Here is a 54,921-nt window from a genome sequence, read left to right on the forward strand (position 1 = left end):
CCCCGGGAAGCCGCGGGAAGGCCCGGCGAGGGCCCTGCGGGCAGATCCTTATGGCCGCGTTAAGGGAGTGCTCAGGCTGGGATCAGGTAGGTACCGTGCGGGGCATGACAGACGAGCGGATCCGCCCGGCCGTCGCCGCCGACGTGCCCGAGGTGAAGGCCGTGATCGACGCGGCCTTCCGGCCGTACGTCGCGCGCATCGGGGTGGTCCCGGCGCCCATGGAGGCGGACCACGCGGCGAATGTGGCCGCGGGCAGCGTCTTCGTGGCCCGGGAGCCGGGAGGCGCGGCGGGCGCCGGGCGGGTGACGGGCCTCGTCGTGATCGAGCCGCGCGAGGACCACCTCTGGCTGGACGTCGTCGCCGTCCGCCCCGAGGCGCACGGCACCGGGGTGGGGCGGCTGCTGCTCGAGTTCGTGGACGCACGCGCGCGTGCGCTCGGACTGCCCGAGATCAGGCTCTGCACCAACGCCATGATGTGGGAGAACCAGAGGATCTATCCGAAGCTCGGCTACGAGGCCGTGGGGCGCGGGGTCACCGGGCCGTACGACCGGATCCACTACCGCAAGCGACTGGGCTGAGCGCCGTACCGCGGGGGCGTTCAGCCGTCGGCGGGCCACCAGGTGCGGGCGATGTCCTCGCGGACCTCGGGTCGTCCCGCGGGACGCTCGCCGGCCTCCTCGCGGACCCGGCGGGTGTCCGTCTTCCTCGGGGGCTTCTGCACGGTGACACGGCGCATGGCTGCCTCCTTCAGGGCCCACCGGGTTCCGCGTTCTCACGGAGGCAGACCTTTCGGGGGAGAGTTCCTCATCGGTCCCCTTCTGTCTGTGGCGGCAGTCACGATTCGATTGTCAGTGGCAGGTGTCACCCTTGCGTCATGACCACACATGACGGTGACGGCACGGGCACGGACGGTGCCGACTGGGACGCGCGGGCCGCCGCCTTCGACGAGGAGCCGGACCACGGGCTGCGCGACCCGGAGGTGCGCGCGGCCTGGGCCGCGCGGCTGCGGGCCTGGCTGCCGCAGCGGCCCGGCGACGTGCTCGACGTCGGCTGCGGCACCGGCAGCCTGTCGCTCCTCGCGGCCGAGCAGGGACACCGGATCACCGGCGTCGACCGGTCCCCGGCGATGGTCGCGCTCGCCCGGGAGAAGCTCGCCGGGCGCGACGCGGCGTTCCTCGTCGGTGACGCTGCGGCACCGCCGGTCGGCGAGGAGCGCTACGACGCCGTCCTCGTCCGGCACGTGCTGTGGACGCTGCCCGAGCCGCGGCGGGCGCTGCGGCACTGGCGGGACCTGCTGCGGCCGGAAGGCCGGCTCGTGCTGGTCGAGGGCGTGTGGGGGACGGAGAGCCCGGTCGGCATACCGGCGGACGAGCTCACCGTCCTCCTCGCGCCGCTGGCCGGGCAGGTGCGCGTGGAGCGGCTGTCCGGCGACCGGGCGCTGTGGGGCAGGAAGGTGGACGACGAGCGCTACGCGGTGGTCGCGGTCCCGGACCGCTCCTGACCCCTCATGCCAGCAGCGTGCCCAACCCGCCCCCGCGGGCCCGTGCGTCCAGTTCGTCGAGGGCGGCCACCGCGGCGGCCGCCGCCTCGGGATCGGTGGTGAGGAGACCGCTCGCCGCGAACTCGTCCTCGTCGAGCCGCCGCACGTCCGTGCCGTCCGCGGAGACCCACAGGTCCAGGTCGAGGTCCTCGACCACCAGCCGGCCGGCGGAGAGCTCCGCGGGACGCGTGATGTCGCAGTAGTGGCCCTTCAGGGTGCCCTCGGAGGTGCGGACCTCCTTCACGGAGTACCACCGGTCGCGCCAGTAGTGCTCGGTGAAGACGTCACCGGGCTCGAAGCGCACGAAGCCGAAGTCGCGCACGCCGTCGCCCGCCCAGGGGGCGCGCACGCTGACGCGCGTGCCGTCGTCGGCGAGCAGTTCGGCCGGATAGCGGATCTTCATGCGCCCCGCCTTGACGAGGACGACCTCCACCCGCGCCGGCCCGTCAGCCGAGTTCGCGGACATACCGCACCTCCGTTGCGCAGATCTCGTAGCCGAACCACTTGTTGATCGCGATCATCGGCCCGTTCCCGGTGTCGTTGCCGGTGAACGCCACCGTGTACCCGGCCGCGCGGGCGCGATGCAGGGAGTCGTTCTTGGCGAGTTTGGCCAGACCGCGGCCGCGGTGGGCGCGGGCGGTACCGGTCATGACCGTGCCGTACCGGGTGCCGCCGTCGGTGCGGGCCGCGGAGAAGGCGGCGGGACGGCCGTCGACCAGCGCCACCGTGGTCAGCTCGGGGCTGAACATCGGGTGCTTCCAGGTCTCCTTCAGCCAGGCCTCGTAATCGGTGAACTCGGTGTCCACGTCACTCGGCTCGTCCGCCATGGTCTCCGCGTCCAGCTCGAACAGCGGGCGCGGGTCCGCGGCGAAGGCCGAGGCCGGGCACAGCTCCACGCCCGGCGGCGGGTCCTGGAGCGGGGGGAGCGTGCCGTTCGCCAGGTCCAGCCGGAGGAAGTGGGCGGAGCGGCTCGCCCGGTAGCCGTGACGCTCGGCGAAGGCGCGGTTGCCCGGCTCGTCCAGCACCCAGGCGAACAGCCTGGTCGCCCCGTGCGCGGCCAGATGCTCCTCGGCGGCGCTCACCAGCAGCGCCCCGGCGCCCCGTCGCGTGTGCTCGGGATGCACGTACACGTTGATGTTGCCCTGGCCCGCGTCGGAGCTCTCGTGGGTCAGATGTACCTGTGCCGTGCCGATCACCTCGCCGTCGGCCACCGCCACGAGGGGACGGTAGTGGGCGTCGGGGTGCAGGTGGGTCAGGTCGTGGACAAGGGATTGCGGAGTGACGAGGAGGAACGGCAGCGCGGCGTGCCGCACCCGGGCGAAACCCTCGAGGTCGGCGCGGGCGTCGGCGCGGAGATCGCGGACGGTCACAGTCATGGACGCGAACGCTACGGGGGAAGCACCCGGGGTGCCTCCCATTTTCAGGCGGGTGCGGGACAATCGGGCCGTGACCTTGAGGATCCAGATCGACGACGGCGCACCGCCGTACGAGCAGGTACGGGCGCAGATCTCCGAACAGGCCCGGTCGGGAGCGCTGCCGGTGGGGTACCGGCTGCCGACGGTGCGGGGGCTGGCGGAGACGCTCGGTCTCGCCGCGAACACGGTGGCCAAGGCCTACCGGGCACTGGAGGCCGACGGGGTGATCGAGACGCGGGGGCGCAACGGGACGGTGATCGCCGCCGCGGGGCCGGCGGCGGTGCGGGAGGCCGCGGCGGCGGCGCAGGTGTACGCGGAGCGGGTTCGGCGGCTGGGGCTGGGGGAGGAGGAGGCGCTGGCCGCCGTGCGGGATGCGCTGCGTGCGGCCTACGGGTGAGCGCGGGTTTCCGGCGGGGGCTTCACGGGTGAGCACCGTTGCGGGTCTGATCCCGGCTGCGGGTTCGTCGGGGCTTGTCGCGCGGTTCCCCGCGCCCCTTGGGGAGTCCGAGTGACCGTGAGCTGCGTCGTGCGGGCCAGTCGGGCGAAGAGGTTGGCGTCGGTCACCGCTGCTGCGTGGGGGTCGTTGTTGAAGTACGCGTAGACGTCCTCATGGGCGGACCAGGTGGTCGCGATGCGGTCGAGCCAGGTGCGGAGGGACTGGCGGCCGTAGTGCGGCCAGGGGTGCGCGCGGCCCTGGTGGAAGCGGACGTAGCCCCAGTCGGCGGTGCGCCACAGGGGAGTGGCGGGCCGGGCCAGTACGTCGGCCCAGCACAGTGCGGCGCCCCGGGACTCCAGTACGGCGCGCACCTCGGGAGTCCACCAGGAGGGGTGGCGCGGCTCGACCGCCACCCTCGTCGACGCGGGGAAGCGGCGCAGGCAGACGTCCAGCAGCGCGGCGTCGGCCCGGAGCGTGGGAGGAAGCTGGAGGAGGACCGGGCCCAGCCGGTCGCCCAGTCCGGCGGCCCGGCCCAGCAGGCGGTCCACCGGCTCCTCGGGATCGCGCAGCCGCTTGACGTGGGTCAGGTAGCGGCTCGCCTTCAGCGCGACGACGAAGCCCGGCGGGGTGCGCTCCCGCCAGGCCTCGAAGGTCTCGCGGGACGGCAGCCGGTAGAACGCGTTGTTGATCTCGACGGTGGCGAAGTGCGCCGTGTACTCCTCCAGCCAGAGCCGCACCGGAAGACCGGCCGGGTACAGCACCCCGCGCCAGTCCTTGTACTGCCACCCCGACGTCCCGACGAACAGGGTCATACGACCATCAAAGCACCTACAGGTACAGGCCCGCGTCCGCGTCGCCCCGCGGTTCCGGCAGGGCGGCCGGGGACGTGCCCCGGCGCAGGGCGAACAGCTCGGCCAGGGTCGCCCCCTCACGGCCGACGCCCTCCTCGCTGCCCAGCCAGTCCACCGCCTCCCCGCGGGTCAGCCGCCCCACCTCGATCCGGGCGAGACACCGGCCGGGCCGGACCACGGCCGGGTGCAGACGCTCCAGGTCCTCGTTGGTGGTGACCCCGACCAGGACGTTGCGGCCCTGGCCGAGCAGACCGTCCGTCAGGTTCAGCAGCCGGGACAGCGCCTGGCCGGCGGTGTGCTTGGCCTCGCCGCGGATCAGCTCGTCGCAGTCCTCGAGGAGCAGCAGCCGCCAGCGGCCCTTGCCCGCCGCGTCCTCCTCGCCGATCGCGATGTCCATCAGATAGCCGACGTCGGAGAACAGCCGCTCCGGGTCGAGGACGCAGTCCACCTGGCACCAGTCCCGCCAGGACCGGGCCAGCGTGCGCAGGGCGGAGGTCTTGCCGGTGCCCGGCGGGCCGTGCAGCAGGAGCAGCCGGCCCGAGATGTCCTGAGGGGTGGTCTTCATCAGGCGGTCCATGGCGCTCGCCACCGGCGCGGTGTAGTTGGGCCGGATCTCCTCCCAGGTGCCCGCCGAGATCTGCCGGGTGGTGCGGTGCGGGCCGCGGCGCGGGGAGACGTACCAGAAGCCCATGGCGACGTTCTCCGGCTGGGGTTCGGGTTCGTCGGCCGCGCCGTCGGTGGCCTCGTCCAGGATCTTCGCGGCGAGGTCGGCGCTCGTCGCGGTGACCGTGACGTCGGCGCCCCGGCTCCAGCGGGAGACCAGCAGCGTCCAGCCGTCTCCCTCGGCCAGGGTGGCGCTCCGGTCGTCGTCCCTGGCGAGGCGCAGGACCCGCGCGTTCGCGGGCAGCAGGGTCGCGCCGGAGCGGACGCGGTCGATGTTGACGGCGTGCGAGTACGGCTGCTCGCCCGTCGCGAAGCGGCCGAGGAACAGCGCGTCGACGACGTCGGACGGGGAGTCGCTGTCGTCGACGTTGAGCCGGATCGGCAGTGCGTCGTGCGGTTGCGCGGACATGCGGCCATGATCGGTCACCGGGGCGCCGCGTGCACCCGGTTTCCGAGGTCCACGCGGACGGCCGCCCCGGTACGGCCGGGTCTTCAGAGCGGCGGGCGGAGCAGCCGGCCCGCCCGCCGGGCGCGGCGCACCATCGCGTACCCCTTGGTCAGGGCGCGGTCCCGGGCGAAGGTGCGGCCGATCGCCCGTCCCTCCACCAGCCGCTCGAACTCGGCGGCGGACGTGGACCTGCGCACCGTCACCCGCCGCAGCGCGTACGGCCCCTGGGCGCGGCGGGCGAGGCCGTTGCCGACGGCGAGCGCCTGGGCGTAGCCGGTCTCCCGCACCGCCTCGCGGACCCGGCGGCTGGAGTAGCCGTAGGGATACGCGAACGAGACGGGCACGGAGCCCAGCTGGTCCGACACGATCTCCTTGCACAGCATCAGCTCGGAGCGCAGCCGGCCCTCGTCGAGCTGGTCGAGCTGCGGGTGGCTGTGGCTGTGCCCGCCGATCTCCACGCCCGCGGCGGCCAGTTCGCGCACCTGGTCCCAGTCGAGCATGGTGTCCGGGCCGCGGCCGGTGCCGTACGGCCCGCGGAGCCAGCCGGTGGAGACGAACAGGGTGGCGGGGAAGCCGTGCCCGGCCAGGACGGGCAGGGCGTGGCGGTGCACGCCCTCGTAGCCGTCGTCGAACGTGACCAGGACCGGCAGGGCGGGCAGCGGACGGCCGGTGCGCCAGCGCGCGGCCAGTTCGGCCGTGGTGACGGGCGTCATACCCCGGTCCGCGATCACGGCCATCTGCGCGGCGAACGCCTCGGGGGACACGGACAGTGCGCGGGTGTCCTCGCCGGGCTCCGCCGCGACCGCGTGGTACATCAGGACCGGCACGCGTACGTCAGTCACGGCCACCGCCCTCTTCCACGGTCACCACGGTGAAGGTGACACCGCCCCGCCGGGCCCGCACGCTCCCCACCAGATAGCCGCCCGCCGCCGTGAGCACCCCGGCGACGATCGCCCCCGCCCGTCCGGCGCCGCCGGGGCGGCCCAGCAGGGCGTCGCGCAGTCCCCGCACCACCCCGGCCGGCAGGACGCGTGCGGTGTAGCGGCGTTCGGACTCGAGGCCCTTCTCCGCGCCGACGCTGCGCGCCACCAGCGCCTTGGACAGTCCCTCGGCGTAGGTCCGGGTCCGGAAGTAGCGGAAGTGCTCGCGGGCCTCGGGCACCCGGTGGTGGATCACCGCGCGGTCGTCGATGAGCAGGACCGCGTCGGGCCGGGCACGGCTGAGGCGGATGCACAGCTCCGTCTCCTCCCCGCCCAGCGGGCGCTTGTCGCCGTCGCGTCCGATGCCGGTGGCGAAGCCGCCCGCCGCGTCGAAGGCCTCGCGCCGGAAGGAGGCGTTGCCGCCCAGCACGTTGCGCACCCGCACGCGTCCGTGCGGCAGGCCCCGGTAGGTGCAGCCCACCACCCAGTCGAACTCCTCCGGGAACCAGCCGGGGCGCCGGCCCGACGCCCAGACCGGCTCGGTGCGGCCGCCGACCGCCATCACGCGCGCGTCGGCGTAGCCCTCGGCGAAGCGCGCCAGCCAGTCGCGTTCGGCGACGGCGTCGTCGTCGAGGAAGGCCACGACGTCGCCGCGCGAGGCGGCGATCCCGGTGTTGCGGCCGGCGGACAGACCGCGGGGGCCCGCGTTGGTGAGCACCCGCACGTCCGCAGCCTCCTCGTACTCCTTGCCCAGACGGTCCAGGAGAGCCCCGTTGTGGTCGACGACCAGCAGGGTCTCCAGGGCCGGCCGTGACTGTGCCCGTACCGAGGCGACCGCCGCGAGGACGTCCTCCCAGCGGTCCTCGGTGTAGGCGCAGATCACGACCGAGATGCCCGGGGTCGCGGGTGCGTTCAAGACACCTTCCCCCGGACCGCGTCGAGCAGCGGCGAGGGGTGCGGGCGGCGGCGCAGCGCCCGCCGGTTGGAGCGTTCCCCGAGGATCACTCTCAGCACCCGGAAGCCGTCGCGCACGGCCCGCAGATTGCTGGTGCCGTGGATCCGCAGGTACTCGTGGCTGGGGATCTCCTGCACCTTGAGACCGGCCTTGACGACGCGGATGTTCATCAGGGTCTCGACTTCGAATCCGGTGCAGTCGAGGTCGATCTTGTCCAGGCAGTGCCGCCAGAAGGCGTTGTAGCCGTAGCAGAGGTCGGTGTACCGGGCGCCGAACTTGCGGTTGACCACGGCGCACAGCACCCGGTTGCCGAGCCGGCGGACGAAGGTCATGTCGTCGGTGCCGCCGCCGTTCGCGAAGCGGGACCCCTTGGCGAAGTCCGCGCCCGAGACCAGCGCGGAGACGTAGCTGACGATCTCGCTGCCGTCCGCCGAACCGTCCGCGTCGACCATCACGACGATGTCGCCGGTGCAGGCCTCGAAACCGGCGCGCAGCGCGTCCCCCTTGCCCTTGCCGCGCTGCCCGACGACTCTCACCCCGGGCCACAGTCCGCGGGCCACCTCGACGGTGTCGTCGGTGGAGTTGCCGTCGACCAGGACCACTTCGTGGATCCAGTCGGGAAGCGTCTTGAAGACGTACGGCAGGTTCTCCGCCTCGTTCATGGCCGGTATCACCACGCTCACCGGTGGCGCGATGGCCAGGTGCGAGGAGACGGGCCGGTACGTCCGGGCGGCCGGCGGATCCTGATCCGCGGCCGCCGGCTGCAGTACGGAGCTCATGATTCTGGTCCCTCTCGTCCGGCGGACCGCCCGCCCCTCGGGCGGCCCGGCTGTTCGTCCGGTTCGAAAGGGGGGTTGTTCTCACCCCGCGTCACGACGGACGGAGCCGACGCGTACGCCGGGTGAGCTGGTGGAACTGGCGGCCGTCACAAGGACGTCCGTCCGCGCGGCACGGCTCGGTCACCGTTGCGGTCACCGAGCACGGCACCCCCCTACCGCGCCCCGCGCCGGTACGTCGCGGACCTGAGCCCTCCCCTGGAGCCGCGTACTGACGGACCGATGCGAGTGAGATGTATGACGGTATTGACGATTGAACCCGTATGGCAAGACCTGGAACGGCACCTCACGTTTCCGGCGGTTTGGCCGTTGCGGGTGTTTCCTGCCCGGTCGGGCGAGTCCGCATGACCGGCTTTGCCCCCCGAAGCGCCGGATGCCGGGCTTCAATCTGGCGCACCCCGTAAGGGGCGTCAAGGGCCGAAAGTCCCTGCGGCCGGATTTCGTCCAGCATTGAAGCAGTAACATTTTTGGCATGGACACTTCCAGTCAACACGCGTAGCTGGTACCACGGTTGTGGCAGAGATCCTGCTAATGGGAGGTTCCATGAGACGTTCCCGATTCGCCCTCTTCCTCGGCACACTCCTCCTCGCCGGCACCGCGGCCCTCACCGGGGCGACGACGGCGCAGGCGTCCCAACAGGCCGCGGCCGGCGGCTATGTGGCGCTCGGCGACTCCTACTCCTCCGGCGTCGGAGCCGGCAGTTACATCACCTCCAGCGGAGACTGCAAGCGCAGCACGAAGGCCTACCCCTACCTCTGGGCGGCCGCCAACTCACCCTCGTCCTTCGACTTCACCGCCTGCTCGGGCGCCCGAACGGGTGATGTTCTCTCCGGGCAGCTCGGTCCGCTCTCCACCGCCACCGGTCTGGTGTCCATCAGCGTCGGCGGCAACGACGCCGGTTTCGCCGACGTCATGACGACCTGTGTGCTGCAGTCCGACAGCTCCTGCCTCTCCCGCATCGCCACCGCGCGGGCGTACGTCGACTCGACGCTGCCCGGCAGGCTCGACAGCGTCTACACGGCGATCCGCGACCGGGCCCCGAACGCCGAGGTCGTGGTGCTCGGTTACCCCCGCTTCTACCAGCTCGGCACCTACTGCATCGGTCTCTCCGAGACCAAGCGGAAGGCGATCAACGACGCCGCCGACCTCCTCGACAACACCATCGCCCAGCGCGCCCGGGCGTACGGCTTCAGCTTCGGCGACGTCCGCACCACCTTCTCCGGCCACGAGATCTGCTCCGGCAACTCCTGGCTGCACAGCGTGGACTGGCTCAACATCGGCAACTCGTACCACCCGAAGGCCGCCGGCCAGTCGGGCGGCTACCTGCCGGCGCTCAACGCGGCGGCCTGATCCGGACGCTCCTCGCCGCCGTCCGAACCGGAGGGAGAAGCGGAGGCCCCGTCCGTCGGGGTCTCCGTCTCGCACGCCACCGAGAACGGCACCGTCTCCGAGGTGGTGCGCACCGGCCCCCTGACCTCCACGCCGATCTCGCTCCGGTACGTCCCGTCCTCCGCGTACGTCGTCACCACCACCGTGTCCTGCCGCGCACGCCCTCCCCCTTCGGGGAACGACAGCGTCCGCCACCCCGGATCGGCCACCGAGCCGTCCCCGGCCACCCAGCGGTAGGACACCTCGGCCGGCAACCGCCCCACCGTGAACGTCGCCGTGAACGCGGGCGCCCGCTCACCGGGCGGCGGGCACGCGCCGGAGTACTCCGTGCGCGCGCCGGCCACCGTCACGGACACGGTCTGCGGCGGGGGAGCGCTCCTCCTGTCCTCCTCGCTCGCGGTGGGGGAGGGAGTGGGGTCCACCGTCCCCGGCGTGCGGCCGCCGCCGCTCCCGCCGTCGCCGGTCCGCGCGGCCGAACCGGCCTCGCCGCCGGGGTCCTTGGCCTCCGGGCCGCCGTCACCCCCGCCCCGCAGCAGCCCATACGTCAGACCGGCCAGCGCCAGGGCCAGGACGACCAGCCCCACGACGAGGAGGACGGCGGTGCGCCGGTCGCGCCCCGTCCGGGTCACCGTGGTGGCCGCCGCGGGTGCTCCCCCGGTGACCGGTGACGGGGGAGCGGGCGAGGACGTCTCCGGACGCGCCGGGACGGGCGCGGCCACCGTCGGGGCGTACGGAGCCGCACGCGCCGTGTCCGCGCCGGGCACGCCCCCCGCCGCGACCACCCGCAGCTCCTCCTGCGCCCGTTCCGCGGACAGCCGCTCGGCCGGATCCTTGCGCAACAGACCCTCGATGACCCCGGCCAGCGGACCCGCCCGGCGCGGTGGCGGCATCTCCTCGTCCACGATCGCCCGCAGCGTGCTCAGCGGCGTGCCCTGGCGGAAGGGCGAACTCCCCTCGACCGCCGCGTACAGCAGCACGCCGAGCGACCACAGGTCCGACTCGGACCCCGGGGTGCGGCCCAGCGCCCGTTCCGGGGCGAGGAACTCGGGCGACCCGACGACCTCCCCGGTCATGGTCAGCGCCGAACTGCCCTCCACCATGGCGATCCCGAAGTCGGTGAGCACCACCCGTCCGTCGTTCGCGATCAGGACGTTCGCGGGTTTCACGTCCCGGTGCAGCACCCCGGCCCCGTGCGCGGCGCGCAGCGCGGTGAGCACCTCCGCGCCGATCCGCGCGGCACGCGGAGGCGGCAGCGGGCCCTCCGCCTCCAGCACCTCGGCGAGCGAGAGGCCGCGGACCAGCTCCATGACGATCCACGGGCGCCCGTCCTCCGTCGCCACGTCGTACACCGTCACCACGGCGCGGTCGGTGACCCGGGCCGCCGCCCACGCCTCCCGCTCCAGGCGGGCGTACATCCGCTCGACGTCGGGCGCCGGCAGCCCGGCCGGGGCACGCACCTCCTTGACGGCGACCTCGCGGTGCAGCAGCTCGTCACGGGCTCGCCACACCGTTCCCATACCGCCCTCGCCCAGCGGCGACAGCAGCCGGTAGCGGCCCGCGATCACCCGCTCGGTGCCGGGTTCTTCGGACACGGCGCCCCCTTCGCATCCGGGCGAATTCACCCTTTGCCGATGAAAGTAGCTCAGCCGAGTGCGGATGCCGCCCCCCTGAACACCAATCCGGCACCCAGGGCCACGACGACGACCGCCGACCCGAGGGGCGCGCCACGACGCATCTGCGCCGCCCAGGGGGCGGCCGTCCACCGGGGACGCCGGGCCAGCAGCCGGGTCAGGCCGCTGCCCGCCCTGACGACCGCGTATCCGGCGGCGGTGAGGGTGAGGGCGAGCCCGGCGCCGTACGCGACGACGAGCAGCAGCCCGAACCAGGCCTGGCCGAGCGCGGCGGCACCGACCAGCACCACGACGGCGGACGGGCTGGGCACCAGGCCGCCGGCGAAGCCGAGCAGGATCGTCCCGCGCAGGGTGGGGGCCGCGGGATGGGTGTGGGTGTGACCGCCGTGGGTGTGGGTGTGGGTGTGGGTGTGGGTGTGGGAGTGCCCGTGCCCGTGGTGGTGCGCGGGTCCCCGGTCGCGCAGGGCGCGGCGTACGAGGCTCGCTCCGGCCAGGGTCACGAGGACGCCGCTGGCGATGCCCAGCCACGCGATCACCGTGGGCGCGGCGGCCGAACCGGCCGTGACCAGCAGCCCCAGGGCGACCACGCCGAGGGTGTGGGTGACCGTGACCGAGGCGGCCATGGGCAGGACGTCCCGCAGCCGGGCCCGGCCCCCGCGCGCCGCCGCCGTGGCGGCCATCAGGGTCTTGCCGTGCCCCGGGGCGAGCGCGTGCATCGCGCCGAGTCCGACGGCGATCAGCAGGGCGAGGGCGGCGAAACCGGCGGTCAGGTCGCGCCGGGCGACGAGGCCGTCCAGGGCGCGCGTCCAGCGGTCGGCCCCGCGCGGCAGCACGGCCGAGGCGGGCGCGTCGGCCTGCTCCCCGGCCAGGGCGGGTCCGCCGGGGCGGACGCGCAGGGCCGCGGTCCTGGTGTCGGCCGGGGACGAGAGCAGCGTCTCCGGATACCGGGTCAGTTCGCGGGACGGCGAGGCCGGGGGCACGTCCGAGGCGGTGAGGGTCGTACGGTCGCCCCGCGCGGTGATCTCCCGCCAGCCCGGACCGGACGCCGCACCGGCCGCCCGGAAGCGCACGTCCACCGTCTCGCCGTCCGGTAGGGGCGCGGTCAGCGTGCATTCCACGCGCAGTGTGTCGAGGCCCGCCTGGCCGGGCCGTACGCCCGCACGGGCGTCGCGCACGGTCAGCGCGACCGGGCGGCCGTCGACACGCACCCCGCTGTCCCGTGCGGCCGTGGCGCACCGCCGGCGGGCCCATGCGTCCCTGCCCAGCCGGCCGATGTCCGACCCGGCCTGCGTGGCGGGGATCTCGGCCAGGTCCTCGACATGACGGACGCGGAGTTCACCGGGCGCGGCCACCAGCCCGTCGTGGCGGTTCACGGTGAAGTTGCCCAGCGGATGCGCGCTCGCCGCCGCGGCCGGGACGAGTGCGAGCGCGCAGGCGGCGGTGAGGACGGCGGCACCCCTGGTGACGGAACGGCGGAGGGTCAACGTGCCGCCTCCAGCTCCTTGAGCGCCGCCCGGGCCGCGCGGGCGCCCAGCGGTGAGAACGCGGGGTTCAGCTCCAGCGCAGCGGTGAGGGAGTCACGGGCGGCACCGTCCTGCCCGGCCGCCTTCTCGATCATGCCCCGGTGGTGCAGGAAGGCGGCGTTGCGGTAGCCGGTGGCCGTGGCGCGGCGGGCGTACCGGAGCGCCTCCGCGTCGCGGCCGTTGACGTGCAGGGCCCAGGCGAGGGCGTCCGCGGTGTGCACACTGTGCCGCCGGTCCCACTCCGCGCGGGCCGCGCGCAGCGCCTCGCCGGGGTCCCCGTGGTCGGCGGCGGCGAGCGCGGTGTCGAGATCGACGGCGACCCCGCCCGCGCGGGCCAGCGCGGTCCACGCGTCGACGAGGGCGTACTGGTCGCGTGCCCTGGCGTGGTCGCCGTCGGCGTCCCGTTCCTCGTACAGCTCGCCGAGGGCGACCAGCGGACCCGGCAGCGGGGAGCGGGCGACGACCCGCTCCAGCGTCTCGACGGCGCCCTCGCGGTCCCCGCTCGCGGCCAGCGCGCGGGCCCGGCCCTCCAGGGCGGGCAGATGGTCCTCGTCGGCGGCGAGCGCCCGCGCGTAGTGCGTGAGGGCCGTCTCGTGGTCCCCCTGGTTCCAGGCCAGCTGCCCCAGCGCGGTCGCCACGTACGCCACGTCCGCGGGCGTGGCCGCGACGTCGAGCGCCTGCCGCAGCACCGTCCGCGCGGTGCGCACGTCGCCGCGCAGCTCCCGTACGTAGGCGTACCGCGTGAACACGGGAATCCCCGGCCGCCTGCGGTCGGCGGTGGTGGCGGCCTCACCCGCCTCGTCGTACCGGCCCAGCTCGACCAGGGCGTCGATACGGGAGCACAGGGCGCGCTCGCTGTAGGGGTTCCGCGCCAGGGCCCGGTCGGCGTACCGGAGGGCTCCGGTGAAGTCGTGGCGCGCGGCGGCGAGGGCGGCCTGCCCGGCGAGGGCCGGTTCGTTGTCCGGCTCGAGGGCCAGGGACCGCTCGAACGCCCGCGCGGCCTGCGGGTACCGCGCGGGGTCGCCCTGGGTCCGCGCCTGCTCGACGTGGGCGAGTCCCAGGGTGGCCCAGCCGCCGAAGTCGCGCGGCTGGGCACGGAGATGGGCCTGCAGGGAACGGACCCCGGCGTCGAGGTCGGCCCCGGCGAGCACACCGGCGGCCACCGCCCCGGCCGCCGGTGCCGCATCGGTCACGGCCCGCCCGCCGTCCCGGACGCCGCTCACCGCGACACTGCCGGCGGTCATCGCGACGGCCAGCAGGACGGCGCACGAGGCGGCCCGCAGTCCCCGCCCGCGCCGCGCGGCGGCGAATCGCCGCAGTGCCGCGACCCGCGGTCCCGGGACGGCGACCTCACCGGAACCGGCCACGCGCGCCGGCCGTCGCGTCGGCTGCTCACCCCCGGCGGGTGGTCGCGCGGTGTCCGGTGTGCTCCCGTGTCCGGACGCCGGGGGAGCGGGTGGCGCGGTGGCCCGCTCGTGCTCGTCGGCGCTGTCGTGCGTGCGCGGGGACATGGCCTCTCCTCGGAGTTCGGCGGCGCGGCCCGCGCCGTGGGGGACGGGGGAAGACGGGCCGCGCCAGTAGGTGGGGCGGGCGGGTCGTGCCGGCCGCCCGGGGGGCACGCCGGGTTCAGTACGCCCGGCGGCGCATCCGGCGCCACCACATCAGCGCCACGCCGATCAGCAGCAGCCCACCGGCACCCGCACCCGCGGACGCGGCGATCAGGGCCGTGTCGTCCGTGTCCTCCGCACCCGCCGGGCGCAGCGCGTCACCGAGCTGGCTGCGCACGTCGTTGCCGCCGTCCACGCCCTTGGCGAGCGGGCCGCGTGATCCCTCCGTGGGGTTCGCCAGATACGGGAAGGCCTTGCCGAACTCCCTGTCGTTGGCGTCGACCGCGTCACCCAGGTCGTTCTTCGCGCCGACCAGTTCACCCTCGACGACCTGGAGCGCGGCGTCGATCACGTCGTCGGTGAGGCGGCGGCCGTTCGGGAAGCCCGCGGTGTCCCCGTCGAGGACACCGAGCCGCTTGGGCTCTGCGGCGGGCTTGACCGAGGTGTTGAGGCGCAGCTGCTCCGACGGCGTCACGTGCGGCGGCCGGTTGAGGTTCTCGACGCCCTTCAGGAAGACGCCGACCAGGTCGTCGCGCGGCTCGTCCGGCGCCGGGATCTTGTAGATCGCCTCGATGAGTTTCGGCAGCTCCGGGCCGGTGACGTTCTCCAGGAACTGCGCGTCGTCCCGGGGCGCGGAGGCGTTGAACGTGTCCTTGTCCTTCAGCGGGTTGACGACCTCGTTCACCAGCGGGTTGCCGAGGCGCGAGACCTGCACGAAGTCACCCTGGGCGTTCTTGCGCTGCGTCGTCGACCAGATGCCGACGACCGGCTGCTCGTGCGACTCGGTGATGAGGCTGTGGGGCACCTGGAGGGCGATCGAGTTGACGTTGTAGCCCTTGAGGGTGTCGTTGCCGACCTCGGAGAGGTTCCCGCCGTACAGCAGGTCGAAGACGCGCAGGTCCAGGAAGAACGGGTCGTCGGCCTGCCCGGCGAACGTCCGGGCGCCCCCCGCGAGCTTGTGGATCGCCTGCTTGCGCAGGGAGTCGTAGTCCGGCATCGACGCCTTGCCGACGTTCGACGGCGCCACCGGCACGTCGTCGGCGACCTTCGTCCTCGACACCGCCTTCAGGTGCCGCAGCTTGATCAGTTCGAGGTCGTACGACTGGGTGATGTTGAGGTCGGGGTCGTCGAGGCTCTCGACCGGACCCGTGTTGTACAGGAACGTCTTGTCGTTCTTCGTGTGCGTCCTGAACGTGTACCGGAAGACCAGGTCCTCCTGCGCGTCGCCGTCCCGGTCGACGCGCAGGTCGTACTGCGCGTCGTCGGCGAACGTGAAGAAGTTCGGCCCGCCGGCCGGCTCCTCGAAGGGGATCCAGTTCGCGATGATCGTCGTCGTGTCCGGCTTGTCGGGGCTGACGAACGCGTACAGGTCCGTGTTGTCGAACTGCGGGGTGCCCGAGATCAGCGGGGCCTCCCGGTGGGAGGAGGCGGTGGCCGCCTCGGGTTCCAGCGCGGTCACGCCGGCGGCTGCGAGCCCTCCGGCGGCCAGCGCCCCACAGATCAGGGTCGCGAGACTCCTGCGCCCCGCACCGGTCCTGGAGTTAGGTGTCATGCCGTCCGTCCTCAGTGCCAACTTGCCTGACGCACTGGGATTCGGAACGCGGGGCGGGCCGGATTGGTCGGGTTTTCTCGCCGTCGTTTCTCGCCGCCGACCCGCGTTTCGGGCCCGGTGATCCGTACTTCCCTTCCGGAGGCACGCTCCTGCGCGCGCCTCGTGCGACCGGGCGGCCCCACGGGGCCGGGAAGAAGGGGATGCGCGTTGGAGGCGGACGAGCTGCTGATGCTTGTGGCCGCGGGTGACCAGGAGGCGTTCGAGGACCTGTACGGGCTGGTCTCCGGGCCGGTGTACGGGCTGGTGCGGCGCGTGGTGCGCGATCCCGCCCAGTCCGAGGAGGTGGCCCAGGAGGTGCTGCTGGAACTCTGGCGCTCCGCCGCGCGGTTCGACCCCGGCCGCGGCAGCGCCCTGTCCTGGGTGCTCACCCTCGCCCACCGCCGCGCCGTCGACCGGGTGCGCAGCGCCCGCGCGGCCGGCGAACGGGAGCAGCGCGAGGCCCGGCGCGGCCACGGCCCCGCCTTCGACCAGGTCGCCGAGGAGGTCGAGGCCGGGCTGGAACGCGAGTGGGTGCGCCGCTGCCTGGACCGCCTCACCGCGCTCCAGCGCCAGTCGGTCACCCTCGCCTATTACGACGGCTACACCTACCGCGAGGTCGCCGAGCGGCTGTCGCTGCCGCTCGGCACGGTCAAGACCCGGATGCGGGACGGCCTGACCCGCCTGCGCGACTGCCTGGGAGGCGCGGCATGAGCCTGTTCGGCCGACTGACGTCCCGCGACCTGCACTCGCTGGCCGCGCCCTACGCCCTCGACGCCCTGGAACCCGCCGAGCGGGTCCGCTTCGAGAAGCACCTGCGGTCCTGCGGCCGCTGCACCGCCGAGGTGCGCGACCTCGCCGAGGACGCCGTCCGGCTCGCCTGGTCCACGGCCGCCCCCGCGCCGCCCGCGCTGCGGGACCGGGTGCTGGCCGCCGTACGGACCACCGCCCAGGAACCCGCGCCGCGGGACCCCGCACGCGCGCGTGCGCCGCAGCTCCCGCCCCACGTCTGGGGCACCGCGCCACCTCCGCGCACCCGGGAGCGGCGCCGGTCCCCGCTGTTCGTGCCGTTCGAGACGGCCACCGCCGCCGCGGCGCTCGTCGTCGCCTCGCTCTTCGCCGTGCAGGCGGCCCGGACCCAGGACCGGCTCGACGCCGAGCGCGACCGGGCACGTGAGATCGCCCACGTTCTCGCCGCGCCGGACGCCCGCGCGAGCAGCGGCCGGGACCCGCGGGGCCGCACGATCGGAGTGATCGCTTCCGCATCCTCCCGCAGCGCGGTCGTCACTCTCGGCGGATACGACGACCCTCCGAACGGACGTGTGCGCCAGCTCTGGCTCATGGGCCCGGGCTCGCGGCCGCGGTCCCTGGGGCTTTTCCAGGGCGACACGCCCCTGGTCGCGTCCGGCCTCGACACCGGGGCGGCGTCACTCGCCGTGACCGTCGAGCCCGATGGTGGGTCACCGCAGCCCACCGGCCAGCCCATCGTCCAACTCGCCCTGAAAACGGTCGGATTCGGAGAGTAATCGCCGCAGGTTCGTCAACACCCTTATGGGGAAGGTGAATCCTGTGACCTCGATACACGAGTGCCGGGACGGGGCGATAGGGTTACCCTGCCCGGGCCGGGTGGACTCGTACGGGTGGGGAGTGACATGGAACAGATAACAGTGCGCAGCAGGGCCAGGGTCCCTGCGATCACGTGCGGGAGCAGCGCGACCAGTTCGCGCCTCGACCGCCACCTCGCTGTCCTCGCGGGACCGGCCGTCCCGCAGCGCGAGACGGCGGAGGCGACCTCGCTGATGCGCGAGCTGACCGCGCGTGACACCCCGCACAGCCGCGGTGCCGCGCGGGCCCGGACGAGCCGCGTCTCGCTCTTCGCCCCGCTGCGCCGACTGCGCCGCTCCCTGTTCGGCAGCCGGTAGCGCCCGCGCCGGACGGTCCCACCGTCCCGGCGCAGCGCCCGCCCGTCCGTCATCCCCGCGGCACCCAGGGCACCCGGCGCATCGAAGATTCCAGCACGTCCTCTTGCCGGCGCCCCCGGTCCCACCCGGCAGCGAAGCGGGGGCCCGCCGGTCACTCCCCGTCCTCCTCGCAGGTCACCGCCCGCCGTGCGCGTACCTCCGCACCGCGAGCGGCACGAACACCGCGAGCAGCACCGCGCACCAGGCCAGTGACCCGGCGACGGGATGCGCCACCGGCCAGGCCGCCCCCTCCGGCACGGATGCGTTGCCGAACAGCTCCCTCAGTGCCGTCGCCACCGCGCTGATCGGATTCCACTCCGCCACCGTGCGCAGCCACCCGGGCAGCCCCTCGGTGGGAATGTACGCGCTGGACAGCAGCGGCAGCAGGAAGGTCGCCCCGCCCAGCTGACCGGCCGCCTCCTCGTTCCGGGTGAGCAGCCCGAGGAAGACGCCGATCCACACGCATGCGAACCGGAACAGCAGCAACAGCGCGAGGGCACCCGCCGCGGCCGCCGCGCCTCCCTCCACCCGCCAGCCGACCGCGAGCCCCACGAGCAGGAACGGCACCGTCCCGGCCGCTGTCACCAGCACGTCCGCCACGGCCTGGCCCGCCGGCACGGCGGCCCGGCTCACCGGCAGCGTGCGGAACCGGTCCGTCACCCCGCGGTGGACGTCCTGGGCCGACTGGAACATGCCGGTCATGACCCCGCCCGCCGCCGTCGCCACCAGCAGTCCCGGAACCAGGAAGGACCGGTACTCCGCACCCGGCACGGCGAGCGCGCTGCCGAAGACGTAACCGAAGAACAGCAGCATGCTGACCGGCATGGTCTGGGTGAGGATCAGCAGCCCGGGGTTGTTGCGCATCCGCCGCAGCTGCCGGCCGAGCATCGCGGTGCCGTCGTACGCCAACGTGCTCACGCTGCACGCTCCTTGTCGTCACCGGGGCGGCCGGCGAAGGCCACGGAGCCCTCGGTCAGCCGCAAGAACACATCGTCCAGAGTGGGGGGCCGCAGGCTCGCGTCGAGCAAGGGCACGCCCGCCGCGTCCAGCGTCCGCACCAGGTGCGGGAGAGTGACGGTCGCGTCCTTGGTGACCACGCCGACCGCGTTCCGTTCGCGGTCCAGGGACGGCTGCGAACCGGTGAGGCGGTCCAGCACCCCGGCGGCCGCCGCCAGCGCGGCCGGGTCCGCGACGATCACCTCCGCGTGCGTCCCGACCAGCGCCTTGAGCTCGGCCGGGGAGCCCGTGTGCGCGACCCGTCCCCGGTCCACCAGGGCGATGTCGTCGGCCAGCCGGTCGGCCTCCTCCAGGTACTGGGTGGTGAGCAGCACACTTGTGCCCTCGCGGGTCAGTTCGCGCACCGCTTCCCAGATCAGCGTGCGGCTGGCCGGGTCGAGACCGGTCGTCGGCTCGTCCAGGAACAGCACCTCGGGACGCCGGATCAGGCTCGCCGCCAGGTCCAGCCGGCGTCGCATGCCGCCCGACCAGCCGGACGCCGGCCGGTCGGCCGCCTCCGTCAGCCCGAAGCGGTCGAGCAGCTCGTCGGCCCGCCCGGCCGCCCCGCCCACCCGGTGCAGCCGTGCGAACAGCCGCAGGTTCTCGCGCCCGGTGAGATCCCCGTCGATCGAGGTGTCCTGCCCGGTGACGCCGATCCTGCGCCGTACGGCGGCGGCCTCCCGGACGAGGTCGTGGCCCGCGATCCGCGCCGAGCCCGCGTCGGGCCGCAGCAGGGTGGTCAGCAGCCGGACGGCGGTCGTCTTGCCCGCCCCGTTGGGCCCGAGCATCCCGCACACGGTGCCCTCGGCCACCGCCAGATCCAGCCCGCGCAGGGCGCGGACCTCCCCGAAGCGCTTCTCCAGACCTTCACTAAGTACAGCGTACGTAGTAGTCATGGGTCGACCATAGCGCACTACGTACGGTGTACGTAACTACGATGGTGGGGAGGTGATGACCGATGGCGGGCCGAGCGGCCGAACCCGAAGTGATCTGGGCGCGCCCCGAGCGCACCGGCCGTGGACCGAGACCGGCGTACACCCGCGCCGACATCGCGGCGGCGGCGGTCCGGATCGCCGACACCGAGGGCCTGGACGCGGTCTCCATGCGCCGCGTCGCCGCCGAACTGGGCTGCGGCACCATGTCGCTGTACAACTACGTCCCCCGCAAGGAGGACCTGTACGAGCTGATGGTGGACGCGGCCGGCGGCGAGCACGAACTGTGGGAACCCGGCGGTGACTGGCGCGCCGACATGCTCCGGGTGGCGCACCAGACCCGCGCGCTGATGCACCGCCATCCGTGGCTGCCGCGGCTGATGTCGCCGGTCTACGGCTTCAGCCCCAACGCCCTGCGCTATCTCGAACACTGCCTGGCCTGCCTGGACCCGCTTCCCGAGCCGTACGGCACGAAGCTGGAGCTGATCGCGATGCTCAACGGCATCGTGACGACGTACGTCACCAACGAACTGGCCACCGACGAGCGCACCCGCTCGCTGCCCTGGTCGCAGGAGCGGGAGAACGCGATGCGGATCGCCTACCTGGGCGGCCGGGTGGCGACCGGCGAGTACCCGAGAATGGCGGCGGCCTTCGCGGAGGACGCGGGGCCGATCGACCTGGAGGCGGTGTTCGAGCGGGCGCTCGGCCGACTGCTGGACGGCTTCGACCACTCCCGCCGCTGAACCCGCTCCCGGCGGACGTCAGATGAGCGCGAGCTGGCCCTCCGGGCCCTCCTCGTGGGCGTCCAGCACCGAGGCGGGGCGGCGCGCCGAGGGCGCTACCGGGAGCACGCCGGCCTCGCACAGCTCGGCCGGCGTGACCGGGTCGGGGACCGCCCCGTCCGTCAGCGCCTCCCGACGCGGGCGCAGTTCGGCCAGCAGGGCGAGGACCGTGATGAGCTCCAGGAGCTCCGAGGTCCAGGCCTGGGGCCAGACGGCGGGCCGGATCGCGGCCAGCGTGCCCGGCTCGCCCGGCTCCGTACGGGCCGCGCACCACTGTTCCAGCACCCGGACACCGCCGGCCTCGAAGTCCCAGGCCTCTGGCGGCACGGGGGAGATGCGGCCCTCGTCGAGCAGCAGGGCCTCGTCCTCCCGGTCGTAGCGCACGGCCCCCGGGCGGGAGGGCAGCGGGGCACGGACGTAGGGGCGGCGTCCGCCCGGCAGCTTCGGGCGTTCCCCGTCGCGCCGCATCAGCCACAGCATCCGGCGGCCCACCGCCATGCCCCGCTCCCACTCGTCCGCGTCCCCGGTGAGCGGCACCGCGAGGCCCCCGGGCGCGGGCCGTGCCACGGCCGCCGCCCAGGCGAGGACGTCCATGGGGGAGGTGTCGCGGCCGAGCCGGGAGGCGAGGTGGTCCGTCAGGCCCGGGGCCAGGTTGGGCTCGGTGGCGCCCGGCCGGCGGAACAGCGGGCGGACGCGTCCCGCGCGGAGCACGGGCAGCAGGGACGTGGCGAGCAGGGGCGGACCGGCGGAGCCGTCGGCGGCTGCGCCGCCCCGCGCGGTCTCCACGACGAAGACCTGCCGCTCGTCCGCCACCCGCCACAGCTCCGGGCGGGCCGCGTCGATCAGCCGCTGGTCGGGGATCAGCCACTGCTCGTCGAACGGGGCGTACAGGACCCGTACCGGCTCCGGGCACGGGCCCGTGGCGCGGGCCAGCTTCCCGGTGCCGCCGCTCCGCCCCGGCAACTGCCCGACGGCCGAGTGCGGGGTCCGGGAACGGGTCGGCTGGAACAGGGCCTCGCGGTCCTGGCCCCCGGCCTTCACCAGGGCGTCCCAACGGGCCTCCAGGGACGCCGCGTCGGGAGCCGCCGGCCACCCCCGGCCGAGCCGCGGCGGTGCGACGGACCACGGCATGAGGTCCGCCAGCAGCGGAGCGTCGTCGTGCGTCACGCTGGGCATCGTACGACCTGTGGGGGACGGGCGGCTCAGGTGGCGTCCAGGGTCACCGTGAAGGAGAAGCGGTCGCCCCGGTAGTGGATGACGGCCACGTCCAGGGGGCGGCCGCCGCTGTCGTAGGTGACCCCCGTGTAGTGCAGGATCGGGCTGAGCAGCGGGACCTGGAGCAGACGGGCCGTCTCCGGGTCCGCGAGCCGCGCCTCCACCGTGTCCGTGATCCGGCTGATGTCCGCCCCGACGACGTCCCGCAGCACCTTGGTCATCGGCCACCGCACCAGGTCGTCCAGGTCGATGCGGGCGGCCAGTTCGGGGCGGACCCAGTTGCGCGCGTGGTTGGTCGGCTCGCCCGTCTTCTCGTCGCTGCGCAGCCGGTGGTACGCCGCCGCCTCGGACAGGTCCGGGAAGTACTCGGCGATCTCCGCGGGCACCGGCGCGGGGCCGTGTTCCAGCAGTTCGGTCGTCATCCCGGACTGCTGGGCCACGATGGCGTCCACCGAGCCCAGCAGCCGCACCGGGGCGCCCCGCCGGGCGCCGGGCTCGATGAAGGTGCCGCGCCGGCGGTACCGGGTGATCAGCCCTTCGTCCTCCAGCTCCTTCAGCGCCTGCCGCATGGTCAGCACACTCACGCCGTAGTGGCCGGCCAGCTGTTCCTCGGTGGGCAGGCGCAGGGGGTCCTGGGGCGAGCGGCCGAGGATCGAGGCGCGCAGCGACTGCGACACCTGGTACCAGAGCGGCAGCTTGCGGTTCAGGACGATCGAATCCGGAGCGAAGGAGGTCACGGGCTATCCGTACCGGTCCGAGAACGTTCAGTGCAACGGCTGGAAGTGCCGCTCGAGTCCCTGCCACACGTCGTCGTAGCCCTGTTGCAGGTGCTCGGCCCGGGCCGCCTGGGGCGTCAGCGACACCGGCCAGCGGGTCTCGAACATGAAGGCCAGACCGTCGTCGATCTTCTGCGGGCGCAGCTCCGCGGCGCTCGCCTTCTCGAACGTCTCGCGGTCCGGGCCGTGCGCCGACATCGTGTTGTGCAGCGAGCCCCCGCCCGGCACGAAGCCCTCCGCCTTCGCGTCGTACGCGCCCTCGATCAGGCCCATGTACTCGCTCATCACGTTCCGGTGGAAGTACGGCGGGCGGAAGGTGTCCTCGCCCACCAGCCAGCGCGGGGCGAAGACCACGAAGTCCACCCCGGCGAGGCCGGGGGTGTCGCTCGGAGACGTCAGCACCGTGAAGATGGACGGGTCCGGGTGGTCGTAGGAGATGGTGCCCATCACATTGAAGCGGCGCAGATCGTAGGCGTACGGCACATAGTTGCCGTGCCAGGCGACGACATCGAGCGGGGAGTGGTCGTAGCCGGCCGACCAGAGGTTGCCGCAGAACTTGTTCACCACCTCCACCGGGCCCTCGACGTCCTCGAACGCGGCGACGGGTGCCCTGAAATCACGGGCGTTGGCCAGACCGTTGGCGCCGATCGGGCCGAGGTCGGGGAGCCGGAACGGCGCTCCGTAGTTCTCGCACACATAGCCGCGGGCCGACTCGTCCAGGAGATCCACACGGAACCGGACCCCACGAGGAATCAGCGCGATGTGCCCCGGCTCCACATGCAGCAGCCCGAACTCCGTGCGCAGCAGCAGCCCGCCGAGCTCGGGGACGATCAGCAGCTCACCGTCGGCGTCGCTGAACACGCGGTCCATCGAGGCGTTGGCGTGGTACAGGTGTACGGCCATCCCCGCGCGCTGGGTGACATCGCCGTTGCCCCCCAGGGTCCACAGCCCGGCCAGGAAGTCGGTCCCCTCGGCCGGGGCGGGCAGCGGGTTCCAGCGCAGCCGGTTGGGGTCGGGGACCGTCTGAGTGAAGGGCGCGGTGCGCAGGGCGCCGTTGCCCGTGCGGGAGAACGCCGGGTGGGCGGCCGACGGGCGGATCCGGTACAGCCAGGAGCGGCGGTTCTCCGCCCGCGGCTCGGTGAACGCCGAACCGCTCAGCTGCTCCGCGTACAGTCCGAGCGGGGCGCGCTGCGGCGAGTTGCGGCCCTCGGGCAGGGCGCCCGGGATCGCCTCGGAGCTGTGCTCGTTGCCGAAGCCGGAGAGGTGTTCCAGTGCTTCGGCGGCCTTGCGTGCTCCCCCGTGCTCGAACGCGCTCGTGCCGGTGGTGCCCCCATCGGTCATGTTCGCTGCTCCCTTGCGATCCGATTCCTATGGGACACCGTAGGATTGCGTTTTCCCCGGCGCAAGGGGGCGCGCGATGCCGGTGGCGCTCCTCCTCTCGGCGGAGGACGCGGAACCCGACTTCAGGTGGATCCGCGGACTCGCACCCGTGTTCTACGCTCCCCGGTATGACGTGGAGGCGGAGCATCTTCACCGCGCTCGCGGTCTGTGTCGTACTGGCGGCCGGGTCCGCGGGCTGCGACTCCCGTGCCGCCCGGGACCAGGACGGGGTGTCGGCCTCGCCCGTCGGCCGGCTCCTCGACGAGCGGGACGAGGACGGGCGTCCCCTGCGCGAGGTGGACGGGCGGAACGCTCCCGGGGTCGGCGTCGAGGTCACGCCCGACTCCGGCGGCTGGGACGTGCGGCTGCGGGTGCGCAACTTCCGCTTCTCGCCGGACGGGACGGGCGAGCGGGCGGTGGCCGGCCGCGGACTGGCCCACCTCGAGGTGAACGGCCGCCGTGTCGCCCTGCTGCGCACCCCCGAGTACCACCTCCCCGGCGGCATGGTCCCGCGCGGCACGCACCAGATCACCGTGCGCCTCTACGCCGACGACGGGTCGGCGTGGGCCGTGGACGGCGAGCCCGTCGAGAGCACGGCCGACATCACGGTGTCGGAGCGGGAACCGGGCGACGACCCCGGCGCGGAGCCCCTCGCCGGGCAGGCGGTCCCCGGCGCGCCGGAGCACGGAGCGGGCGGGCGGCACCGTAGCGGAGGGCGAGGTTCACCTCACGGTGCCGGACAGGCATGATGAAGCCCGTGCCCCACGCGACATCGCTCCGCAGAGCGCCCGTGCAGCGGCGCAGCGCCGAACGGCTGGCCAGAATCCTCGACGCCTGCGCCGAACTCCTCGACGAGGCCGGATACGACGACCTGAGCACCCGGGCCGTCGCCGAGCGCGCCGGTGTGCCCATCGGCTCCGTCTACCGCTTCTTCGGCAACAAACGCCAGATGGCCGACGCCCTGGCCCAGCGCAATCTGGAACGCTTCACCGAACGGGTCGGCGAACGCCTCGGGGCCGCGGGCGACCAGGGCTGGCGGCACGCCATGGACGTCGTGCTGGACGCGTACCTGGACATGAAGCGCACCGCCCCCGGCTTCTCCCTCGTCGACTTCGGCAACCAGATACCGGTCGGCACCCGCCGGGCCGAACCCAACCGCCGGGTCGCGGACCGCCTCACCGACCTGCTCTCCGCCTACCTCGGCCGCGAGGCCGACGAGGACCTGCGCCGCACCTTCCTCGTCGCCGTCGAGACCGCCGACGCCCTCGTCCACCTGGCGTTCCGGATGGCGCCCGAGGGGGACGAGAAGGTCATCGGCGAACTGCGCGGGATGCTGCGTGCCTACCTGGCGCAGGTGCTGGACTGAGTTCCGCCCGCGGCACCCCCTCCCCTCCATGCGTACCGGTCGGTATGCTCGGCCCGTCCGTGCGTCACCGCCGCCGTACCCGGGAGGTCCCGTGTCCCGCACCGCCCTTCGTGTCTGCCCCCTGTGCGAGGCCACCTGCGGCCTGACCCTCACCATCGAGGACGGCCGGGTCACCGGCGCCCGCGGCGACCGCGACGACGTGTTCAGCAAGGGATTCATCTGCCCCAAGGGCGCCGCCTTCGGTGCCGTGGACTCCGACCCCGACCGGCTGCGCGCCCCGCTCGTCCGCGTCGACGGCGAACTGCGCGAGGCGACCTGGGAGGAGGCGTTCGACGCCGTGGCCGCGGGGATACGGCCCGTCGCCGAACGGCACGGACCGCATGCCGTCGGCGTCGTCCTCGGCAACCCCAACGTCCACACCGTGGCCGGCGCCCTCTACCCGCCCGTGCTGATCGGCGGGCTCGGCACCCGCAGCCTGTTCACCGCCTCCACCGTCGACCAGATGCCCAAGCACGTCTCCAGCGGACTGCTCTTCGGTGACGCGAACCTCATCCCCGTGCCCGACCTCGACCGCACCGACCACCTCCTGCTGATCGGCGCCAACCCCCTGGAGTCCAACGGCAGTCTGTGCACCGCCCCCGACTTCCCCGGCCGGCTGAAGGCGCTCAGGGCCCGCGGCGGCACCCTCACCGTCATCGATCCCCGCCGCACCCGCACCGCCCGCCTCGCCGACCGCCACCTCGCCATCCGCCCCGGCACCGACGCGCTGCTCCTCGCCGCGATGGCACACACCCTGTTCGACGAGGGCCCCGCCGACCTCGGGGAGCGGGCGCCGCACATCCGGGGCCAGGACGAACTCGCCGGGGTACTGGCCGACTTCACGCCCGAAGCGGTGTCCGGCGCCTGCGGCATCGACGCCGCCGTCATCCGCACCCTGGCCCGCGAACTCGCCGCCGCCCCCACCGCCGCCGTCTACGGCCGCATCGGCAGCTGCACCGTCCCGCACGGCACCCTCGCGAGCTGGCTCGTCGACGTCCTCAACATCCTCACCGGCAATCTCGACCGGCCCGGCGGTGCCCTCTTCCCACTGGCCGCCACCGACAGGACGCCCCGACCCGCCGGACCCGGCCGCGGCTTCGCCCTCGGACGCTGGCACTCCCGGGTGCGCCGGCACCCCGAGGCCAAGGGCGAACTGCCGCTGTCCGCCCTCGCCGAGGAGATCGACACCCCCACCGAGGAGGGCGAGCCGGTCCGCGCCCTGATCGCCGTCGCGGCCAACCCGGTGCTCTCCGCCCCGGACGGCGACCGGCTCGACAAGGCGCTCGGCTCACTGGACTTCATGGTGAGCGTCGACCCGTACCTCAACGAGACCTCACGCCACGCGGACGTCGTCCTGCCGCCGCCCCCGCCCGCGCAGAGCCCGCACCACGACTTCGCCTTCAACACCCTCGCCGTGCGCAACCAGGTCCGCTACACCCGCCCCGCCGTCCCCCTCGAGCCCGGCCGCATGGCCGAGACCGAGATCCTGGCCCGGCTGGTCCTGGCCGCCACCGGCCTGCACGGCGCCGACCCCGCCGCCGTGGACGCCATGGTGATCGACCAGACCCTCGGCAAAGCGGTCCGCGACCCGCACTCCCCGGTGCACGGCCGCGACCAGCAGGAGCTCGCCGGCCTGCTCAGCGGCGAGAACGGCCCCGAGCGGCGGCTGGACATGATGCTGCGCCTCGGCCCCTACGGCGACGGCTTCGGTGCCGACCCGGAGGGACTGACCCTGGACAGGCTGCTCGCCCACCCGCACGGCATCGACCTCGGCCCCCTGCGCCCGCGTCTGCCGCAGCCGCTGAAGACCCGCAGCGGGCAGGTCGAGCTGCTGCCGGAGCCGATCGCCGCCGACCTCCCCCGGCTGCGGGCCGCCCTGGACGAACGTCCGGACGGGCTGGTCCTCGTCGGCCGCCGCCATCTGCGCTCCAACAACAGCTGGATGCACAACGTGCCCGCCCTCACCGGCGGCTCCAACCGCTGTACCCTCCACCTCCACCCCGACGACGCCGGGCGCCTCGGCGTACGGGACGGACAGCAGGTACGCATCAAGGGTGCCGGGGGAGAGGTGACCGCCCCCGCGGAGGTCACCGACGCCGTACGCCGCGGCGTGGTGAGCCTGCCGCACGGCTGGGGGCACGACCGCCCCGGCACCCGCACCCGGCACGCCGCGGCCGATCCCGGCGCCAACGTCAACCAGCTCCTCGACGGCAGCCTCCTGGACCCGCTGTCGGGCAACGCCGTTCTGAACGGCGTGCCCGTCGAGGTGGCCCCGGTTCCCGCCGTCGTGACCGAAACGTTCGACGCTCTGACCTGAGCAAAGCTGTGACCTGGGGTTTTGCGCTTATTGCTCGCAGGCCGACGTCTTGCTGACGCGGCTTCGCCGCACCTAACGTCGTCGCACCGCCGGCCCTGGTGGGATGTTCAAGGGCGAACGTTAGGTATCCAGTCATGCTGACCATCCTCGGCTTCGCCATGATCGCGACCTTCCTGGTCCTGATCATGGCGAAGAAGATGTCGCCGATCGCGGCGCTCGTGCTGATCCCCGCGCTGTTCTGTGTGTTCGTCGGCAAGGGCGCGCACCTCGGTGACTACGTCATCGACGGCGTGTCCAGCCTCGCCCCCACCGCGGCGATGCTCATGTTCGCGATCGTCTACTTCGGTGTGATGATCGACGTCGGACTCTTCGACCCGATCGTCCGCGGGATCCTCAGGTTCTGCAGGGCGGATCCGATGCGGATCGTCGTCGGCACCGCGGTGCTCGCCGCGATCGTGTCGCTGGACGGCGACGGATCCACCACCTTCATGATCACCGTCTCCGCGATGTACCCGCTGTACAAGCGCCTGAAGATGAGCCTGGTGGTGATGACCGGTGTCGCCGCCATGGCCAACGGCGTGATGAACACCCTTCCCTGGGGCGGTCCGACGGCCCGTGCGGCGACCGCGCTGAAGCTCGACGCCAGCGACATCTTCGTGCCCATGATTCCCGCCCTGCTGGTCGGCCTGCTCGGCGTCTTCGTCCTGGCGTACGTGCTGGGACTGCGGGAGCGCAGGCGGCTGGGTGTGCTGACGCTGGACCGGGCGCCGGCCGAGGAGAAGGAGACCGTGCCGGTCGGTGGGGGGTCCGGGGCGGGTTCCGGCAGGGGCTCCAGGACGGCCGGCGGCTCCGGCGCCACAGCGGACACCGACGCGCTCGACGGCACCGCGAGTGGCGCGGAGGACGACGCGGAGGACCACGGGGACTTCCAGGGCCTCGACCCCGACCGCCCCACCCTGCGCCCGAAGCTCTACTGGTTCAACGCGCTGCTCACGGTGTCCCTGCTCACCGCCATGATCATGGAGTGGCTGCCGATCCCGGTGCTGTTCCTGCTCGGCGCCGCGCTCGCGCTCTCCGTCAACTTCCCCCACATCCCCGACCAGAAGGCCCGTATCGCGGCCCACGCCGACAACGTCCTCAACGTCTCCGGCATGGTCTTCGCCGCCGCCGTGTTCACCGGCGTCCTCCAGGGCACCGGGATGGTCGACAGCATGGCCAGGTGGCTGGTGGACGTGGTCCCCGGCGGCCTGGGCCCGCACATGGCCCTCGTCACCGGGGTGCTGAGCCTGCCGCTGACGTACTTCATGTCCAACGACGGCTTCTACTTCGGGGTCCTGCCCGTGCTCGCCGAGGCCGGAGCGGCACACGGCGTCTCCCCGCTGGAGATGGCCCGTGCCTCCCTCGTCGGCCAGCCGCTGCACATGTCCAGCCCGCTCGTCCCCGCGGTGTACGTCCTGGTCGGCATGGCCAAGGTGGAGTTCGGCGACCACACGCGGTTCGTGGTCAAGTGGGCGGCCCTGACCTGCCTGCTGATCCTCGGGGCCGGCTTCCTGTTCGGCATCGTCTGAGCCCCGTACACCTGAAGGGAGGGAGCCGGTCATGGCGCCCGGTGGGAACCGCGGCTGGCTGCTCCGCCTCGTCATCGCCTTCGGCTTCGCCCAGGGGGCGGTGTCGATGGCCCGGCCCGCCGTCTCCTACCGGGCGCTGGCACTGGGCGCGGACGAGCGGGCGGTCGGGGTGATCGCGGGCGTGTACGCGCTGCTCCCGCTGTTCGTCGCCGTACCGCTCGGCCGGCGCACCGACCGCGGCCGCTGCGCGCCCCTGCTGCCGGCCGGCGTGGTGCTCATCTCCGGTGGCTGCGCGCTGAGCGGCATCGCCGGCTCGCTGGGGACGATGGCCCTGTGGAGCGGGGTGATGGGCCTGGGACACCTCTGCTTCGTCATCGGCGCCCAGTCGCTCGTCGCACGCCAGTCCGCACCTCACGAACAGGATCGCAACTTCGGCCACTTCGCCATCGGCGCCTCGCTCGGACAGTTGGCCGGGCCCGTCGCGGCGGGCGCGCTGATCGGCGCGGACATGGCCCGTACCAGTGCGTTCGCCCTGCTGGCCGCGGGAGCGGGCGGGGCGCTCGCCCTCACCTCCCTGTGGCGCACGGAGCTCCCGGCGGTCCCGGCGTCCCGGACCGCGCCGGGCGCACGGGTGCCGGTGCGCGGCATCCTGCGCGCCCGGGGCGTCCCCGCGGGCATCCTGGTCAGCCTGGCGGTGCTGTCCGCGACCGACATCCTCACCGCCTACCTCCCGGTGCTCGGCGAGCACCGGGGCATCGACCCGGCCGTCGTCGGCCTGTTGCTGAGCCTGCGCGCGGCGGCCACGATCGCCTGCCGGCTGGTGCTCACACCCCTGCTGCGGCTGCTCGGCCGCACGGCGCTGCTGACGGTCACCTGTCTGCTGGCGGCGCTGCTGTGCGCGGGCGTCGCGGTGCCGGTGCCGGTCTGGGCGCTGGCGCTCGTCCTGGCCGCCCTGGGCTTCTGCCTGGGCGTCGGCCAGCCGCTCTCCATGACGACGGTCGTCCAGGCCGCTCCGGCCGGGGCCCGCTCCACCGCCCTCGCCCTGCGCCTGACCGGCAACCGGCTGGGGCAGGCCGCCGCGCCCGCGGGGGCGGGCCTGATCGCGGGCGTCGCGGGCGTGGCGGCGCCGTTCGTGACGCTGGGCGCGCTGCTCCTGCTGTCCTCGGGCGTCGCCCTGAGCACTCCGTCCGGCCCCGCGGAGGACCGGCCGCCCGGCCGGAAAGGGAGCCGGGCCCGTCCCCGGTGCCGTACGACTCGCTGAGGGGACCGCGGGCGGCGCGCGCGTACGGCAGGATGGCACGGATCGCACACCAGTACGGGCGCGCACCGATGACCGGGTGCCGTGTGCCCACGAGGGGGACCTCATGCTTCTTCTTGTCCTGTCCGGAGTTCTCGTCGTCGTCGCCGGGGGATGCGCCTGCGTGGTCTGGGCCGCGCGGGGCGGCCCGCGCTGGGCGCGGGGTGCGGCGAGGGCGACCCTGGCGGCGGGTGAACTGCTCCGGGCCGGCCGTTCGCGCGGCGGCTCCGCGAACGGCGACGACGGCGGGGACGACTGACGCGGAACCCGTGGCGGCCGGCCGTCCCACGCGCCGAATCCGGACGTCCGCTTTCTCACGGATCGGATGAAGCGCCGAGATCCCGTCCGGCGTCTTCCCCCGGCCGCCTACATTCCGTTAGCTTCCGTGACTCACGCGCCCCGTACGACCCGTACGAGGCGTCCGACCGCGGAGCACCAGCGCCCTGACCAGCCCCCGGGGGCCCCTCATGACACGCGCCATCACCCTGCACGACGTCAGCAAGGCATACACGCGAGGCGTCCGCGTGGTGGACCGGCTGTCGCTGGACATCGCGCCGGGGGAGTTCCTCGTCCTGCTCGGCCCCTCGGGCTGCGGCAAGTCCACCGTGCTCAGGATGATCGCCGGACTGGAGGACATCGACGAGGGCCTGCTCTTCCTCGACGGCGAGTACGGCAACGACCTGCCGCCGTCCGAACGGGACATGGCGATGGTGTTCCAGAACTTCGCCCTTTACCCGAGCATGACCAGCCGCGACAACATCGGCTTCCCGCTGCGCATCGAGGCCCCCGGCGCCGACCCCGCCCCGCGGGTGGACGCCACCGCCCGGATGCTCGGGATCGAGGACCTCCTCGACCGCTTCCCGGCCCAGCTCTCCGGCGGCGAACGCCAGCGGGTCGCCATGGGCCGGGCCATCGCCCGCCACCCCTCCGCCTTCCTGATGGACGAGCCGCTGTCCAACCTGGACGCCAAACTCCGCAACCATCTGCGCGCCGAGATCGCCCAGCTCACCCGCGAACTGGGCGTCACGACCGTCTACGTCACCCACGACCAGTCCGAGGCGATGTCGCTCGGGGACCGGGTGGCCGTCCTGCGCGGGGGTGTCCTGCAGCAGGTCGACACCCCGCGCACGGTGTACGCGCTGCCGAACAACGTCTTCGTCGCCGCGTTCATCGGCACGCCGCGCATCAACCTGCTGCGCGGCCTGGTGCGCGCGCCACTGGACGGGGCGATGACCATCAGCCTGGGCAAGCAGTTCCTGCGGCTGCCCGAACCGCTGTCCCTGGATCACCAGTTGCTCCGGGTGCAGCAGGGCCGCGAGGTCATCGTGGGGCTGCGCTCGGAGGCGGTACGGATCGCCAAGCCGTCCGCCGCCCGGCCCGGCGAGGTGGCCCTCACCGGCCTGGTGGAGCATCTGGAGTTCCAGGGCCACGAGGTGCTCGTCCACTTCAACACCGGCTCCCGCCCCGCCGTCGTGCCCGAGCTGGAGGCCCCCCGGCAGAGATCCGACCGCCCGGCCAGGCGCCGCCGGCGCGAGGGCACGGTCCTGGAGCGCCTGCGGGAACGGGCGGGCGCGCTGCGTGCCGGGTCCGTGGCGACGCTGGACGAGCCCGGACGGCAGGACCCGGCACCCGCCCCGGCCGAACCGCGTGTCGCAGGTGACCTGATCGTCCGCACCACGCCGGACATCCGGCTCCGGCAGGGCATGCAGGTACCCCTGCTGGTCGATCTCGCCCACCTGTTCGTCTTCGACCAGCACGGTGAACGGATCTGCCCGAACCCGGAGCGGCTGCCCGAGCTGGAGGAGTGACACCGTCGCGCGGGCGTCCCCCTGGCGCCGGAAAACTATCATCGCTAGTTTAGGGTCCGGACGACGTGAGCAGTCCTACCCCGACGCCCGCCCCGGAGGAAGCGCGATGAAGGCATACGACGGCATGTACATCGACGGCGCCTGGCGCCCGGCCGCCGGGCCGGACGTGATCGAGGTGGTGAACCCGGCCGACGAGCAGGTGATCGCCTCCGTCCCCGCGGGCACCGTGGAGGACGTCGACGCCGCGGTGCGCGCCGCCCGCGCGGCCCTCCCGGGCTGGGCGGCCACCCCGCCCGCCGAGCGCGCCGCCCGCCTGGCCGCCCTCCGGGACGTGCTGATCGCCCGGCAGGACGAGATCGCCGGGACGGTCACCGCCGAACTCGGCTCGCCCCTGAAGCTCTCGCAGACCGTCCACGCCGGCGTGCCGGTCGCGGTCGCGGGCTCGTACGCCGAGCTGGCGGCGACGTACGCCTTCGAGGAGCGGGTGGGCAACTCGACCGTCCTCCACGAACCGGTGGGTGTGGTCGGGGCGATCACCCCCTGGAACTACCCCCTCCACCAGATCGTCGCCAAGACCGCCCCCGCCCTCGCGGCCGGCTGCACCCTCGTCGTCAAGCCCGCCGAGGACACCCCGCTGGTCGCCCGGCTCTTCGCGGAGGCCGTGCACGAGGCGGGCGTTCCGGCCGGCGTGTTCAACCTCGTCACCGGCCTCGGCCCGGTGGCCGGCCAGGCCCTCGCCGAGCACCCGGACGTCGACCTCGTCTCCTTCACCGGCTCCACCGCCGTCGGCCGCCGCATCGGCGCGATCGCCACGGGCATGGTGAAGAAGGTCGCCCTCGAACTCGGCGGCAAGTCCGCCAACGTCATCCTGCCGAGCGCCGACCTGGCCCGTGCCGTCAACGTCGGCGTCGCCAACGTGATGTCCAACTCCGGCCAGACGTGCAGCGCCTGGACCCGCATGCTCGTCCACCGCGACCGGTACGAGGAGGCCGTGGAACTCGCCGCGGCCGCCGCCGCCAAGTACGGCGACCGCATCGGCCCCGTGGTCAACGGGCGGCAGCGGGACCGGGTGCGCGGCTACATCGAGAAGGGCGTCGCCGAGGGTGCCCGCCTGGTCGCGGGGGGCCCCGAGGCCCCCCGGGAGAGGGGCTACTGGGTCAGTCCGACCGTCTTCGCCGACGTCACCCCGGACATGACCATCGCCCAGGAGGAGATCTTCGGCCCTGTCCTGTCCGTCCTGCGCTACGACGACGAGGACGACGCCCTGCGCATCGCCAACGGCACCGTCTACGGCCTCGCCGGTGCCGTCTGGGCCGGTGACGAGGCGGAGGCGGTGGCCTTCGCCCGCCGCATGGACACCGGCCAGGTCGACATCAACGGCGGCCGCTTCAACCCGCTCGCGCCCTTCGGCGGCTACAAGCAGTCGGGCGTCGGCCGTGAACTCGGCGCCCACGGCCTCACCGAGTACCTCCAGACCAAGTCCCTCCAGTTCTAAGGGAGTCGTCACCGCCATGGCCGTACGTGCCGCCGTTCTGCCCGCCGTCGGTGCCCCGCTGGAGATCACGGGGATCGACCTGCCCGAGCCGGGCCCCGGACGGGTCCGCGTCCGGCTCGCCGCCGCGGGCGTCTGCCACTCCGACCTGTCCCTGTCCAACGGCACCATGCGCCTGCCGGTCCCGGCCGTCCTCGGCCACGAGGGAGCCGGCACCGTGGTCGCCGTCGGCGAGGGCGTCACCCATGTCTCACCCGGGGACGGCGTGGTCCTCAACTGGGCCCCGTCCTGCGGTACCTGCCCCGCCTGCGCGCGCGGCGAGGTCTGGCTGTGCGCGGGCGCCCTGGACGGCGCGGCCGAGGTGCACGCCCACCGCGCCGACGACGGCACGGACCTGTACCCCGGGCTGAACGTCGCCGCGTTCGCCGAGGAGACGGTGGTGCCCGCCTCCTGTGTGCTGCCCGCCCCGGAGGGCGTCCCGCTCACGGACGCCGCCCTGCTGGGCTGCGCGGTGCTCACCGGATACGGCGCCGTCCACCACTCCGCCGCGGTGCGGCCCGGCGAGACCGTCGCGGTGTTCGGCGTCGGGGGAGTGGGCCTCGCCGCGGTCCAGTCGGCCCGGATCGCGGGCGCGTCGACGATCGTCGCGGTCGACGTCTCACCGGAGAAGGAGGAACTCGCCCGGGCAGCCGGGGCCACCGACTACCTCGTCGCCTCCGACACCACCGCCCGGCGGATCCGCGGTCTCACCGGCGCGCAGGGCGTGGACGTGGCGGTGGAGTGCGTCGGCCGCGCGACCACCATCCGCACGGCCTGGGAATCCACCCGGCGCGGCGGACGCACCACGGTCGTCGGCATCGGCGGCAAGGACCAGCAGGTCACCTTCAACGCCCTGGAGATCTTCCACTGGGGCCGGACCCTCTCCGGCTGCGTCTACGGCAACTCCGACCCGGCCCGGGACCTGCCGGTCCTCGCCGGGCACATCCGCGCCGGCCGGCTCGACCTCGGCGCGCTGGTCACCGAACGCATCGCCCTCGAGGACATCCCGGCCGCCTTCGACGCCATGGTGGCGGGCAAGGGCGGACGGGCGCTGGTCGTCTTCTAGCGCACCCCTCCGCGCCCCCCGCCCCCGGAAGGGGGCACCGGCGGGCGGGGCCGCGCGTCCGCGAACGGCGCCGCCCCCGGAAGGCGTCGCCTCCTGGGCGCCCGCGGGCGGCCCCGGCACGGCGCCCCGGCGGACGAAGCCGGGCGGGGAGGGTCCTGAGGACGTGCCGGTGCCGCGTCACGCGGGCCCGGACGTCCGGTCGGCCCGCGGCTGTCCGGCCGCGCCCCCGGCGGTGGCATCCGCCGCCGGAGGTACGGACGCCGCCGCCCGCGCGGCCGCCCCGGCCCCCGACCGGGAGCGTGACACCGCCACTCCCGCGAGGCACAGGGCACCGCCCACCAGGGTCAACGGGCCCGGTACCTCACCGAGCGCCAGCCACGACATCAGCACGACCAGGGCCGGGACCGCGTAGGTCGTCGCACCCATCCGGCTCGCCGTTGTCCGGGCCAGGGCGTAGGCCCAGGTCGTGAAGGCGAGGGCGGTCGGGAAGACGCCCAGGTAGACCATGTTGAGCGTCGCGGTGACGGGCGCCTCGGCGGCCTCCCGCACCAGGTGACCGGCGAACGGCAGGCAGGCCACCGCCCCCACCAGGCACCCGTACGTCGTCACCTGCAGCGGACTCGCCGTGCCCAGCGCCGGCTTCTGCGCGACGACCCCCGCCGCGTACGCCACGGCCGCCAGCAGGCAGAGCACCACCCCGAGCACCGAGGACCCGCCCCCGCCGGACATGGACAGGCCCACCGTCACCGCGCCCGCGAACGACACGGCCATCCCCGCCAGCAGCCGGGGCGGCGTCGCGTCCCCGAGCAGCCGGGCGCCGAGCAGCGCGATGAGGACCGGCCCGATGTTCACCACCAGCGCGGCCGTCCCGGCGTCGACCTCCTGCTCGCCCCAGTTGAGGGCCACCATGTAGAACCCGAACCAGAGCAGCCCCGATATCAGGATCCCCCGCCACGCCGGCCGGGGCGGGAGCCCTTCCCGCCGCAGCAGACAGATCGCGCCCAGGGTCAGCGCCCCGGCCAGCAGCCGCCCCAGCGCGAGCGCCCCCGGCGAGTAGGCGGCCCCCGCGCTGCGGATGGACACGAAGGCGGAGGCCCACAGCACGACGGTGACACCGGCCGCACAGGCCGCGAGCACCTCCGTGCGGGGGGCGGGACGCGAGGGGACGTTCATCATGCTCCCTGAGACGGGGTGGACCGACGGGCGGGACGCCCGCGGTTCGGACGGGGTGTCGGACGGGACCTCGCCGGTCAGCGCAGCGCCGCCGCGTCGAGGCCCAGGAGTGCGGACAGCGCGCGCTCGCCCGCGTCCGTGACCTTGACCGCCCTTTCGGTGCCGATGCGTACGCACCACTGCTCCCGCAGGGCGTGCCGGCACAGGGCCGCACCCGCCACTCCGGCGAGGTGCGGCCGGCGTTCGGTCCAGTCCAGGCAGGCGCGGGCCAGCGGGCGGCGGCCCCGGCGGTCGAGGACGATACCGGCGGTGCCGAACCAGCGCAGCCCCGCGTCGGTGAGCGCGAACCCGGTGTCCTGGCTCAGCAGCCCCCGCGCGGTGAGCGCGTCGGTGACGGCGATGCCGAGCCGCCCGGCCAGGTGGTCGTAGCAGGTGCGTCCGCGGGCCATGGCGGACCCCGCGCCCGACTGCCGCAGCGTGCGCGGGGGTTCGGCGGCACCCGGGGCGATCCGCGCGGCCAGGTCCTCCACGAGCTGGGCGGACCGCGCGCCGGCCAGCCGTACGTACCGGTGCCGCCCCTGCCGTTCCTCGGCCAGCAGGCCGCCCGCGACGAGCTTGCCGAGGTGCTCGCTCAGCGTGGACGCCGCGACTCCGCAGTGCCGGGCCAGCTCACCCGCCGTCCACGCCCGCCCGTCCAGCAGGGCGAGCAGACACGCGGCCCGCGTCTCGTCGGCGACCAGCGCGGCGAGCCGGGCCAGCCCGGCCGCCCGGGGATCCTTCCTGCTCATGCCCCCAGCATGCGGCACGGGCACTTCGGCCGTCACCGAAGTGTCCCCGAGCACCTCTAGGCGCCGTTCCGCACCTGCTCGTACTGCGCCGCCAGCCCGTCCAGCAGGGCGGTCAGCCCCGTCTCGAAGGCACGCTCGTCGATCTTCTCCTGCTGCTCGGCGAGGAGGTGGGCCTGCCCGAGGTGCGGGTAGTCGGCCGGGTCGTAGGCGCCGGCGTCGTCCACGAAGCCGCCGGCGAACGAGCCGAGCGCGGAGCCCATGATGAAGTACCGCATCAGCGCGCCGATGGAGGTGGCCTGCGCGGGCGGCCAGCCCGCCTCGACCATCGCGCCGTAGACCGCGTCGGCCAGCCGCAGCGCCGCCGGTCGTCGGCCCGGGCCGCGGGCCAGGACCGGGACGATGTTCGGGTGGTCACGCAGCGCGGACCGGTAGGAGACCGCCCAGTCGCGCAGCGCGGTCCGCCAGTCCCGGCCGTCCTCGAACATCGACAGGTCGACCAGTGCGCTGACCGAGTCGGCCACCGCCTCGAGGATCTCGTCCTTGGTCCGGAAGTGGTTGTAGAGCGAGGGACCGCTGACGCCCAGTTCCGCGGCGAGCCGGCGCGTGGAGACCGCGGCCAGGCCCTCCGTGTCCACGAGCGCACGGGCCGTCCCGACGATCCGGGCTGTGCTGAGCAAGGGCTTGCGCGGTCGGGCCATGGCGCACATAGTAGGGCTGCGACAGGAAACTAGCAGTGCTAATTTAAAGCCGCGCGGTGCTGACTGATCTCACATGGGGTGACTCGGTATGAATCTTGAGCTGAGCGACGAGCAGGAGGCCGTCCGCCGGCTCGCCCGGGACTTCGTCGAGCGCGAGGTCGTGCCCCGTGCCGCCGCCTGGGACCGCGCCGAGGAGGTGGACCGCGGCATCGTGAGGAAGCTCGGCGAGGTCGGCTTCCTCGGGCTGACGATCGACGAGGAGTACGGCGGCTCCGGCGGCGACCACCTCGCGTACTGCCTGGTCACCGAGGAACTGGGCCGCGGCGACTCCTCCGTGCGCGGCATCGTCTCCGTCTCCCTCGGCCTGGTCGCCAAGACCGTCGCCGCCTGGGGGAGCGAGGAGCAGAAGCGCACCTGGCTGCCCGGCCTCACCTCCGGGGAGTACGTCGGCTGCTTCGGCCTCACCGAGCCGGGCACCGGCTCCGACGCCGGCAACCTCACCACGCGCGCGGTACGGGACGGCGACGAGTACGTCCTCGACGGCACGAAGATGTTCATCACCAACGGCACCTGGGCCGACGTCGTCCTGCTCTTCGCCCGCTCCACCGGCGCCCCCGGCCACAAGGGCGTCTCCGCCTTCCTCGTCCCCGCCGCCACCCCCGGACTGACCCGCCGTGCCGTGCACGGCAAGCTCGGCCTGCGCGGCCAGGCCACCGCCGAACTGGTCCTTGAGGGCGTGCGCGTTCCCGCCACCGCGATGCTGGGCGAGGAGGGCAAGGGCTTCTCCGTCGCCATGTCCGCCCTCGCCAAGGGCCGGATGTCGGTGGCGGCCGGCTGCGTGGGCATCGCCCAGGCCGCCCTGGACGCGGCCGTGCGCTACGCGGGCGAGCGGGAACAGTTCGGCAAGCCCATCGCCCGGCACCAGCTCGTCCAGGAACTGATCAGCGACATCGCCGTGGACGTCGACGCCGCCCGGCTGCTGACCTGGCGGGTCGCCGATCTGATCGACCGGGGCCTGCCGTTCGCCGTCGAGTCCTCCAAGGCCAAGCTGTTCGCCTCGGAGGCGGCCGTCCGCGCCGCCAACAACGCCCTGCAGGTCTTCGGCGGCTACGGCTACATCGACGAGTACCCGGTGGGCAAACTCCTGCGCGACGCACGCGTGATGACCCTCTACGAGGGCACCAGCCAGATCCAGAAGCTGGTCATCGGCCGCGCCCTGACCGGGGTCTCGGCCTTCTGAGTACGCGCCTGAGTACCTGAGCGGATGTGGCCGCCGCCACATCCGCCGATCCTTGTCCCCATGAGCGACACACCGGTCAAGCAGCAGAGTACGGCCGCCTTCTACGGGCAGGCCGTCGCCTCCTTCGCGGTCGCCCTCGCGGCCACCGCGATCGGTATCTTCAACCTCGAGACCGACGCCTGGGTCCGGGCCTTCCTGGCCGTCGCGGTCCTGTACCTCGTCACCTCCGCCTTCACCCTGGCCAAGGTCATCCGTGACCGCCAGGAGGCCGGGCAGATCGTGAACCGGGTGGACCAGGCCCGCCTGGAGAAGCTCCTCGCCGAGCACGACCCGCTGCAGAAGCTCTGAGGGTGCGCTAAGCGCTCGCTCACCCTTGCCGGTATGGTGGTGGCCCTGCCAGCGAATGAGGTGAGCGATGAGTACGGCGGAGGAGACGGCCGGCGGTGAGGCGGAGCCGTGGGGTGAGGTCACGCCCGACGCGGCCCGGCGGCTGCTGCTCGCTGCCGTGGAGGCCTTCGCGGAGCGCGGCTACCACGCCACGACGACCCGCGACATCGCGGGCCGCGCCGGCATGAGCCCGGCCGCGCTCTACATCCACTACAAGACCAAGGAAGAACTGCTCCACCGCATCAGCCGGATCGGCCACGAGAAGGCCGTGGAGATCCTGCGCACGGCGGCCCGCGGCGAGGGCGGCCCCGCCGAGCGGCTCGCCGACGCGGTCAGCTCCTTCGTCCGCTGGCACGCGGGCGGCCGGACCACCGCCAGGGTCGTGCAGTACGAACTCGACTCGCTCGGCCCCGACGCCCGCGCGGAGATCCTCGCCCTGCGGCGCCAGGTGGACGCCGAGGTGCGCGGGATCATCGAGGAGGGCGTGCGCTCCGGCGACTTCGACGTCGTCGACGTGCAGGGCACCACCCTCGCCGTGCTCTCGCTCTGCATCGACGTGGCCCGCTGGTTCAACGTCGACGGGCCCCGCACCCCCGAGCAGGTCGGCGCGCTCTACGCCGGCCTCGTGCTCAGGATGGTCGGGGCCGGGGCGGCCGGCGCTCAGAGGTAGTAGCGGGCCACCGACTCGGCCACGCACACCGGCTTGTCGCCGCCCTCGCGTTCCACGGTGAACGCCGTGGCCACCTGGACGCCGCCCTTCACCTCGTCCACCGCGGTGATCGTCGCGGTGGCGCGCACCCGCGAGCCGACCGGCACCGGGGCGGGGAAGCGCACCTTGTTGGTGCCGTAGTTGACGCCCATCTTCACGCCCTCGACGGTGATCAGCTGCGGGCCGAACAGCGGCAGCAGCGACAGCGTGAGATAGCCGTGCGCGATGGTCGTGCCGAACGGCCCCGCCGCGGCCTTCTCAGGATCGACGTGGATCCACTGGTGGTCCCCGGTGGCCTCGGCGAACAGGTCGATCCGCTTCTGGTCGACCTCCAGCCAGTCGGTGTACCCCAGCTGCTCGCCCACCGCCGCCTTCAGTTCGTCGACGGACGTGAAGATCCTCGGCTCTGCCATGTCCCGGCCTCTCGCGTCACGTAGTCGCAGGCGCATCCGTGTGCGCATGCCTAAGCAACTGCTTAGCATGGTCGGCCGGGAAGGCCCTGTCAACGGACACGGGCGCCGGAGGGGTGAGTAGGCTTCGAGGAGTGCAACGGATTCCAGAGAAGATCCACGAGCTCACGGTCGGCCAGCTCTCCGCCCGCAGCGGCGCCGCCGTGTCGGCCCTGCACTTCTACGAGTCCAAGGGCCTGATCAGCAGCCGCCGCACCCCGGGCAACCAGCGCCGGTACACCCGTGACACCCTGCGCCGGGTCGCCTTCATCCGCGCCGCCCAGCGCGTCGGCATCCCGCTCGCCACGATCCGCGAGGCGCTCGCCGAACTGCCCGAGGAACGCACCCCCACCCGGGACGACTGGGCGCGCCTCTCCGAGACCTGGCGTTCCGAACTGGACCAGCGCATCAAGCAGCTCAACCGCCTCCGCGACCACCTCACGGACTGCATCGGGTGCGGCTGCCTCTCCCTGGACACGTGCGTCCTGTCCAACCCGGACGACGCCTTCGGGGAGCGTCTGACGGGCTCCCGGCTGCTGTCCGAGAGCGGCGGCGGGCGGGCGCCCGGCCGCTGACCCCGAAGGGTCGGCGGCCGGGGCGCCCGCGGCGCTCACTCGTACTCCGTGCCGCCCTTCCGGGTCAGATAGGCGGGGCTCACGGCCTTGGCGATGGCGCGGCCGCCGGTCACCGGACTGTGCCGTTCGACCACGGGCCGGATCACCACGCCCTCCCGCAGGTGCAGCCCCCGCCCGGACACCGTCTCCCGGCCGCCGGCGGCCTCCAGCACCCGCTCGCCGTCGTAGGGGCCGGAGAACAGCCGCGGCACCAACGGCAGCCGTCCGTCCAGCAGTTGCGTCGCGTCCAGCCAGCGCACCCGGCCGTCGATCTCCGCGGACACGTCGAACACGGCGTAGCCGAGCGTGTCGCGCCGCCCGTCCGCGCCGTACGTCAGGTCCTGCACACCGGCGCCGTACACCTCGCCGAAGACGCCGACCCGCCGGGCGCCCAGCCGGGCGGCGAGGTCCGCCGCGACCTCGGCGACACCGTGGGCGCGCACCGCCCGCCAGTACAGGTTGCGCGGGTCCTCCTTCAGCGCCAGCGACCTGGCACCGAACCCCTTGGAGGAGACGTGCACCCGGTCCTCCCCGGCGACGTACGTGAGCAGGCAGGCCGTGCCGTGCAGCTTCTCGGTGACCACCACGGGCTCGCCGGCCGCGAAGATCCCCGGATGGCGCCGGATGTTCTCGATGTCCACCCAGGGCAGCAGGTCGGGCGCCGCCTCCACGTCACCGTCCATGGTCGGCGGCACCGGTGGCACCCACTTGGTGATCCCGAGCAGCTCCGCGAAGTCGGTGCCGTCCGCGGCGGCCCGCACCAGGTCGACGCCCGCGAGCGCCTCCGGGCGGCACACGATGCCCTGCGACAGCTCACCACGCAGCCGGACCGCCTTGACCCGGTCGTGGTTCCCGCCCGCCAGCCGGCCGGTCAGCCCCAGCTCCTCGATCAGCCCGGCCGGCAGCACGGCCTGCTCGGGGATGTAGAGCGCGACATCCCCCGTGCGGTAGGCGCCCTTGGCGACGACGGCCCGGTACAGGCCCACCTGCGCCAGTTCGAGGGCGTCGGCACCCGGGTGGTCGTGGACGGTCAGGACTTCGGCGGTGACGCGCAGCGTCGACATCGGTACGGCTCCCAGGGCTCTCAGGTGGCTCTCATCGCCCCCCACTGTCCGTGGAAGAAAGCCCTGGAACGAGTGAATTACCACCTGCTACGGTCCCCGGAGCCGACGGGGGTGCGGCATCCCCTGCGCACCCCCGCGTCCCCGTTGCCCCCCGTCGCTCAGGCCGACACCAGCACCCTCGCCCGGCGGGCGTCCGCCAGGGCACCGGAGGTGAGCACCGGGCGGGGCACCAGGATTCCGCAGTCCGCGCAGACCGGGCCCGCCGAGGGCTCGTGATCCAGGTCGTGGCGCCACATGAGCCGTTCCCCCCGGCACACGGGGCAGGCCGAACCCGGCTCGCGCTCCAGCGCGGCGATGAGCCGCCGCAGCACCTCGGCCAGCGGCTCCCGCGGATGCACTCGCGGATCGTCGCACCAGGCCACACCGAAACCGCCCCAGGTCAGCCGGTGCCAGTCGTCCACACTGCCCGGACTGCGCAGCCCGTCGTGCTTCTCCTTCCTGCGGCGCTCGGCGAACTCCATCTCATAGGCCAGCCAGACCGCCCGGGCCTCCTCCAGCTCGTCCAGTGCGGCCACGAGCCGCACCGGGTCGACGGAGCGGTCCTCGGGATCGAACCCGGCCCGCGCACACAGATGGTCCCAGGTCGCCCTGTGCCCGTAAGGGGCGAATCGCTCAAGGCACTTGCGCAGCGAGTAGCGCCGCAGTGCCAGATCGCACCGTGGATCTCGGACCTGTCTCGCCAGACTCCGGAAACCGGCCATCGTCCTGCACCTCCGTCACACCTGCACCTGTAATCCGGTCACTTCGGCGTCGTCGAACGGACGTCGCCGAATAGACGTGTCGACACGCGAATCGGCTCCCTCCCTTTTCGATGGCCCCCATCAGCCGGCCGCGGGGACTGCGGTCCAACTCCCTTGACGCGCGCTTCAGTTGTGGTCGTCCGCGGGGAAAACCGCGGTGATGCGCCGCGTGCCCCTCCCGGTGGGGAGGAACCTCGTCTGCCTGAGAACTCCCCGCAACTTCCACGGGTTCCTGAAGAGCCCGCCGATATGCACACCGATCCCCGGCCTGCCGGCGCCGGCGCCCCGGCCGGGGGCCGGTGGCCCCACCGAACCGCAGGTCACAGAGCCGGGGCGGGCGGACACGGAACGGCGGCGGGCCGCCGTACGCGACCCGCCGCCGTCCCCGCCGTCACGCTCAGCGGTAGAGCAGGTACTCCCGCCGCATCCTCCGGAACCCCGCCAGCTCCTCCTGCCAGCCGGCCACCACCTCGTCCGTGTCCGCGCCCGCGTCGATCAACGTGCGCACGAGCGTCGAGCCGGTGAGCCTGTCGATCCAGTTGTCCGGGCGCCAGGCGAAGCCGCTCCACGACCGCTTCGCCGAGACCAGCAGCCCGATCCCGGTGCGCACCGGATCGAACGCCTCCCGGTCGTGCACGTGCAGCTGCACGCCTCCGACCGTCTTCCCCTGGAACTTGGAGAACGTCGGCGCGAAGTACGCCTCCCGGAAGCGCACCCCCGCCAGCCCCAGCCCGTTCGCCGCGGCCGCCCAGCGCCCGTCGATCCCCTCCGCGCCCAGCAGCTCGAACGGCCGGGTGGTCCCGCGCCCCTCCGACAGGTTCGTGCCCTCGAACAGACACGTCCCCGCGTACACCAGTGCCGTCTCGGGCGTCGGCATGTTCGGGCTCGGCGGCACCCACGGCAGCCCGGAGGCGTCGTAGAAGTCCGACCGCCTCCAGCCGGACATCCGTACGGTCTCCAGCTGCACCGGCGTCGTCAGGAACTCCCCGTTGAACAGCCGCGCCAGCTCCGCCACGGTCATCCCGTGCGCCTGCGAGATCGGCTGCCGGCCGACGAAGGTCGCGAACTCCTTGTGCAGCACCGGGCCCAGCGCCGCCCGCCCGCTCACCGGGTTCGGCCGGTCCAGGACCATGAACCGCTTGCCCGCGAGCGCGGCCGCCTCCATGCAGTCGAACAGCGTCCAGATGTACGTGTAGAACCGCGCGCCGACGTCCTGGATGTCGAAGACCACCGTGTCCACCCCGGACGCGGTGAAGACGTCGGCGAGCGCCTGACCGCTCTTCAGATACGTGTCGTAGACGGGCAGGCCGGTCGCCGGATCGTCGTAGCGGCCCTCGGAGCCGCCCGCCTGCGCGGTGCCCCGGAAGCCGTGCTCGGGCCCGAAGACGGCGATGAGGTCGACACGGTCGTCGCCGTGCATGACGTCGACGATGTGCCGTACGTCCCGGGTGATGCCGGTGGGGTTGGTGACCACGCCCACCCGCTGCCCGTCGAGCGGCGCGTAGCCGTCCGCGGCGAGCCGTTCGAACCCGGTGCGCGCCCCCCGGCCGACCCCGTGCTCCGCCGCGGGGCCGGTCGCGGCCGCCGCCGGAGCGGCGGCGGCCGCGACCGCGGCGGTGGTGGCGAACAGGCTCCGTCTGGACAGCTTCATTCGGTGACCTCCGTGATCGCGGCAGGTGTCATGCCCACGCACGCTAGCGCGCGTGACCGCCCCGGGGAACGAACCGGACCGACCTCGCCCGGAACGCCTCTTCCACCGGGCATACCGACCGGTTAGTCTGACCGCCGGAAGCCGCTGGGAGCCGCGTCGAAGGAGACCGATGGTGCAAGCCGTGCAGGGTGCGAAGGTGGTCGTCACGGGAGCCGGGGGCGGCATCGGAGCGGCGCTCGCCCGGCGCTTCGCCGCCCAGGGGGCGAGGGTCGTCGTCAACGACCTGGACGCCGACCGCGCCAAGTCCGTCGCCGAGGAGATCGGCGGCCTGGCGGTCCCGGGCGACGCCTCCGCGATCGTCGGCGAGGCCCGGGAGGCGCTCGGCGGGACGGTCGACGTCTACTGCGCCAACGCCGGCGTCGGCCGCGACGGCGGTGAGCCCGGCGAGCCGCTCGACGAGGGGGGCTGGGCCCTCTCCTGGGACGTCAACGTCATGGCGCACGTCCGCGCGGCGCACGCACTGCTCCCGGACTGGCTGGAGCGCGGCAGCGGCCGCTTCGTCTCCACCGTCTCCGCCGCCGGACTGCTCACCATGATCGGCACCGCCCCCTACAGCGTCACCAAGCACGGTGCGTACGCCTTCGCCGAGTGGCTGTCCCTGACGTACCGCCACCGCGGCGTCAGGGTCCACGCGATCTGCCCGCAGGGCGTGCGCACCGACATGCTCGACGCCAGCGGCAGCGCGGGGGACCTGGTGCTCAGGCCGACCGCGATCGAACCGGACGACGTGGCCGACGCCCTCTTCCGCGGCATCGAGGAGGACCGCTTCCTGATCCTCCCGCACCCCGAGGTCGCCGAGTACTACCAGGCCCGCGCCGCCGACCCGGACCGCTGGCTCTCCGGCATGAACCGCATCCAGCAGCACTGGGAGACGACCCGGTGACCGTCCCCCGGGCGGACCCGGCTGTGCCCGCAGCGCGCGGCGGGGGCAGACTGGCCGCCTGCGAGGATCCGCGCCGGGCGGAGGTCCCGCCGGACGTGCCGGGCGCGCTCGGTGGGAAGATCTCCCGGCGGGAACCGCGTTCCCCGACCCACGACGACTGACAGCGACACGGAAAGGCGGGTGGCCGCAGTGCCCAGGACGACGGACGGTGACGGAACTCCTGTGCCGCAGCGGCTCCTGGCCGCCGCCACCCGGCTCTTCGCCGAGCGGGGCTACGACCGCACCTCGGTGCAGGAGATCGTCGAGGCGGCCGGCGTCACCAAGGGGGCGCTGTACCACTACTTCGGCTCCAAGGACGACCTGCTGCACGAGGTGTACGCCCGCGTGCTGCGCGTCCAGCAGGAACGCCTGGACGCCTACGCGGACGCCGACGAGCCGATCGAGAAGCGGCTGCGCCAAGCGGCGGCCGACGTCGTCGTCACCACGATCGAGAACCTCGACGACGCCTCGATCTTCTTCCGCTCCATGCACCACCTCAGCCCGGAGAAGAACAAGCAGGTGCGCGCCGAGCGCCGGCGCTACCACGAACGCTTCCGCGCGCTGATCGAGGAGGGCCGGCGCGAGGGCGTCTTCTCCACGGCGACCCCGGCCGACCTCGTCGTCGACTACCACTTCGGCTCCGTGCACCACCTGTCCACCTGGTACCGCCCCGACGGCCCGCTCAGCCCGCAGGAGGTCGCCGATCACCTGGCGGACCTGCTGCTGCGGGCCCTGCGTCCCTGAGCCGTCCGCGATCCACGAGGTGATCGAGCAGGGCGCCCGCCGCCGGGTTGCGGGGCCGTGACCCGCGCCCGGCCAGCACCACCGTGCGCCCCGGCTCCGGCTGCCGGACGGTGACGCACGGCAGCCCCGCCCGCTCACCGATCGGCCGGGGCACGAAGGCCACCCCGATCCCGGCCCGCACCAGATCCACCAGCAGCCCCGCCTGGGTGACGTCACAGGTGATCCGGCGCGTGAGACCGCAGTGGGCGGCCAGCCGGCGCACGGCCGTCTCCAGGCCCGTCCCGGCGCGGAAGTCGACGAACGGCTCCTCGGCGAGATCGCTGATCCGCGTCTTCCCCGCCCCGGCGAGGGGATGTCCCGGCGCGGTGATCAGCACCAGCTCCTCGTGCCAGGTCGCGTGCACCGCCAGCCCCTCCGGAAGTTCCCGCCTGTCCGGCGCCAGGTACGCCAGATCCAGCTCGCCCGCCCGCAGGGCCTCGGTCAGCCCGTCCACCGGGGCGTCGCGGACGGAGACCTGGACGCCGGGGAACCGCTGGTGGAAGGCGGCCAGTTCACCCGGCAGATCCACACAGGTCAGCGTCTGGATGGTGCCGATGGCCACCCGGCCGCTGTCCAGCCCGGCCACCGCCGCCACCGCTTCCCGCGCGGACCGCTCCCCGGCCAGCAGGGCCCGCGCCCGCGGCAGCAGCGCCCGCCCCGCCTCCGTGAGCACCACCCGCCGGCCGGTGCGGTCGAACAGTTCGGCGCCCAGCTCCCGCTCCAGATTGCGGATCGAGGTGCTGAGCGCCGACTGCACGATCAGCTCGGCACGCGCGGCGGCGGTGAAAGTGCCCTCGGTGACGACCGCCATGAAATGGCGCAGCTGGCGGATCTCCATCCATCGATTTTACTGATCGTTCCGAGCGAAACCATCTGTTGGACCGCTGGGCCGGGGCGCGCGGATGCTGAGTGCATGGATCTCGTACCGGCCCTGTGGACCACTGCATACTCCCCGCACGCCCCCACCGCGCGCCGCCTGCTGGCCCGCAGGCTCCTGCGCCTGCGTGACGCCCTGCGCGCCCTGGCGCTGGCGGACCACACCCCGTCCGGCGGCTACTAGCCACCGCGAGACACCCGCACCTCAGCCGGGACCGGGACCGCTCGCGGGTGGTTCGGGCAGCCAGTCACGGGCCGGGGTCGTACTCCAGCCACCGGCTCCGTCCGGCTTCCTCCGCACAGGCGAGGGTGAGGCCGTTCAGCCCCGGGTGCCCGCTGCCGGTCCGCCACAGCAGCGACCAGGCGTACAGCGGCGTGGGATCGACCAGAGGCACGGAGCGAAACCCGGGGACCTCCGGCAGCGGCACGTCGGCGGGTACCAGCGAGAAGCGCCGTGGCTCCTCCGCCACCTCGGTGATGAGGTGGGCGAGCCCCAGGTTGACGCCTGTCGCCGTGCTCCGGATGCCGAACCGGAGGGCGAACCGGTGGAGGAAGTCGAGCCGGTCCAGCGCACCGGGCGCCCACAGCACGCTGTCCCGCAACTGGTCCGGTCGCACAGCGGGTTCGGCTGCGAGCGGGTGCTCGACGCTCAGTACGGCGTCCACCGGTTCGAGGCGGACGAGGTGGTGCGCGAGTCCGGCGGGCAGCGGGGGGTGGACGCGGCCGAAGGCCGCGTCGATGTCGCCGTGCAGCAGCGCCGTCGTCACCGACGGCAGATCGCGTCCGTGCCCCGACACCAGTGCCCCGGCGCGTCCGGCGACCCGGGCCAGCGTCCGCATCGGCGCGTAGAGGTGCCCCCAGACATCCACGCGCAGCGGACGGTCCGTGCCGGCCACCGCCGCGACGGCGGCGTCGGCGGCGGCCACGGCCCGGCGGGCCGGCGGGAGGAACCGCCGGCCGGCCTCGGTGAGGCGTACGCCGTCGCCGCCGCGCCGGAACAACTCGGTGCCGAGCCGGGACTCCAGCCTCCTCCGCACCGGACACGCCTACCTACGGCGCGCGGAGGACGCCGGATCATCCCGTTCGGCCGGTGAGTACCTGCTGACGGCGGCCCGGTGGTTCCACCTGGCCACCCTGGCGCCGTCCGCGGAAGCGCCTCGTGCCGCCGTCGAGGCCGATCAGGCACTCGGCCGGGCACTCACCCTGCTGGAGCCCGGCGCGCGACGGGTGAGCGGCGAGGGATTCACCGGCTGGCTGCGCGGCCCCGCCGACGCGCCGGGGACCGTGGTCGTCGTCCCCGGTCTCGACTCGGCCAAGGAGGCCGTACCCGCGCACGGCGACGACGACGTACGGCAGGTCGGCCCCGGTGCCTCGGGGGTCATGGCCGGCGCCGACACGTTCCCGCCGGGACGGGCGGACCCTAGAGGTACTTCTTCAGCTCCCGGCGCGCCAGCGACCGCTGGTGCACCTCGTCGGGCCCGTCGGCGATCATCAGCGTGCGGGCACCGGCGTACAGCTCGGCCAGCGGGTAGTCCTGGCTGACCCCGCCCGCGCCGTACAGCTGGATCGCCCGGTCGAGGATGCCGACGACCGTACGAGGCGTGGCGATCTTGATGGCCTGGATCTCGGTGTGGGCACCCCGGTTGCCGACGGTGTCCATCATCCAGGCCGTCTTCAGCACCAGCAGCCGCAACTGCTCGACGGCCACGCGGGCGTCGGCGATCCAGTTCTGCACCACGCCCTGCTGCGCCAGCGCCTTGCCGAACGCGTCCCGGGACACCGCCCGCCGGCACATCAGCTCGATGGCCCGCTCGGCCATGCCGATCAGCCGCATGCAGTGGTGGATCCGGCCGGGACCGAGCCGGGCCTGCGCGATGGCGAAACCGCCGCCCTCCTCACCGATCAGGTTCGACACCGGCACGCGCGCGTGGTCGAAGACCACCTCGGCGTGGCCGCCGTGGTAGTGGTCCTCGTAGCCGAACACCTGCATGGCACGCTGGACGGTGACGCCCGGCGTGTCCCGCGGGACCAGGACCATGGACTGCTGACGGCGGATGTCCGGCCCCTCCGGGTCGGTCTTCCCCATCACGATGAAGATCGTGCAGTCCGGGTGCATCGCCCCGGAGATGTACCACTTGCGGCCGGTGATCACGTACTCGTCGCCGTCCCGCTCGATGTGCGTGGTGATGTTGGTGGCGTCCGAGGAGGCCACCTCCGGCTCGGTCATCGCGAACGCCGAGCGGATCTCACCCGCGAGCAGCGGCTCGAGCCACTGCTTCCTCTGCCGCTCGTCGCCGAACTGCGCCAGCACCTCCATGTTCCCCGTGTCGGGCGCCGCGCAGTTGGTGACGGTCGGCGCGATCTGCGGGGAGCGGCCCATGATCTCGGCGAGCGGCGCGTACTGGAGGTTGGTCAGGCCGGCGCCGTACCCGTCGTCGGGCAGGAACAGGTTCCACAGCCCCTGCCTGCGGGCCTCGGCCTTCAGCTCCTCCACCACGGGGACGGACTCCCACGGCGAGGCCAGCCGTTCGCGCTGCTCGTGCGCGACCCGCTCGGCCGGGTAGACGTACTCGTCCATGAAGGCGAGGAGCCTGGCGCGCAGTTCCTCGGTGCGCGCGTCGAACGCGAAGTCCATGTGCCGTCAGCCTTCCTGAAGAGTGGTCAGACCGTGCTCGATGAAGACCGGAACCAGATCGCCGATGCGGTCGAAGCCGCGCCCGACCGTCTGGCCCAGCGTGTAGCGGTAGTGGATGCCCTCGAGGATCACCGCGAGCTTGAACCAGGCGAACGCCGTGTACCAGGAGACCGCGGAGACATCGCGCCCCGACCGCGCGGCGTAGCGCTCGATCAGCTCGGCCGGCGCGGGGTGCCCGGGAGCCTCGGCGGTCGTGGAGACGGGGGAGTCCGGCATGCTCAGCGGCATGCTGTACATCACCAGCAGCCCGAGGTCGGTCAACGGATCCCCGAGAGTGGACATCTCCCAGTCGAGGACGGCCTTGATCTCGTCGTCCTCGCCGATCAGCACGTTGTCGAGCCGGTAGTCACCGTGCACCACGGTGGGCGCGGGGGAGGAGGGCAGTTCCCGCCCGAGCGCGGCGTGCAGCTCGTCGATGCCGGGGAGGTCCCGGTTGCGGGAGGCGTCCAGCTGCTTGCCCCAGCGCCGCAACTGCCGGTCCAGGAACCCCTCCGGCCTCCCGAAGTCCGCGAGCCCCACCTCGGCGGGATCGACGGCGTGCAGCTCGACGAGCGTGTCCACGAGGTTCAGCACGGCGTCCCGGGTGCGCCCGGGGCCGAGCGGGGCGAGCTGGCCCGCCGTGCGGTACGGGGTGCCCGCCACGAACTCCATGACGTAGAAGGGGGCTCCGAGCACCTCCTCGTCCTCGCACAGCAGCACGGGACGCGGGACGGGGACGGCGGTCGGGTGCAGCGCGCTGATCACCCGGTGCTCGCGCCGCATGTCGTGCGCGGTGGCCAGGACATGGCCGAGCGGAGGGCGCCGTACGACCCACCGCGAGCCGCCGTCGGAGACCGCGTACGTGAGGTTCGACCTGCCGCCCTCGATCAGCCGGCCGGAGAGCGGGCCGTCGACCAGGCCGGGCCGCTCCCGTTCGAGCAGGCCGCGAAGCCGGTCGAGATCGAGGCCGGGCGGGTGGTCGGGGCTCATCGTCGCTCCTACGGGCAGGTGACAGTACCCGCCTTATGATGCCGACCGGTCGGTATGTCGTCCAGAGCAAGGACGAAACGTGACCGGGCCCACGATAGGCGCTCCCCGCGGCCGCCGCCGGTCCCGCGGTGGCGCGAATGGCGTACATCGGGCCATTCGGCTTGCGCGGCGCGGGCGGACCCCGGAGGGTCGGACGCATGAAGGCGATCAGCTACGCACGGTACGGCGGCCCCGAGGTGCTCGAACTCTCAGAGGTCGACGACCCGAAGGTCGGTCCCGACTCGGTGCTGGTGAGGGTGCGGGCGGCGGGCGTCAACCCGGTCGACTGGAAGTGCCGGGAAGGCTATCTGGACCCCATCCTCCCGGCCGTCTTCCCGGTCGTCCCCGGCTGGGACGTCTCGGGGGTGGTCGTCCGGCCGGGTCCGGCGGTCCCGGAGTTCGCCGCCGGCGACGAGGTGATCGGCTACGTGCGCGAGGACGTCCTGTCCCGGGGCACCTTCGCCGAGTACGTGGCCGCCCCGGTGCGCACCCTGGCGCCCAAGCCGCGCAACCTCTCCTTCGAGGAGGCGGCCGGCCTGCCCCTGGCGGGGCTCACCGCGTACCAGGTGCTCCACCGGGTTCTCGGAGTCAAACGGGGCGAGACCGTCCTGGTGCACGCGGCGGCCGGCGGGGTCGGATCCGTCGCCGTCCAGCTCGCCGCCCATCTCGGCGCCCGCGTCATCGGCACGGCGAGCGAGCGCAACCACGACTTCGTCCGCGGACTGGGCGCCGAGCCGGTGACCTACGGCGAGGGCCTGGCCGAACGGGTGCGGGGGCTGGCCCCCGAGGGCGTGGACGCGGTGTTCGACTCGGTGGGCGGCGACGCCCTGAAGGCCTCCGCGAACCTGCTCACCCCGGAGGGCCGCCTCGCGTCGATCACCGATCCGGAGGTGGTGAGCTACGGCGGCCGCTACTGGTTCGTCCGCCCCGACCCCGACGACCTGGCCCGCCTGTCCGACCTCGCGGAACAGGGAGTCCTGACCGTCCATGTCTCGCAGACCTTCCCCCTGGACCGGGCGGCGGACGCCCACCGCCTGAGCCAGGAGGGCCGCACCCGCGGCAAGATCGTGGTGACGGTCCCCGACTGAGCCCCCGCACCGCCCGTGAACGAGGCCACCCAGCCCCCGCACCGCCCGTGAACGAGGCCACCCAGCCCCCGCACCGCCCGTGAACGAGGCCACCCAGCCCCCACACCGGCCATGAACGAGGCCACCCAGCCCGCGCACCGGCCGAGAGGACGGGCCCTCCAGTCCGTCGGGGGCCGAGGACGGGCCCTCCAGTCCGTCGGGGGCCGAGGGCGAGACCGTCCAGCCCGTCCGGCGTTTGAGGACGAGGCCCTTCGGGCCGACCGGGGTCTCAGGGGCGGAGCCCCTGAGGATCGGGACAGGAAGGGGCGGCGGGGGCGAAGAAACCCCCCGCCGCCGCCCGGCTCACCCCAGCAGGACGAGCACCGCCCCGGCGACCACCGTCACCGCAAGACACACCACCGCCACGGCCGCGTACGGAGGAACGAGCCCTTCCGGGAGACCCCCGCCCGCCAGGGCACGAATCCGCCGATGGGCGACGACCAGAACCCCGACCCAGCACGCGCAGCACACCGCGCCCGCCGCACCCGCCGCCACCGACCCCCCGCCCGCCAGCGCGGCCTTCCCGGCCAGCACGGTCACCACCGTGCTCGACAGGGTCGTACGCCGCCACGCCAGCCGGGTCCGCTCCGGCTGCAGCCCGGGATCCCGTTCCGCCTCCCCGGCGGCCGCCCCGCTCACGCCTCCCACCCCACCAGCACCACCACGACCATCACCACGGCCACCACCGCCACCACCAGACTCAGCAGTGCCGGGAACCGGGACACCGGCAGATCCTCGCCGCGCCGCATCGCCAGCTCGCACCGGACCCAGTGGTTGACCGCGCGCAACGCGCACAACGCCCCGGCGGCCAGCAGCGCCAGCGCCAGCCCCACCCGCCACCCCCACCGCAGGTCCGGCAGGAACTGGTCCACGGCGAACCCACCGCCGACCAGCGCGAGCGCGGTGCGCAGCCAGGCGAGGAACGTCCGCTCGTTCGCGAGCGAGAACCGGTAGTCGGGCGTCTCCCCCTCCTCCCGCACAGCCGCGGGCGCGAACCACAACCGGACGTTCCGCACGAAGTCGATCACGTCGGCGACCCTACCGGCGCCCGGCCGCCCCGGGCCGCCCCGACCGCCACTCCCTGAGCCGCCGGTACGCCTCCAGCCCGTCCGGCACCCACTCCCACCCGCCCTCGGCCACCCGCCGCTCCACCTCGGCCTCCGGCAGGAAGTCGTGCCAGGCCACCTCCTCGGCCTGCGGCCGCACCGGCAGCTCGCAGCGCACCTCGTACACCGCCGACCACCAGCTCCGGCCCGCACCGTCGTCGTACAGGAACGTGAACAGGTGCCGGGGGCGCGGCAGTCCGCTCACGCCCAGTTCCTCCTCGGCCTCCCGCAGGGCCGCCTCGTCGTACCCCTCGCCCGCCGCGACGACCCCGCCGACGAACATGTCGTACAGGGACGGGAAGACCAGCTTGCCCGGCGTCCGGCGGTGGACGAAGACCCGCCCCCCGGCGTCCCGGACCAGGACGAAGGCGCACCGGTGGCGCAGGCCCCGCGCGTAGGCCTCACCGCGGGGCGCCCGTCCGGTCACCCGGTCGTTCTCGTCGACGATGTCGATGATCTCGTCAGCACTCATACGGCCATCCAAGCAGCGAGCCCCACCCCGCGGCCCCGCCGCCTCACCGCCGGGAGACCGACCGTCCGGTGTGACAAGTTGCCTGTTCGTGACCGTAGTTGACGCGTGTAACGCACCGGACGCCCTTGACGTGATCCGTTGGCTGACGGTTTGCTGTCCGTGATCAGCTCATGGCAGTCGGCAGCCGACCACTGCCGCACCGACTCCCCGCCGTGAGCCGAACCACAAGCAGAGCGCGTGAGGAAGTTCCGCGGTGCCCCCACCCCCGCCACCCCTCGGCCGTGCCCGCAAACGTGCGGCACAGGCCTTCGACGAGGCTCTCGACGACGCCGAACTCGTCGCCGCGAGGGCCGCGCTGGCGCAGGGCCGGTGGCAGAACACCCGCTCCCTGCTGGTGCAGACGGGAGAGGACTGGGACCGCCGGGGCCACCGGATCACGGTGCTCGCCCGGGAGTCGTACTGCGCGGCCTGGGCCGGGGAGTGGCTGCTCGCCGAGCCCGACTCCGCCGACGCGTCCGTGCTGCTGGCGCTGGCGCGGGTGCGGCGCGCGATGCGCGGCAAGGAGAAGCCGCCCCGCGTCCGCGACGCCTGCCGGCGGGCCGCGGAACTCCGGCCCGCCGACCCCACCCCCTGGCTCGGCCTGCTCCTCCTCGAGTGCTCCCTGGGGGCGGAGGGCGACGTGGTCCGCGTCTTCGAGCAGGTCCGCACCCGGCACGCGGACCACCACCACGCCCACCACCTGGTGGTCGCCTGGCTCGCGGAGCGCCGGGTGGAGGCGGGCCCGGACCCGCTGCACGAGGTGTACGACTTCGCCAACTGGGCCGCCGAGCAGGCGCCCGCCGACTCGCCGCTGGCGATCCTGCCGGTCATCGCGCACGCCGAGCGCTACCGCACCCTGGCCGCCGCCGGGCACGAACCCGCCGACCCCGTCGCCTCCGGCCACTGGGTCGGCCGCCGCGCCCGGCAGGTGATGAAGGCCGCCTTCGACTGGTGGCTGGAGTGGGAGCACGAGGACCATCCGCGCCGGCTGATCGACCTCAACTTCCTGGCCCACGCCAAGATCTGTGAGGGCCGGGGCGCCGAGGCCGCCGCCCTCTTCCACCGCATCGGCGACCACGCCACACCCGCCCCCTGGTCCTACCCGGACCGCGACCCCCTGGCCGCCTTCCGCACCGCCCGCGCGACGGCCCTGGGCACGGTCTGACCCCAGCCCCACCACCCCCCGCACCCGCCGCAACCACCACCGACCCAAGGACGGTCTCGAGATGACGACGGACAGTTCGAGCACGAGCAGGGCGACAGCCGACGGCATCAGTACGTTCAAGGGGCAGGAGCGTGCCCTGCGCGCCGACCGCCTCGGCACGGGAGGCCTGCTGCTCTCCGTCCTCGCCGCGACCGCGCCCCTCATGGTGGTCGCGGGTGTCATGCCCACCACATTCGCGGTGATGGGCATCGTCGGCCAG

The 54,921-nt window shown here is 73.6% G+C and carries 58 protein-coding genes (1 of these 58 only partly in view); 27 read left to right on the forward strand and 31 right to left on the reverse strand.

Annotation, left to right across the window (positions count from 1 at the left end; translation table 11 throughout):
* Positions 1-104: 104 nt before the first annotated feature.
* Entirely contained in the window at positions 105-578 is a 474-nt protein-coding gene (locus BU52_RS11245; RefSeq protein ID WP_037932187.1) for a GNAT family N-acetyltransferase, read from the forward strand.
* Positions 579-598: 20 nt separating this feature from the next.
* Here the strand turns inward: BU52_RS11245 and BU52_RS34695 are convergent, their stop codons facing one another.
* Positions 599-736, reverse strand: coding sequence for a hypothetical protein (locus BU52_RS34695; RefSeq protein WP_107061142.1), 138 nt, complete (start codon positions 734-736; stop codon positions 599-601).
* Between the two features lie 138 nt (positions 737-874).
* Between BU52_RS34695 and BU52_RS11250 the strand changes: the two genes are divergently transcribed.
* Positions 875-1,501, forward strand: a complete 627-nt coding sequence (locus BU52_RS11250) for a class I SAM-dependent methyltransferase (protein WP_037932189.1) — start codon at positions 875-877, stop codon at positions 1,499-1,501.
* Between the two features lie 4 nt (positions 1,502-1,505).
* Here BU52_RS11250 and BU52_RS11255 read toward each other — a convergent pair whose 3' ends face one another.
* Together BU52_RS11255 and BU52_RS11260 are read right to left on the reverse strand one after the other, a co-directional pair.
* Positions 1,506-2,006: a DUF402 domain-containing protein gene (locus tag BU52_RS11255; protein WP_037932193.1), complete on the reverse strand. Its 501-nt coding sequence runs from the start codon at positions 2,004-2,006 to the stop codon at positions 1,506-1,508.
* Positions 1,987-2,916 (reverse strand): GNAT family N-acetyltransferase, encoded by a 930-nt coding sequence (locus BU52_RS11260; RefSeq protein WP_037932196.1) that lies wholly within the window; start codon positions 2,914-2,916, stop codon positions 1,987-1,989. The genes BU52_RS11255 and BU52_RS11260 overlap by 20 nt, the downstream gene beginning before the upstream one ends.
* A 70-nt stretch (positions 2,917-2,986) precedes the next feature.
* On the opposite strand from BU52_RS11260, the gene BU52_RS11265 reads away from it, so the two are divergent.
* Entirely contained in the window at positions 2,987-3,352 is a 366-nt protein-coding gene (locus tag BU52_RS11265) for a GntR family transcriptional regulator (protein ID WP_037932529.1), read from the forward strand.
* On the opposite strand, the gene BU52_RS11270 is transcribed toward BU52_RS11265, so the two are convergent.
* The 5 genes from BU52_RS11270 to BU52_RS11290 form a co-directional block, all read right to left on the reverse strand.
* The gene (locus BU52_RS11270) at positions 3,343-4,203 is read right to left on the reverse strand and encodes a DUF72 domain-containing protein (RefSeq protein WP_078903201.1); all 861 of its coding nucleotides are present in this window, start codon (positions 4,201-4,203) and stop codon (positions 3,343-3,345) included. The genes BU52_RS11265 and BU52_RS11270 overlap by 10 nt on opposite strands.
* 16 nt (positions 4,204-4,219) lie before the next feature.
* Entirely contained in the window at positions 4,220-5,332 is a 1,113-nt protein-coding gene (locus BU52_RS11275) for a DUF5925 domain-containing protein (protein WP_268747607.1), read from the reverse strand.
* A gap of 65 nt (positions 5,333-5,397) precedes the next feature.
* Positions 5,398-6,195, reverse strand: coding sequence for a polysaccharide deacetylase family protein (locus BU52_RS11280; RefSeq protein ID WP_037932534.1), 798 nt, complete (start codon positions 6,193-6,195; stop codon positions 5,398-5,400).
* Positions 6,188-7,189 carry a glycosyltransferase gene (locus tag BU52_RS11285; protein WP_037932202.1) on the reverse strand — a complete coding sequence of 334 codons (1,002 nt, stop codon included), beginning with the start codon at positions 7,187-7,189 and terminating at the stop codon, positions 6,188-6,190. Before BU52_RS11285 ends, BU52_RS11280 begins: the two co-directional genes overlap by 8 nt.
* Entirely contained in the window at positions 7,186-8,007 is an 822-nt protein-coding gene (locus tag BU52_RS11290; RefSeq protein ID WP_037932204.1) for a glycosyltransferase family 2 protein, read from the reverse strand. Before BU52_RS11290 ends, BU52_RS11285 begins: the two co-directional genes overlap by 4 nt.
* A 600-nt stretch (positions 8,008-8,607) precedes the next feature.
* On the opposite strand from BU52_RS11290, the gene BU52_RS11295 reads away from it, so the two are divergent.
* The gene (locus BU52_RS11295) at positions 8,608-9,414 is read left to right on the forward strand and encodes an SGNH/GDSL hydrolase family protein (protein WP_037932207.1); all 807 of its coding nucleotides are present in this window, start codon (positions 8,608-8,610) and stop codon (positions 9,412-9,414) included.
* On the opposite strand, the gene BU52_RS11300 is transcribed toward BU52_RS11295, so the two are convergent.
* The 4 genes from BU52_RS11300 to BU52_RS11315 form a co-directional block, all read right to left on the reverse strand.
* Positions 9,384-11,045 (reverse strand): serine/threonine-protein kinase, encoded by a 1,662-nt coding sequence (locus tag BU52_RS11300; protein ID WP_235216313.1) that lies wholly within the window; start codon positions 11,043-11,045, stop codon positions 9,384-9,386. The two genes, BU52_RS11295 and BU52_RS11300, sit on opposite strands and share 31 nt — an antisense overlap.
* 50 nt (positions 11,046-11,095) lie before the next feature.
* On the reverse strand, positions 11,096-12,568 hold the full coding sequence (locus tag BU52_RS11305; protein ID WP_037932209.1) for a nickel transporter: 1,473 nt from the start codon (positions 12,566-12,568) through the stop codon (positions 11,096-11,098).
* Positions 12,565-14,118, reverse strand: a complete 1,554-nt coding sequence (locus tag BU52_RS11310; protein WP_078903202.1) for a tetratricopeptide repeat protein — start codon at positions 14,116-14,118, stop codon at positions 12,565-12,567. The genes BU52_RS11305 and BU52_RS11310 overlap by 4 nt, the downstream gene beginning before the upstream one ends.
* Before the next feature lie 115 nt (positions 14,119-14,233).
* The gene (locus BU52_RS11315) at positions 14,234-15,766 is read right to left on the reverse strand and encodes a DUF4331 domain-containing protein (RefSeq protein ID WP_037932212.1); all 1,533 of its coding nucleotides are present in this window, start codon (positions 15,764-15,766) and stop codon (positions 14,234-14,236) included.
* 207 nt (positions 15,767-15,973) lie between these two features.
* On the opposite strand from BU52_RS11315, the gene BU52_RS11320 reads away from it, so the two are divergent.
* From BU52_RS11320 to BU52_RS11330, 3 genes are all read left to right on the forward strand, one after another.
* Positions 15,974-16,516 carry a sigma-70 family RNA polymerase sigma factor gene (locus BU52_RS11320; protein WP_037932215.1) on the forward strand — a complete coding sequence of 181 codons (543 nt, stop codon included), beginning with the start codon at positions 15,974-15,976 and terminating at the stop codon, positions 16,514-16,516.
* Positions 16,513-17,328: an anti-sigma factor gene (locus BU52_RS11325; protein WP_037932217.1), complete on the forward strand. Its 816-nt coding sequence runs from the start codon at positions 16,513-16,515 to the stop codon at positions 17,326-17,328. Before BU52_RS11320 ends, BU52_RS11325 begins: the two co-directional genes overlap by 4 nt.
* Before the next feature lie 126 nt (positions 17,329-17,454).
* A complete protein-coding gene (locus BU52_RS11330) occupies positions 17,455-17,724 on the forward strand; it encodes a hypothetical protein (protein ID WP_037932219.1) in 270 nt (89 codons plus the stop codon).
* A 174-nt stretch (positions 17,725-17,898) separates the two neighbouring features.
* Here the strand turns inward: BU52_RS11330 and BU52_RS11335 are convergent, their stop codons facing one another.
* Both BU52_RS11335 and BU52_RS11340 read right to left on the reverse strand, forming a co-directional pair.
* Complete coding sequence (locus BU52_RS11335; protein ID WP_037932221.1) at positions 17,899-18,681, reverse strand: ABC transporter permease; 783 nt, start codon at positions 18,679-18,681, stop codon at positions 17,899-17,901.
* Positions 18,678-19,655: a daunorubicin resistance protein DrrA family ABC transporter ATP-binding protein gene (locus BU52_RS11340; protein WP_037932224.1), complete on the reverse strand. Its 978-nt coding sequence runs from the start codon at positions 19,653-19,655 to the stop codon at positions 18,678-18,680. The genes BU52_RS11335 and BU52_RS11340 overlap by 4 nt, the downstream gene beginning before the upstream one ends.
* Positions 19,656-19,717: 62 nt before the next feature.
* On the opposite strand from BU52_RS11340, the gene BU52_RS11345 reads away from it, so the two are divergent.
* On the forward strand, positions 19,718-20,434 hold the full coding sequence (locus BU52_RS11345) for a TetR/AcrR family transcriptional regulator (protein WP_037932227.1): 717 nt from the start codon (positions 19,718-19,720) through the stop codon (positions 20,432-20,434).
* 18 nt (positions 20,435-20,452) lie between these two features.
* Here BU52_RS11345 and BU52_RS11350 read toward each other — a convergent pair whose 3' ends face one another.
* From BU52_RS11350 to hmgA, 3 genes are read right to left on the reverse strand one after another with little or no spacing between them, the layout of a single operon-like run.
* Positions 20,453-21,649: a type ISP restriction/modification enzyme gene (locus BU52_RS11350; RefSeq protein WP_037932229.1), complete on the reverse strand. Its 1,197-nt coding sequence runs from the start codon at positions 21,647-21,649 to the stop codon at positions 20,453-20,455.
* 26 nt (positions 21,650-21,675) lie between these two features.
* On the reverse strand, positions 21,676-22,425 hold the full coding sequence (locus tag BU52_RS11355; RefSeq protein ID WP_037932230.1) for a GntR family transcriptional regulator: 750 nt from the start codon (positions 22,423-22,425) through the stop codon (positions 21,676-21,678).
* Positions 22,426-22,452: 27 nt separating this feature from the next.
* Complete coding sequence (gene hmgA, locus BU52_RS11360) at positions 22,453-23,805, reverse strand: homogentisate 1,2-dioxygenase (RefSeq protein ID WP_051858114.1); 1,353 nt, start codon at positions 23,803-23,805, stop codon at positions 22,453-22,455.
* Positions 23,806-23,972: 167 nt separating this feature from the next.
* Between hmgA and BU52_RS11365 the strand changes: the two genes are divergently transcribed.
* The 9 genes from BU52_RS11365 to BU52_RS11405 all read left to right on the forward strand — a co-directional run bounded on the left by BU52_RS11365 (position 23,973) and on the right by BU52_RS11405 (position 34,836).
* A complete protein-coding gene (locus BU52_RS11365; protein ID WP_037932231.1) occupies positions 23,973-24,593 on the forward strand; it encodes a hypothetical protein in 621 nt (206 codons plus the stop codon).
* Positions 24,593-25,210, forward strand: coding sequence for a TetR/AcrR family transcriptional regulator (locus BU52_RS11370; RefSeq protein ID WP_037932234.1), 618 nt, complete (start codon positions 24,593-24,595; stop codon positions 25,208-25,210). The genes BU52_RS11365 and BU52_RS11370 overlap by 1 nt, the downstream gene beginning before the upstream one ends.
* A gap of 91 nt (positions 25,211-25,301) precedes the next feature.
* On the forward strand, positions 25,302-27,566 hold the full coding sequence (locus BU52_RS11375; RefSeq protein ID WP_037932236.1) for a molybdopterin-dependent oxidoreductase: 2,265 nt from the start codon (positions 25,302-25,304) through the stop codon (positions 27,564-27,566).
* 134 nt (positions 27,567-27,700) lie between these two features.
* Positions 27,701-29,134 (forward strand): CitMHS family transporter, encoded by a 1,434-nt coding sequence (locus tag BU52_RS11380; RefSeq protein WP_037932238.1) that lies wholly within the window; start codon positions 27,701-27,703, stop codon positions 29,132-29,134.
* 31 nt (positions 29,135-29,165) lie between these two features.
* Complete coding sequence (locus BU52_RS11385) at positions 29,166-30,395, forward strand: MFS transporter (RefSeq protein ID WP_037932239.1); 1,230 nt, start codon at positions 29,166-29,168, stop codon at positions 30,393-30,395.
* 103 nt (positions 30,396-30,498) lie between these two features.
* The gene (locus BU52_RS11390; protein ID WP_037932241.1) at positions 30,499-30,690 is read left to right on the forward strand and encodes a hypothetical protein; all 192 of its coding nucleotides are present in this window, start codon (positions 30,499-30,501) and stop codon (positions 30,688-30,690) included.
* Between the two features lie 208 nt (positions 30,691-30,898).
* Complete coding sequence (locus BU52_RS11395) at positions 30,899-32,239, forward strand: ABC transporter ATP-binding protein (RefSeq protein WP_037932243.1); 1,341 nt, start codon at positions 30,899-30,901, stop codon at positions 32,237-32,239.
* 106 nt (positions 32,240-32,345) lie between these two features.
* A complete protein-coding gene (locus tag BU52_RS11400) occupies positions 32,346-33,734 on the forward strand; it encodes an aldehyde dehydrogenase family protein (RefSeq protein WP_037932245.1) in 1,389 nt (462 codons plus the stop codon).
* Between the two features lie 16 nt (positions 33,735-33,750).
* Positions 33,751-34,836: a Zn-dependent alcohol dehydrogenase gene (locus BU52_RS11405; protein WP_037932248.1), complete on the forward strand. Its 1,086-nt coding sequence runs from the start codon at positions 33,751-33,753 to the stop codon at positions 34,834-34,836.
* A gap of 177 nt (positions 34,837-35,013) precedes the next feature.
* Here BU52_RS11405 and BU52_RS11410 read toward each other — a convergent pair whose 3' ends face one another.
* The 3 genes from BU52_RS11410 to BU52_RS11420 all read right to left on the reverse strand — a co-directional run bounded on the left by BU52_RS11410 (position 35,014) and on the right by BU52_RS11420 (position 37,504).
* Complete coding sequence (locus tag BU52_RS11410; protein ID WP_407702036.1) at positions 35,014-36,009, reverse strand: DMT family transporter; 996 nt, start codon at positions 36,007-36,009, stop codon at positions 35,014-35,016.
* Between the two features lie 77 nt (positions 36,010-36,086).
* A complete protein-coding gene (locus tag BU52_RS11415) occupies positions 36,087-36,797 on the reverse strand; it encodes an ArsR/SmtB family transcription factor (protein WP_037932254.1) in 711 nt (236 codons plus the stop codon).
* A 56-nt stretch (positions 36,798-36,853) separates the two neighbouring features.
* On the reverse strand, positions 36,854-37,504 hold the full coding sequence (locus BU52_RS11420; RefSeq protein ID WP_200881179.1) for a TetR/AcrR family transcriptional regulator: 651 nt from the start codon (positions 37,502-37,504) through the stop codon (positions 36,854-36,856).
* Positions 37,505-37,583: 79 nt separating this feature from the next.
* Between BU52_RS11420 and BU52_RS11425 the strand changes: the two genes are divergently transcribed.
* The 3 genes from BU52_RS11425 (at position 37,584) to BU52_RS11435 (ending at position 39,792) form a co-directional block, all read left to right on the forward strand.
* The gene (locus BU52_RS11425) at positions 37,584-38,735 is read left to right on the forward strand and encodes an acyl-CoA dehydrogenase family protein (RefSeq protein WP_037932258.1); all 1,152 of its coding nucleotides are present in this window, start codon (positions 37,584-37,586) and stop codon (positions 38,733-38,735) included.
* Between the two features lie 60 nt (positions 38,736-38,795).
* Positions 38,796-39,083, forward strand: a complete 288-nt coding sequence (locus tag BU52_RS11430) for a YiaA/YiaB family inner membrane protein (protein ID WP_037932260.1) — start codon at positions 38,796-38,798, stop codon at positions 39,081-39,083.
* Positions 39,084-39,150: 67 nt separating this feature from the next.
* On the forward strand, positions 39,151-39,792 hold the full coding sequence (locus BU52_RS11435) for a TetR/AcrR family transcriptional regulator (protein WP_037932263.1): 642 nt from the start codon (positions 39,151-39,153) through the stop codon (positions 39,790-39,792).
* Here BU52_RS11435 and BU52_RS11440 read toward each other — a convergent pair.
* On the reverse strand, positions 39,783-40,244 hold the full coding sequence (locus BU52_RS11440) for a MaoC family dehydratase (protein ID WP_037932264.1): 462 nt from the start codon (positions 40,242-40,244) through the stop codon (positions 39,783-39,785). The two genes, BU52_RS11435 and BU52_RS11440, sit on opposite strands and share 10 nt — an antisense overlap.
* Before the next feature lie 131 nt (positions 40,245-40,375).
* On the opposite strand from BU52_RS11440, the gene soxR reads away from it, so the two are divergent.
* Complete coding sequence (soxR, locus tag BU52_RS11445; RefSeq protein ID WP_037932266.1) at positions 40,376-40,855, forward strand: redox-sensitive transcriptional activator SoxR; 480 nt, start codon at positions 40,376-40,378, stop codon at positions 40,853-40,855.
* 35 nt (positions 40,856-40,890) lie between these two features.
* On the opposite strand, the gene BU52_RS11450 is transcribed toward soxR, so the two are convergent.
* The 3 genes from BU52_RS11450 to BU52_RS11460 form a co-directional block, all read right to left on the reverse strand.
* Positions 40,891-41,958 carry an RNA ligase (ATP) gene (locus BU52_RS11450; RefSeq protein ID WP_037932267.1) on the reverse strand — a complete coding sequence of 356 codons (1,068 nt, stop codon included), beginning with the start codon at positions 41,956-41,958 and terminating at the stop codon, positions 40,891-40,893.
* A gap of 158 nt (positions 41,959-42,116) precedes the next feature.
* Positions 42,117-42,719 (reverse strand): hypothetical protein, encoded by a 603-nt coding sequence (locus BU52_RS11455; protein WP_037932268.1) that lies wholly within the window; start codon positions 42,717-42,719, stop codon positions 42,117-42,119.
* Between the two features lie 436 nt (positions 42,720-43,155).
* The gene (locus BU52_RS11460; protein WP_200881180.1) at positions 43,156-44,409 is read right to left on the reverse strand and encodes an exo-beta-N-acetylmuramidase NamZ family protein; all 1,254 of its coding nucleotides are present in this window, start codon (positions 44,407-44,409) and stop codon (positions 43,156-43,158) included.
* A 169-nt stretch (positions 44,410-44,578) separates the two neighbouring features.
* On the opposite strand from BU52_RS11460, the gene BU52_RS11465 reads away from it, so the two are divergent.
* On the forward strand, positions 44,579-45,352 hold the full coding sequence (locus tag BU52_RS11465) for an SDR family oxidoreductase (RefSeq protein ID WP_037932277.1): 774 nt from the start codon (positions 44,579-44,581) through the stop codon (positions 45,350-45,352).
* A 189-nt stretch (positions 45,353-45,541) separates the two neighbouring features.
* On the forward strand, positions 45,542-46,135 hold the full coding sequence (locus BU52_RS11470) for a TetR/AcrR family transcriptional regulator (protein WP_037932540.1): 594 nt from the start codon (positions 45,542-45,544) through the stop codon (positions 46,133-46,135).
* On the opposite strand, the gene BU52_RS11475 is transcribed toward BU52_RS11470, so the two are convergent.
* Positions 46,074-47,012 (reverse strand): LysR family transcriptional regulator, encoded by a 939-nt coding sequence (locus tag BU52_RS11475; RefSeq protein WP_037932279.1) that lies wholly within the window; start codon positions 47,010-47,012, stop codon positions 46,074-46,076. The two genes, BU52_RS11470 and BU52_RS11475, sit on opposite strands and share 62 nt — an antisense overlap.
* A gap of 75 nt (positions 47,013-47,087) precedes the next feature.
* Here BU52_RS11475 and BU52_RS35625 point away from each other — a divergent pair, with 75 nt between their 5' ends.
* The gene (locus tag BU52_RS35625) at positions 47,088-47,234 is read left to right on the forward strand and encodes a hypothetical protein (protein ID WP_167343512.1); all 147 of its coding nucleotides are present in this window, start codon (positions 47,088-47,090) and stop codon (positions 47,232-47,234) included.
* 64 nt (positions 47,235-47,298) lie between these two features.
* On the opposite strand, the gene BU52_RS11480 is transcribed toward BU52_RS35625, so the two are convergent.
* The 3 genes from BU52_RS11480 to BU52_RS11490 all read right to left on the reverse strand — a co-directional run bounded on the left by BU52_RS11480 (position 47,299) and on the right by BU52_RS11490 (position 50,714).
* Positions 47,299-48,087 (reverse strand): LysR family transcriptional regulator, encoded by a 789-nt coding sequence (locus tag BU52_RS11480; protein WP_235216314.1) that lies wholly within the window; start codon positions 48,085-48,087, stop codon positions 47,299-47,301.
* 383 nt (positions 48,088-48,470) lie between these two features.
* Positions 48,471-49,685: an acyl-CoA dehydrogenase family protein gene (locus tag BU52_RS11485; protein WP_037932280.1), complete on the reverse strand. Its 1,215-nt coding sequence runs from the start codon at positions 49,683-49,685 to the stop codon at positions 48,471-48,473.
* Positions 49,686-49,691: 6 nt separating this feature from the next.
* Positions 49,692-50,714 (reverse strand): phosphotransferase family protein, encoded by a 1,023-nt coding sequence (locus BU52_RS11490; protein WP_037932282.1) that lies wholly within the window; start codon positions 50,712-50,714, stop codon positions 49,692-49,694.
* 197 nt (positions 50,715-50,911) lie between these two features.
* On the opposite strand from BU52_RS11490, the gene BU52_RS11495 reads away from it, so the two are divergent.
* Complete coding sequence (locus BU52_RS11495; protein ID WP_037932285.1) at positions 50,912-51,841, forward strand: NADP-dependent oxidoreductase; 930 nt, start codon at positions 50,912-50,914, stop codon at positions 51,839-51,841.
* A gap of 342 nt (positions 51,842-52,183) precedes the next feature.
* Here BU52_RS11495 and BU52_RS11500 read toward each other — a convergent pair whose 3' ends face one another.
* From BU52_RS11500 to BU52_RS11510, 3 genes are read right to left on the reverse strand one after another with little or no spacing between them, the layout of a single operon-like run.
* Entirely contained in the window at positions 52,184-52,519 is a 336-nt protein-coding gene (locus BU52_RS11500; protein WP_037932287.1) for a DUF202 domain-containing protein, read from the reverse strand.
* A complete protein-coding gene (locus BU52_RS11505; protein ID WP_037932289.1) occupies positions 52,516-52,908 on the reverse strand; it encodes a YidH family protein in 393 nt (130 codons plus the stop codon). Before BU52_RS11505 ends, BU52_RS11500 begins: the two co-directional genes overlap by 4 nt.
* A gap of 10 nt (positions 52,909-52,918) precedes the next feature.
* Positions 52,919-53,458 carry an NUDIX hydrolase gene (locus BU52_RS11510; protein WP_037932291.1) on the reverse strand — a complete coding sequence of 180 codons (540 nt, stop codon included), beginning with the start codon at positions 53,456-53,458 and terminating at the stop codon, positions 52,919-52,921.
* Between the two features lie 253 nt (positions 53,459-53,711).
* Here BU52_RS11510 and BU52_RS11515 point away from each other — a divergent pair, with 253 nt between their 5' ends.
* Positions 53,712-54,662, forward strand: a complete 951-nt coding sequence (locus BU52_RS11515; RefSeq protein ID WP_037932293.1) for a hypothetical protein — start codon at positions 53,712-53,714, stop codon at positions 54,660-54,662.
* Positions 54,663-54,723: 61 nt separating this feature from the next.
* Positions 54,724-54,921, forward strand: the beginning of a protein-coding gene (locus BU52_RS11520; protein WP_037932294.1) for an APC family permease. The gene runs 1,344 nt beyond the window's last position; only the first 198 of its 1,542 coding nucleotides appear in the window; its start codon is at positions 54,724-54,726; its stop codon lies off the right edge, out of view.

It is taken from the genome of Streptomyces toyocaensis (assembly GCF_000725125.1).
GTDB classification, from domain to species: Bacteria; Actinomycetota; Actinomycetes; order Streptomycetales; family Streptomycetaceae; genus Streptomyces; species Streptomyces toyocaensis.

Bases quoted from the DNA above. Each gene is read 5' to 3' on its own strand.
- BU52_RS11460 (WP_200881180.1), bottom strand. From the start codon at position 44,409: ATGAAGCTGTCCAGACGGAGCCTGTTCGCCACCACCGCCGCGGTCGCG.
- BU52_RS11385 (WP_037932239.1), top strand. From the start codon at position 29,166: ATGGCGCCCGGTGGGAACCGCGGCTGGCTGCTCCGCCTCGTCATCGCC.
- BU52_RS11350 (WP_037932229.1), bottom strand. From the start codon at position 21,649: ATGCCCAGCGTGACGCACGACGACGCTCCGCTGCTGGCGGACCTCATG.
- BU52_RS11395 (WP_037932243.1), top strand. From the start codon at position 30,899: ATGACACGCGCCATCACCCTGCACGACGTCAGCAAGGCATACACGCGA.
- BU52_RS11340 (WP_037932224.1), bottom strand. From the start codon at position 19,655: ATGACTACTACGTACGCTGTACTTAGTGAAGGTCTGGAGAAGCGCTTC.
- BU52_RS11370 (WP_037932234.1), top strand. From the start codon at position 24,593: ATGAAGCCCGTGCCCCACGCGACATCGCTCCGCAGAGCGCCCGTGCAG.
- BU52_RS11250 (WP_037932189.1), top strand. From the start codon at position 875: ATGACCACACATGACGGTGACGGCACGGGCACGGACGGTGCCGACTGG.
- BU52_RS11435 (WP_037932263.1), top strand. From the start codon at position 39,151: ATGAGTACGGCGGAGGAGACGGCCGGCGGTGAGGCGGAGCCGTGGGGT.
- BU52_RS11380 (WP_037932238.1), top strand. From the start codon at position 27,701: ATGCTGACCATCCTCGGCTTCGCCATGATCGCGACCTTCCTGGTCCTG.
- BU52_RS11475 (WP_037932279.1), bottom strand. From the start codon at position 47,012: ATGGAGATCCGCCAGCTGCGCCATTTCATGGCGGTCGTCACCGAGGGC.
- BU52_RS11405 (WP_037932248.1), top strand. From the start codon at position 33,751: ATGGCCGTACGTGCCGCCGTTCTGCCCGCCGTCGGTGCCCCGCTGGAG.
- BU52_RS11495 (WP_037932285.1), top strand. From the start codon at position 50,912: ATGAAGGCGATCAGCTACGCACGGTACGGCGGCCCCGAGGTGCTCGAA.
- BU52_RS11260 (WP_037932196.1), bottom strand. From the start codon at position 2,916: ATGACTGTGACCGTCCGCGATCTCCGCGCCGACGCCCGCGCCGACCTC.
- BU52_RS34695 (WP_107061142.1), bottom strand. From the start codon at position 736: ATGCGCCGTGTCACCGTGCAGAAGCCCCCGAGGAAGACGGACACCCGC.
- BU52_RS11490 (WP_037932282.1), bottom strand. From the start codon at position 50,714: ATGAGCCCCGACCACCCGCCCGGCCTCGATCTCGACCGGCTTCGCGGC.
- BU52_RS11365 (WP_037932231.1), top strand. From the start codon at position 23,973: ATGACGTGGAGGCGGAGCATCTTCACCGCGCTCGCGGTCTGTGTCGTA.
- BU52_RS11510 (WP_037932291.1), bottom strand. From the start codon at position 53,458: ATGAGTGCTGACGAGATCATCGACATCGTCGACGAGAACGACCGGGTG.
- BU52_RS11270 (WP_078903201.1), bottom strand. From the start codon at position 4,203: ATGACCCTGTTCGTCGGGACGTCGGGGTGGCAGTACAAGGACTGGCGC.
- BU52_RS11400 (WP_037932245.1), top strand. From the start codon at position 32,346: ATGAAGGCATACGACGGCATGTACATCGACGGCGCCTGGCGCCCGGCC.
- BU52_RS11415 (WP_037932254.1), bottom strand. From the start codon at position 36,797: ATGAGCAGGAAGGATCCCCGGGCGGCCGGGCTGGCCCGGCTCGCCGCG.
- BU52_RS11455 (WP_037932268.1), bottom strand. From the start codon at position 42,719: ATGGCCGGTTTCCGGAGTCTGGCGAGACAGGTCCGAGATCCACGGTGC.
- BU52_RS11330 (WP_037932219.1), top strand. From the start codon at position 17,455: ATGGAACAGATAACAGTGCGCAGCAGGGCCAGGGTCCCTGCGATCACG.
- BU52_RS11255 (WP_037932193.1), bottom strand. From the start codon at position 2,006: ATGTCCGCGAACTCGGCTGACGGGCCGGCGCGGGTGGAGGTCGTCCTC.
- BU52_RS11325 (WP_037932217.1), top strand. From the start codon at position 16,513: ATGAGCCTGTTCGGCCGACTGACGTCCCGCGACCTGCACTCGCTGGCC.
- BU52_RS11290 (WP_037932204.1), bottom strand. From the start codon at position 8,007: ATGAGCTCCGTACTGCAGCCGGCGGCCGCGGATCAGGATCCGCCGGCC.
- BU52_RS11315 (WP_037932212.1), bottom strand. From the start codon at position 15,766: ATGACACCTAACTCCAGGACCGGTGCGGGGCGCAGGAGTCTCGCGACC.
- BU52_RS11390 (WP_037932241.1), top strand. From the start codon at position 30,499: ATGCTTCTTCTTGTCCTGTCCGGAGTTCTCGTCGTCGTCGCCGGGGGA.
- BU52_RS11345 (WP_037932227.1), top strand. From the start codon at position 19,718: ATGGCGGGCCGAGCGGCCGAACCCGAAGTGATCTGGGCGCGCCCCGAG.
- BU52_RS11420 (WP_200881179.1), bottom strand. From the start codon at position 37,504: ATGTGCGCCATGGCCCGACCGCGCAAGCCCTTGCTCAGCACAGCCCGG.
- BU52_RS11465 (WP_037932277.1), top strand. From the start codon at position 44,579: ATGGTGCAAGCCGTGCAGGGTGCGAAGGTGGTCGTCACGGGAGCCGGG.
- BU52_RS11245 (WP_037932187.1), top strand. From the start codon at position 105: ATGACAGACGAGCGGATCCGCCCGGCCGTCGCCGCCGACGTGCCCGAG.
- BU52_RS11310 (WP_078903202.1), bottom strand. From the start codon at position 14,118: ATGTCCCCGCGCACGCACGACAGCGCCGACGAGCACGAGCGGGCCACC.
- BU52_RS35625 (WP_167343512.1), top strand. From the start codon at position 47,088: ATGGATCTCGTACCGGCCCTGTGGACCACTGCATACTCCCCGCACGCC.
- BU52_RS11410 (WP_407702036.1), bottom strand. From the start codon at position 36,009: ATGAACGTCCCCTCGCGTCCCGCCCCCCGCACGGAGGTGCTCGCGGCC.
- BU52_RS11450 (WP_037932267.1), bottom strand. From the start codon at position 41,958: ATGTCGACGCTGCGCGTCACCGCCGAAGTCCTGACCGTCCACGACCAC.
- BU52_RS11295 (WP_037932207.1), top strand. From the start codon at position 8,608: ATGAGACGTTCCCGATTCGCCCTCTTCCTCGGCACACTCCTCCTCGCC.
- hmgA (WP_051858114.1), bottom strand. From the start codon at position 23,805: ATGACCGATGGGGGCACCACCGGCACGAGCGCGTTCGAGCACGGGGGA.
- BU52_RS11430 (WP_037932260.1), top strand. From the start codon at position 38,796: ATGAGCGACACACCGGTCAAGCAGCAGAGTACGGCCGCCTTCTACGGG.
- BU52_RS11485 (WP_037932280.1), bottom strand. From the start codon at position 49,685: ATGGACTTCGCGTTCGACGCGCGCACCGAGGAACTGCGCGCCAGGCTC.
- BU52_RS11425 (WP_037932258.1), top strand. From the start codon at position 37,584: ATGAATCTTGAGCTGAGCGACGAGCAGGAGGCCGTCCGCCGGCTCGCC.
- BU52_RS11440 (WP_037932264.1), bottom strand. From the start codon at position 40,244: ATGGCAGAGCCGAGGATCTTCACGTCCGTCGACGAACTGAAGGCGGCG.